This is a genomic window from Flagellimonas sp. 2504JD1-5, assembly GCF_053618295.1.
In genome coordinates, this window is the sequence record NZ_JBSIOU010000001.1 from 230,687 (window position 1) to 288,357 (window position 57,671).

The 57,671-nt window shown below is 39.5% G+C and carries 46 protein-coding genes (2 of these 46 running past the window's edge); 23 read left to right on the plus strand and 23 right to left on the minus strand.

What is annotated here, in order from left to right; translation table 11 throughout:
• Positions 1–392: the end of a RagB/SusD family nutrient uptake outer membrane protein gene (locus ACULLG_RS01020; RefSeq protein ID WP_452124904.1), read on the plus strand. Its footprint begins 1,213 nt before the window's first position; the window shows 392 of its 1,605 coding nt (coding positions 1,214–1,605); the start codon falls outside the window, past its left edge; it ends in the stop codon at positions 390–392.
• A 391-nt stretch (positions 393–783) separates the two neighbouring features.
• Here the strand turns inward: ACULLG_RS01020 and ACULLG_RS01025 are convergent, their stop codons facing one another.
• Positions 784–2,373, minus strand: a complete 1,590-nt coding sequence (locus ACULLG_RS01025; protein ID WP_452124905.1) for a solute:sodium symporter family transporter — start codon at positions 2,371–2,373, stop codon at positions 784–786.
• A gap of 186 nt (positions 2,374–2,559) precedes the next feature.
• On the opposite strand from ACULLG_RS01025, the gene ACULLG_RS01030 reads away from it, so the two are divergent.
• From ACULLG_RS01030 to ACULLG_RS01055, 6 genes are read left to right on the plus strand one after another with little or no spacing between them, the layout of a single operon-like run.
• Complete coding sequence (locus ACULLG_RS01030; protein WP_452124906.1) at positions 2,560–5,850, plus strand: VCBS repeat-containing protein; 3,291 nt, start codon at positions 2,560–2,562, stop codon at positions 5,848–5,850.
• A gap of 7 nt (positions 5,851–5,857) precedes the next feature.
• Positions 5,858–9,202, plus strand: a complete 3,345-nt coding sequence (locus tag ACULLG_RS01035) for an FG-GAP-like repeat-containing protein (protein WP_452124907.1) — start codon at positions 5,858–5,860, stop codon at positions 9,200–9,202.
• Positions 9,195–12,449, plus strand: a complete 3,255-nt coding sequence (locus ACULLG_RS01040; protein WP_452124908.1) for a VCBS repeat-containing protein — start codon at positions 9,195–9,197, stop codon at positions 12,447–12,449. Before ACULLG_RS01035 ends, ACULLG_RS01040 begins: the two co-directional genes overlap by 8 nt.
• Positions 12,450–12,461: 12 nt before the next feature.
• Positions 12,462–13,787 (plus strand): vanadium-dependent haloperoxidase, encoded by a 1,326-nt coding sequence (locus tag ACULLG_RS01045; protein ID WP_452124909.1) that lies wholly within the window; start codon positions 12,462–12,464, stop codon positions 13,785–13,787.
• A gap of 33 nt (positions 13,788–13,820) precedes the next feature.
• Positions 13,821–14,726, plus strand: a complete 906-nt coding sequence (locus ACULLG_RS01050) for an AraC family transcriptional regulator (protein WP_452124910.1) — start codon at positions 13,821–13,823, stop codon at positions 14,724–14,726.
• Positions 14,719–15,579 carry a hypothetical protein gene (locus ACULLG_RS01055; RefSeq protein WP_452124911.1) on the plus strand — a complete coding sequence of 287 codons (861 nt, stop codon included), beginning with the start codon at positions 14,719–14,721 and terminating at the stop codon, positions 15,577–15,579. The genes ACULLG_RS01050 and ACULLG_RS01055 overlap by 8 nt, the downstream gene beginning before the upstream one ends.
• Before the next feature lie 294 nt (positions 15,580–15,873).
• Here the strand turns inward: ACULLG_RS01055 and ACULLG_RS01060 are convergent, their stop codons facing one another.
• Positions 15,874–19,587, minus strand: coding sequence for a metallophosphoesterase (locus tag ACULLG_RS01060; RefSeq protein WP_452124912.1), 3,714 nt, complete (start codon positions 19,585–19,587; stop codon positions 15,874–15,876).
• A gap of 53 nt (positions 19,588–19,640) precedes the next feature.
• Between ACULLG_RS01060 and ACULLG_RS01065 the strand changes: the two genes are divergently transcribed.
• Entirely contained in the window at positions 19,641–20,831 is a 1,191-nt protein-coding gene (locus tag ACULLG_RS01065) for a Pycsar system effector family protein (protein ID WP_452124913.1), read from the plus strand.
• A gap of 3 nt (positions 20,832–20,834) precedes the next feature.
• On the opposite strand, the gene ACULLG_RS01070 is transcribed toward ACULLG_RS01065, so the two are convergent.
• Positions 20,835–23,213, minus strand: a complete 2,379-nt coding sequence (locus ACULLG_RS01070) for a GAF domain-containing protein (protein WP_452124914.1) — start codon at positions 23,211–23,213, stop codon at positions 20,835–20,837.
• A gap of 114 nt (positions 23,214–23,327) precedes the next feature.
• Between ACULLG_RS01070 and ACULLG_RS01075 the strand changes: the two genes are divergently transcribed.
• The 3 genes from ACULLG_RS01075 (at position 23,328) to ACULLG_RS01085 (ending at position 26,610) form a co-directional block, all read left to right on the plus strand.
• Positions 23,328–24,224, plus strand: a complete 897-nt coding sequence (locus tag ACULLG_RS01075; RefSeq protein ID WP_452124915.1) for a metallophosphoesterase — start codon at positions 23,328–23,330, stop codon at positions 24,222–24,224.
• A gap of 1 nt (position 24,225) precedes the next feature.
• Positions 24,226–25,386 carry a helix-turn-helix domain-containing protein gene (locus ACULLG_RS01080; RefSeq protein WP_452124916.1) on the plus strand — a complete coding sequence of 387 codons (1,161 nt, stop codon included), beginning with the start codon at positions 24,226–24,228 and terminating at the stop codon, positions 25,384–25,386.
• Between the two features lie 96 nt (positions 25,387–25,482).
• Positions 25,483–26,610 carry an acyltransferase family protein gene (locus tag ACULLG_RS01085; protein ID WP_452124917.1) on the plus strand — a complete coding sequence of 376 codons (1,128 nt, stop codon included), beginning with the start codon at positions 25,483–25,485 and terminating at the stop codon, positions 26,608–26,610.
• A 23-nt stretch (positions 26,611–26,633) separates the two neighbouring features.
• Here ACULLG_RS01085 and ACULLG_RS01090 read toward each other — a convergent pair whose 3' ends face one another.
• Positions 26,634–27,896 (minus strand): aminotransferase class V-fold PLP-dependent enzyme, encoded by a 1,263-nt coding sequence (locus ACULLG_RS01090; RefSeq protein ID WP_452124918.1) that lies wholly within the window; start codon positions 27,894–27,896, stop codon positions 26,634–26,636.
• A 197-nt stretch (positions 27,897–28,093) separates the two neighbouring features.
• Between ACULLG_RS01090 and ACULLG_RS01095 the strand changes: the two genes are divergently transcribed.
• Entirely contained in the window at positions 28,094–28,735 is a 642-nt protein-coding gene (locus tag ACULLG_RS01095; RefSeq protein ID WP_452124919.1) for a hypothetical protein, read from the plus strand.
• Here ACULLG_RS01095 and ACULLG_RS01100 read toward each other — a convergent pair whose 3' ends face one another.
• From ACULLG_RS01100 to ACULLG_RS01110, 3 genes are all read right to left on the minus strand, one after another.
• Complete coding sequence (locus ACULLG_RS01100; RefSeq protein ID WP_452124920.1) at positions 28,736–30,904, minus strand: acylase; 2,169 nt, start codon at positions 30,902–30,904, stop codon at positions 28,736–28,738. It abuts the gene before it with no gap.
• A 6-nt stretch (positions 30,905–30,910) separates the two neighbouring features.
• Entirely contained in the window at positions 30,911–31,120 is a 210-nt protein-coding gene (locus ACULLG_RS01105) for an alkylphosphonate utilization protein (RefSeq protein ID WP_452124921.1), read from the minus strand.
• A 63-nt stretch (positions 31,121–31,183) separates the two neighbouring features.
• Entirely contained in the window at positions 31,184–32,230 is a 1,047-nt protein-coding gene (locus tag ACULLG_RS01110; protein WP_452124922.1) for a TPM domain-containing protein, read from the minus strand.
• Between the two features lie 132 nt (positions 32,231–32,362).
• Here ACULLG_RS01110 and ACULLG_RS01115 point away from each other — a divergent pair, with 132 nt between their 5' ends.
• A complete protein-coding gene (locus ACULLG_RS01115) occupies positions 32,363–34,099 on the plus strand; it encodes an ABC transporter ATP-binding protein (RefSeq protein WP_452124923.1) in 1,737 nt (578 codons plus the stop codon).
• Here ACULLG_RS01115 and ACULLG_RS01120 read toward each other — a convergent pair.
• The 9 genes from ACULLG_RS01120 to ACULLG_RS01160 all read right to left on the minus strand — a co-directional run bounded on the left by ACULLG_RS01120 (position 34,096) and on the right by ACULLG_RS01160 (position 40,701).
• Complete coding sequence (locus ACULLG_RS01120) at positions 34,096–34,428, minus strand: ferredoxin (RefSeq protein WP_452124924.1); 333 nt, start codon at positions 34,426–34,428, stop codon at positions 34,096–34,098. The two genes, ACULLG_RS01115 and ACULLG_RS01120, sit on opposite strands and share 4 nt — an antisense overlap.
• Before the next feature lie 87 nt (positions 34,429–34,515).
• Positions 34,516–35,574 (minus strand): NAD(P)/FAD-dependent oxidoreductase, encoded by a 1,059-nt coding sequence (locus ACULLG_RS01125; RefSeq protein ID WP_452124925.1) that lies wholly within the window; start codon positions 35,572–35,574, stop codon positions 34,516–34,518.
• Positions 35,575–35,643: 69 nt separating this feature from the next.
• Positions 35,644–35,883 (minus strand): NifU family protein, encoded by a 240-nt coding sequence (locus ACULLG_RS01130; RefSeq protein WP_452126516.1) that lies wholly within the window; start codon positions 35,881–35,883, stop codon positions 35,644–35,646.
• A 2-nt stretch (positions 35,884–35,885) separates the two neighbouring features.
• Positions 35,886–37,025, minus strand: a complete 1,140-nt coding sequence (locus ACULLG_RS01135) for an Mrp/NBP35 family ATP-binding protein (RefSeq protein ID WP_452124926.1) — start codon at positions 37,023–37,025, stop codon at positions 35,886–35,888.
• A 234-nt stretch (positions 37,026–37,259) separates the two neighbouring features.
• On the minus strand, positions 37,260–37,586 hold the full coding sequence (locus ACULLG_RS01140) for an MGMT family protein (RefSeq protein WP_452124927.1): 327 nt from the start codon (positions 37,584–37,586) through the stop codon (positions 37,260–37,262).
• A 1-nt stretch (position 37,587) separates the two neighbouring features.
• On the minus strand, positions 37,588–38,217 hold the full coding sequence (locus tag ACULLG_RS01145) for a LysE family transporter (RefSeq protein ID WP_452124928.1): 630 nt from the start codon (positions 38,215–38,217) through the stop codon (positions 37,588–37,590).
• Between the two features lie 3 nt (positions 38,218–38,220).
• Positions 38,221–38,889: a tRNA (guanosine(46)-N7)-methyltransferase TrmB gene (gene trmB, locus ACULLG_RS01150; protein ID WP_452124929.1), complete on the minus strand. Its 669-nt coding sequence runs from the start codon at positions 38,887–38,889 to the stop codon at positions 38,221–38,223.
• A 73-nt stretch (positions 38,890–38,962) separates the two neighbouring features.
• Positions 38,963–40,015, minus strand: a complete 1,053-nt coding sequence (locus ACULLG_RS01155) for a sensor histidine kinase (RefSeq protein ID WP_452124930.1) — start codon at positions 40,013–40,015, stop codon at positions 38,963–38,965.
• Positions 40,015–40,701 carry a response regulator transcription factor gene (locus ACULLG_RS01160; RefSeq protein ID WP_452124931.1) on the minus strand — a complete coding sequence of 229 codons (687 nt, stop codon included), beginning with the start codon at positions 40,699–40,701 and terminating at the stop codon, positions 40,015–40,017. Before ACULLG_RS01160 ends, ACULLG_RS01155 begins: the two co-directional genes overlap by 1 nt.
• Before the next feature lie 186 nt (positions 40,702–40,887).
• On the opposite strand from ACULLG_RS01160, the gene ACULLG_RS01165 reads away from it, so the two are divergent.
• From ACULLG_RS01165 to ACULLG_RS01185, 5 genes are all read left to right on the plus strand, one after another.
• The gene (locus ACULLG_RS01165) at positions 40,888–43,713 is read left to right on the plus strand and encodes a TonB-dependent receptor domain-containing protein (protein ID WP_452124932.1); all 2,826 of its coding nucleotides are present in this window, start codon (positions 40,888–40,890) and stop codon (positions 43,711–43,713) included.
• 22 nt (positions 43,714–43,735) lie between these two features.
• Positions 43,736–44,926, plus strand: coding sequence for a multidrug transporter (locus ACULLG_RS01170; RefSeq protein WP_452124933.1), 1,191 nt, complete (start codon positions 43,736–43,738; stop codon positions 44,924–44,926).
• Between the two features lie 148 nt (positions 44,927–45,074).
• Complete coding sequence (locus tag ACULLG_RS01175; RefSeq protein WP_452124934.1) at positions 45,075–45,383, plus strand: T9SS type A sorting domain-containing protein; 309 nt, start codon at positions 45,075–45,077, stop codon at positions 45,381–45,383.
• Between the two features lie 137 nt (positions 45,384–45,520).
• Positions 45,521–45,844, plus strand: coding sequence for a T9SS type A sorting domain-containing protein (locus tag ACULLG_RS01180; protein WP_452124935.1), 324 nt, complete (start codon positions 45,521–45,523; stop codon positions 45,842–45,844).
• A 65-nt stretch (positions 45,845–45,909) separates the two neighbouring features.
• On the plus strand, positions 45,910–46,896 hold the full coding sequence (locus ACULLG_RS01185; protein ID WP_452124936.1) for a LuxE/PaaK family acyltransferase: 987 nt from the start codon (positions 45,910–45,912) through the stop codon (positions 46,894–46,896).
• Here the strand turns inward: ACULLG_RS01185 and ACULLG_RS01190 are convergent.
• Both ACULLG_RS01190 and tyrS read right to left on the minus strand, forming a co-directional pair.
• The gene (locus tag ACULLG_RS01190; protein WP_452124937.1) at positions 46,893–47,276 is read right to left on the minus strand and encodes a hypothetical protein; all 384 of its coding nucleotides are present in this window, start codon (positions 47,274–47,276) and stop codon (positions 46,893–46,895) included. The two genes, ACULLG_RS01185 and ACULLG_RS01190, sit on opposite strands and share 4 nt — an antisense overlap.
• Before the next feature lie 57 nt (positions 47,277–47,333).
• Positions 47,334–48,629, minus strand: coding sequence for a tyrosine--tRNA ligase (gene tyrS / locus ACULLG_RS01195; RefSeq protein ID WP_452126517.1), 1,296 nt, complete (start codon positions 48,627–48,629; stop codon positions 47,334–47,336).
• An 84-nt stretch (positions 48,630–48,713) separates the two neighbouring features.
• On the opposite strand from tyrS, the gene ACULLG_RS01200 reads away from it, so the two are divergent.
• Positions 48,714–49,712, plus strand: a complete 999-nt coding sequence (locus ACULLG_RS01200) for an NAD-dependent epimerase/dehydratase family protein (RefSeq protein WP_452124938.1) — start codon at positions 48,714–48,716, stop codon at positions 49,710–49,712.
• Here ACULLG_RS01200 and ACULLG_RS01205 read toward each other — a convergent pair.
• The 3 genes from ACULLG_RS01205 to ACULLG_RS01215 are packed head-to-tail and all read right to left on the minus strand — an operon-like array spanning position 49,702 to position 52,196.
• Positions 49,702–50,127, minus strand: coding sequence for a DUF4296 domain-containing protein (locus tag ACULLG_RS01205; RefSeq protein ID WP_452124939.1), 426 nt, complete (start codon positions 50,125–50,127; stop codon positions 49,702–49,704). The two genes, ACULLG_RS01200 and ACULLG_RS01205, sit on opposite strands and share 11 nt — an antisense overlap.
• Before the next feature lie 3 nt (positions 50,128–50,130).
• Complete coding sequence (locus tag ACULLG_RS01210) at positions 50,131–51,465, minus strand: dihydroorotase (RefSeq protein ID WP_452124940.1); 1,335 nt, start codon at positions 51,463–51,465, stop codon at positions 50,131–50,133.
• A gap of 2 nt (positions 51,466–51,467) precedes the next feature.
• Positions 51,468–52,196, minus strand: coding sequence for a polyprenol monophosphomannose synthase (locus tag ACULLG_RS01215; protein ID WP_452124941.1), 729 nt, complete (start codon positions 52,194–52,196; stop codon positions 51,468–51,470).
• Between the two features lie 122 nt (positions 52,197–52,318).
• Between ACULLG_RS01215 and ACULLG_RS01220 the strand changes: the two genes are divergently transcribed.
• Genes ACULLG_RS01220 through ACULLG_RS01230 form a run of 3 tightly spaced genes read left to right on the plus strand, consistent with a single transcriptional unit; the run spans position 52,319 to position 55,380 of the window.
• Positions 52,319–53,974 carry an ArnT family glycosyltransferase gene (locus ACULLG_RS01220; RefSeq protein WP_452124942.1) on the plus strand — a complete coding sequence of 552 codons (1,656 nt, stop codon included), beginning with the start codon at positions 52,319–52,321 and terminating at the stop codon, positions 53,972–53,974.
• Entirely contained in the window at positions 53,974–54,630 is a 657-nt protein-coding gene (locus tag ACULLG_RS01225) for a DUF4271 domain-containing protein (RefSeq protein ID WP_452124943.1), read from the plus strand. Before ACULLG_RS01220 ends, ACULLG_RS01225 begins: the two co-directional genes overlap by 1 nt.
• A gap of 6 nt (positions 54,631–54,636) precedes the next feature.
• Positions 54,637–55,380: a uroporphyrinogen-III synthase gene (locus ACULLG_RS01230; RefSeq protein ID WP_452124944.1), complete on the plus strand. Its 744-nt coding sequence runs from the start codon at positions 54,637–54,639 to the stop codon at positions 55,378–55,380.
• Between the two features lie 55 nt (positions 55,381–55,435).
• Here the strand turns inward: ACULLG_RS01230 and pckA are convergent, their stop codons facing one another.
• A complete protein-coding gene (pckA, locus tag ACULLG_RS01235) occupies positions 55,436–57,052 on the minus strand; it encodes a phosphoenolpyruvate carboxykinase (ATP) (protein WP_452124945.1) in 1,617 nt (538 codons plus the stop codon).
• Positions 57,053–57,114: 62 nt separating this feature from the next.
• Positions 57,115–57,507 carry a DUF423 domain-containing protein gene (locus tag ACULLG_RS01240; protein WP_452124946.1) on the minus strand — a complete coding sequence of 131 codons (393 nt, stop codon included), beginning with the start codon at positions 57,505–57,507 and terminating at the stop codon, positions 57,115–57,117.
• An 80-nt stretch (positions 57,508–57,587) separates the two neighbouring features.
• Here ACULLG_RS01240 and ACULLG_RS01245 point away from each other — a divergent pair, with 80 nt between their 5' ends.
• Positions 57,588–57,671 carry the 5' portion of a saccharopine dehydrogenase family protein gene (locus ACULLG_RS01245; RefSeq protein ID WP_452124947.1) on the plus strand. 1,290 nt of this gene lie beyond the right edge of the window, so 84 of the gene's 1,374 nt are visible here — the first part of the coding sequence; the start codon lies at positions 57,588–57,590; its stop codon lies beyond the right edge, outside the window.

A 57,671-nucleotide genomic window follows, 5' to 3' on the forward strand; every position in this document is an offset into this window, starting at 1 on the left:
TTACCGGTATCCGAGTAATTAAATATGCCCCGAGATTTGGTGAGTTCCGTTCACACCAAGTGGTGTTCAGATATTCTGATGCGCACCTGATGAAGGCTGAAGCTCAAATGAGAAGTGGCGGAGATGCTACTGCTCTTGTAAATGAGTTAAGAGCAATTCGTGGTGTAGCACCTTTTGGTTCTGTTAGTGAACAACAACTATTGGACGAAAGAGGTCGTGAGTTATTTGCTGAAACATGGAGAAGAAACGATATGATTCGTTTTGGCCAATACACTAGAGCTTGGGAATTCAAATCGGCTGACAAAGTTGGTGATGTAACACGTCAGTTGTTTCCAATTCCGGCAGCTCAGCTTCTAGCAAATCCGAACTTGGTACAGAATCCAGGTTACTAAAAAGCTTCTCTGAGAATACTCAGAAGAGAATAGCGATAATTGAAAAAGGCTGCCGTTTGGCAGCCTTTTTTTTGTTCTATACCTATACGCATATAACCCTTTTCAAAATAAAATCAAGGAAACTGGCTTACAATCCAAACACATATGTCTTTTTGATTCGTTGTTTTTAACTATCCACAAGCTCGGCATAAAATTAACGACGACGAATTACAAATAATAAAAACATTAGGTGTCACTTCGAGTGTATTACAGAAGCATCAAACTTAATTTCTTATATAGGCTCCTACTACCTCAACCAAAACAATTTGCTTGGAAAATCGAGCATAAGAAAAGGGCATTCCAAAACTGAATAAGGAATGCCCCAATAATTAAAATTGTTTTCTTCTGCGAATTAATTGGCAAAATAGATGTATATCCCAATCACAATTACACAAATAAGTATACCCACCTGTTTAACATGTTTGTAAGGTTCAATATCAACCTGTTCTGTATACTTTTGTTCATAGGCTTCCGCCCTTGGTTTCAGTTTACCAATAATTAACATTATGGCAGCATTTAGAATGAACAAGATGGCCATCACATGTAAAAAGTGTGGGTAATTTTCTTCACCAAATACGAATGGTTTCAAAATGAACTGACTCAAAATGTATAATGCAGAGCCGCCAATGATCCCGATTTTAGCTGCTATCGCAGGTACGCGTTTTGTCAAGTACCCTACGATGATGATAGTTAAAATTGGTATACTATAGATGCCATTTACTTCTTGCAAATAAGCAAAAAGACTTCCGGCATTGGCTATCAGTGGAGCAATGAACATTGCGGCAAACGCCAAGACTATACCGAAGGCCTTTCCATACTTTACCACGGTTTTTTCATCCGCTTCCTTATTGATGTGTTCCTTGTAGATATCAATGCCAAACAAGGTTACGGAGCTGTTCAATACACTATTGAATGAACTGAGAATAGCACCAAACAGTACGGCGGCAAAAAATCCGATCAAGTAATCTGGCAGCACCTTATTAACCAATGCTGGATAGGCCTGATCGGGAACTTCCAGACTTCCTTGGAACATATGATAGGCAATAATTCCAGGCAACACAACGATCAGTGGTCCCAAAATTTTGATGAATGATCCAAGTAAAAGTCCTTTTTGCCCTTCTTTTAGATTTTTTGCACCAAGTGCACGTTGTATAATTTGTTGATTGGTGCCCCAATAAAATAGTTGCACCAACATCATTCCTGTGAAGATTGTAGCAAAGGGTACTGAGGCCTCGGACCCTCCAATTGAATCAAACTTTTCTGGGTTCTCTTCAAAAAGCACATCTATTCCCGAAAACAAACTTCCATCACCAATCGCAATCAATCCAAAAACAGGAATCAATATACCTCCCAATAAAAGACCAATAGCATTAATGGTATCGGATACTGCCACTGCTTTTAATCCACCAAATACCGCATATATGGAACCAATAATTCCAATACCCCAAATACATAAAATCAGTGCCGCTTTTTCTGAAATCCCGAGCATTCCCGAGACGTCAAACATGGTACTGATAGCCAGTGACCCAGAGTATAGAATTATAGGCAATAGCACCACAACATAACCCGTCAAAAACAATATCGACGTAATGGTTTTGGTCGTAGTATCATATCTATCCTGCAAAAACTGTGGTACAGTGGTCAATCCACTTTTTAAATACCTGGGCAGTAAAAAAACCGCTGTTACCACCATGGCAATTGCTGCCAATGTTTCCCAAGCCATAACCAGAATTCCTTCGGAATAAGCTTGCCCATTTAACCCTACAATTTGTTCCGTGGATAGGTTGGTCAAAAGCAAAGAACCCGCAATTACTCCAGCGGTCAAACTTCTTCCCCCCAAAAAATAGCCGTCCGACGATTTTTCATTTGTGCTTCGCGTTGCCAAATACGCAATGACTCCAACTAGTGCTGTAAAGCCCAAAAAAGAAAGTATTCCAATCATAATAATCTGAGTTTGGTTGTGACCTCTAAATATAACTCGATTATTTTGTAAAAATGAAGGATTTATCGAAAAATGAAGCTCGATACACCATAATCACAAACCCCTATTTTTTATGGGCAAAACATCACAAATTAGCTTTATTCTTCCCCCAAGTTTACTTATATTGTACGCTTATTTGAGAGATGTATGAAAAGGAAGGTGATCGCAGTTTTTGTACTCCTTTTTTCCACAATTTCTTGTCAAAACAATGTGGAAAAACAGTTCAAAAAAATACCATCTGAACACACCGCAATCGATTTCGTCAATCAACTTTCCGAGACTCCTGAGTTGAATATTCTTACCTATTTGTATTATTACAATGGAGCTGGTGTTGTAGCCGGTGATTTTAACAACGATGGTTTAATCGATTTATATTTTACGGGCAATCAAGTTTCTGATGAACTTTATTTGAACAAAGGGGCATTCACTTTTCAAAAAATTACCAATGAAGCTCAAATTAAAAATGACGAGGGATGGACTACCGGCGCCACACATGTCGACATCAACAACGACGGTCTTCTTGACATTTATGTATGTAAAGTTGGCAATTACAAGCATTTAGATGATGTAAATCGCTTGTACGTAAATCAAGGAATCAACGATAACGGAATCCCCACTTTTAAAGAAGAGGCCAAATCGTACGGGTTGGATTTTTCTGGATTTTCTACCCATGCCTCATTTTTTGATTTTGATTTGGATGGCGATTTGGACATGTACCTTATGAACCACTCCGTTTATCCTAACAGGACCTATGGAAAGGGAAATCAAAGGAAAAAGTTGGACAAGCTTTCTGGCGATGTTTTATTTCGAAATGACAATGGAAAATTTGTCGATATAAGTGCCGAAGCAGGAATTTTTCAAGGTAAAAGTGGCTATGGTCTTGGGCTTTCCGTAAGTGATGTGAACAATGATGGCTATCCTGATATTTATGTAGGCAATGATTTTTTTGAAAATGATTACCTCTATATAAACCAAAAGGATGGGACTTTTAAAGAAGTTATTTCCGGACCCGAAAATAAATTGGGCCACACCACCCATTACTCCATGGGAAATGACATTGCCGATGTGAACAATGACGGTCTAATGGACATTATTTCCTTGGATATGCTTCCGGAAAATCTGGAGACCTATAAAACTTCTGGGTTAGAATATGGATTCCCGATTTATCAACAGTACTTAAGAAATGGATATGCTCCGCAATACATGCAAAATACACTTCATCTAAATCTCAATGGTGAGGATTTTGCAGAGATTGGAAATTTAAGTGGGCTCTCAGCAACCGAATGGTCTTGGGGGGCGCTATTGGCCGATTTTGACAATGATGGCAAAAAAGACGTTTTTGTTTCCAACGGAATCAAGGGAGCTACCAACGATATGGATTTTATCAATTTCATCTCCAATGATAATATCCAAAGAAGAATTGAACAAGGTATGTCAACTTCAGATATGCCATTGATCGAAGAACTTCCTGAAAAAAAGATTGCCAACTATTTTTTTAAAAACCAAGGCGACCTGACTTTTGAAGAGGTGACCGAGGAATGGTTGGATAAAGAACCCTCCTTTAGTAATGGTAGTGTATATGCTGACCTTGACAACGACGGAGATCTAGATATCGTTGTCAACAATGTAAATCAAGAGGCATTTGTTGTCGAAAATACAGAAACAACAAACAATGCCTTGAGCATTGAATTTAAAGGAAGTTCGCAGAACAAATTTGGAATTGGCGCCAAGGTGTTGTCCTATTCAAAATCACAACAAATTTCTCAGGAGAATTTCGTTTCCAAAGGATATTTGTCTGCTGTTTCCCCAAGGATGCACCTGGGCCTCGGCAAAGATTCCATTTTGGATTCTCTTAAAGTTATTTGGCCCGGTGGGGCATATCAAACACTTCGTAATGTTGCTGCAAAGGGCACGCTTAGTGTTGATTATCAAAATGCGTCTTCCCATTATTATCGAACTAAAAAAGAAAAAACTAAATCCAAGTTTTCAAAACTGGATTCGTTGGTCAATTTTATTCATGACGAGCGAGCTTCTTTGGATTTTGATCGTGAACCATTGGTTCCTTTTGCCAATTCCAATGAAGGACCGGACATTTCCGTTGCCGATGTGAACAATGATGGTCTGGATGATTTTTTCATCGGCGGTGCAAAAACCCAGAGCTCCTCATTGTACATTCAAGAAGAAGGCGGTCAATTTCGACAAGAGCAAGCCGCTCTTTTTCAGGAAAATGCAGCCAGCGAAGACACAGCACATCTTTTTTTTAACGCCAATAGCGATGACTTTCTAGATCTTATCGTAGTTAGCGGGGGCAACGAATTTAAGAATGGCAAACCCCTAAGACCACGATTGTACCTCAACCAAAATGGGATATTTGAGCTTGACGAATTGCAATTTAGTGGCACTGAAGTCAATGCTTCCAAAGTACTATCCATGGACTTTGACAAAGATGGTGATCAGGATATTATAATTCTATCCGATCAAGTCCCTGGAGAATATGGTAAAACCCCAAGGCAGCATTTTTTCGTCAATGATGGCCAAGGAAATTTTAAAGATAGTATCCAAGAAATTGTTCCCGAACTGGCACTTTTAGGAAATATAAAAGACGCTGTCGCCATTGACATAGATTCCAATGGTTATGAAGATTTGATAGTTGTGGGTCATTGGATGTCTATTTCTATATTCTTGAATGATGGCAATCAACTGAAACTTCAAAAAAACAACGGCCTACAAAATACCGAAGGGTGGTGGAATGCATTAAAAGTTGCTGACATGGACAATGATGGCGATTTGGACCTTATTTGCGGCAATTGGGGCCTTAACAGTAAGTTCATGGCTTCCAAAAACCAACCCATCAAACTCTATTTGGCCGATTTCGATGATAACGGTTCCACAGAGCCGGTTATTACCTATTACCATAAAAATGTTGAGACTCCATTTGCCTCAAAGGACGAACTAGTAAAACAGATGCCCTTTTTAAACAAGAACTATCTGTCTTACAAAGATTTTGCGGCTGCGTCAATTCAAGATTTATTTGGAAAATCAAGCTTAGAGAACGCTGAGAAAAAAGAGATTGTTGAACTCGAAAGTGCATATTTTAAAAACGATGGGCAAGGAAATTTCACCAAAATGGCCCTGCCAAAAATGGCGCAAGCTTCCTCCATTTATGATATTGGTTTGGACGACTTAAATGATGACGGCTACCGCGATTTGTTAATTGTAGGTAATAATTATGAAATAAGCACCCAGTTGGGTAGATTGGATGCTTTTCATGGATTAATTTTACAAAACAACACGAACGGAGGCTTTGACATAGCAAAAAATAATGGTTTCAATCTTTTTGGAGCCGTTAGAACGTTGAAAAAAATTACTATCGCCGGCAAACCATCTTACATTGCCGGCCGCAATAACGATTCACCTATATTTTTGGTCAAAAATTAATGAAGAAATGAGAACACCCGTATTGAAGCTATTTTGTTTGTTGCTACTGCTGGGAGCATGCAACTCAAATGAAAAGAAGACTGGTTCAAAAGAAAAATCCGAAACCCTGTTCACTTTGCTGCCATCGGAGCAGACTGGAGTGGACTTTATAAACAAAGTTGAAAATCAGAAGAATTTCAACATTTTTAAATACCGAAATTTCTACAATGGAGGTGGTGTGGCCATAGGTGATATCAACAACGATGGCCTGCCAGATATTTACTTGACAGGTAATATGGAACCCAATAAGTTATACATAAACAAGGGCAATCTACAGTTCGAGGATATTTCAGAAAAAGCGGGAGTTACTGGAAACAAACCATGGTCCACAGGAGTTGTTATGGTCGATATAAATGCCGATGGCCTTTTGGATATTTATGTGAGCAATGCCGGAAATTTGGAAGGTAACAATCACGATAACGATCTCTACATCAACAATGGGGATTTAACTTTCACCGAAAAAGCAAGTGAATATAACTTGGCGGAAACTGGATTTTCCACCCATGCTTCCTTCTTCGATTATGATAAAGATGGAGATCTAGACGCCTATATTTTGAACAACAGCAATATTCCCGTTAGTAGTTTAGGCTATGCCGAACAGCGGGAAGTAAGGGCCCAAGATTGGGAAGGCGTCCCTCATATTTTTAGAGGAGTTGGTGATATGTTGTTGAGAAATGATGATGGCAAGTTCGTTGATGTCAGCGAAGACGCCGGCATTTATGGAAGCCTTATTGGTTTTGGTCTAGGAGTTTTGGTGACAGACATCAACAAAGATCTATATCCAGATATTTATGTCTCCAATGATTTCTATGAAAGAGATTATCTATACATCAACAACCAGGATGGCACCTTTAGTGAAGAAATAAAGAATTATACCCAACATTTGAGTCTTTCAGCTATGGGAATTGATATTGCTGATATTAATAATGATGGCCATAACGACATTTTTATCACCGATATGCTTCCGGAACCCGATCAAAGGGTAAAATCAGTAATGGAATTTGAAGGGTACAACATCTATGAACTAAAGCGAAGCAAGGATTTTTACCAACAGTACATTCAGAATACATTGCAATTGAACAATGGTAATGGTTCATTCTCTGAAGTAGCCTATTATAGTGGGGTCGATGCCACGGATTGGAGCTGGGCAGGCTTGCTTTTTGATATGGACAACGATGGCCTTCGCGACATTTTTATTACCAACGGAATAAATCACGATTTAACCGATCTTGACTTTGTAGACTTTTTTGCCAATGAGATTATTCAAAAAATGGCACTTACAGGTCGTAAAGAGTCCATTGATTCCATTATCAATAAAATGCCCATAAAACCTCAACCGAATTACGCTTATCGAAACAAAGGGGACATCACTTTCGATAATGCGAACAAAGATTGGGGATTTGAACTGCCCACAAGGTCCAATGGTGCAGCCTACGGGGATCTAGACAATGACGGGGATTTGGATTTAGTCATAAACAATGTAAATACGGAGACGTTTATCTATCGCAATAACACCAATGAGCAGAAAAACCATAATTACATCCAATTAAAATTGGAAGGTGAAGGCTCAAATCCATTTGCTGTGGGAACAACGGCATTTCTGTACTACGATGATCAGATTATCAATCAAGAATTAATTCCATCACGAGGGTTTCAATCTTCCATGGATTATATGATGACCATTGGGTTGGGAGAGGTTAAAAAGATAGATTCAATACGTATACTTTGGCCTAATGACAAAACCGAAAAACTTAGTAATATCGATGCCAATCAGGTATTGACTTTTAAACAAGTAGATGCCACCGAAACTTATTCCCCTTCAAAGGTAAAAACCAAAAAAACCTTGATACGTGAGTTGGAGAATAGCACTTTGACATCCCATGAAGAAAATACCTATAGTGATTTCGATTACGAAGGACTTATTTATAAGAAAACCTCTCAAGAAGGCCCTTCCTTGGCAATTGGGGACATCAATGGCGATGGAAATGAAGATATTTATGTTGGTGGGGCCGTTGGTCAACCTGGAACTATATACACGCACAAAGGCCAAGGGAAGTTGTCCATTACCGTGCAAAGAGCATTACAAGAAGATCGCTCTTTTGAAGATACTGCCGCCGCCTTTTTTGATGCTGATGGAGATGGGGATTTGGACCTTATTGTTGGCTCAGGAGGCAATGAAGTGGGAAAAGAGCGCACATACAGACCAAGATTATATTTGAACGATGGCAAAGGCAATTTTCAAAAATCTGCTCATTCCCTACCTTCTTCCTTTAAGAATGTTTCAACCATTTCCACTAGCGATTTTGATGCAGACGGTGATATTGATGTCTTTATCGGCTCAAGAAATATTGTTGGAGTATATGGTTTGGATCCCGATCATTTGTTTTTAGAGAATCAAGGTAACGGCGAATTCACCAATGCCACAGAAAGATTGGGTTATGGTTTAAAAGATGCAGGAATGGTCACGAACTCGCTTTGGGTAGATATTGATGGTGATAAAAAAGAAGACCTTATTACTGTTTCAGAATGGGGAACTCCTAAAATTTACAAGAATTCCGGTCGTCGACTTTCCGAATCAAAATCATCCTTAGACAGTCTTAATGGATGGTGGAATACTGTGGAAGCAGCTGACTTGGACAATGATGGAGATTATGATCTAGTATTGGGAAATCAAGGAGAAAACCTTCATTACTCCCCAAAAGAAGGAAACCCAATGAAAATGTGGATCAATGATTTCGATGATAACGGTACCATTGAACAGATAGTGACCCAAAATTATGACGGTGGAGATTATCCAATCCACCAGAAAAAGGAATTGACTGAGCAGTTAGTGTCCTTAAAAAAGCAAAATCTAAAAGCATCAGATTATGCAAAAAGAACAATACATGAACTCTTTCCGAAGGAAGTTATAGATCGCTCCATTGTAAAAGAGGTCACTCATTCTGAGTCGGTAATTGCTATTAATGAAGGTGAGGGGAAATTCAAAATCAAAAGACTTCCAAGCCGCGTACAACTTTCTTGCATTTGCGGAATTACCTGTGCCGATGTCAACAACGATGGAAACCTAGACTTGATCATGGCAGGGAACAATTTCGAGTTCAAACCACAATTCTCTCGTTTGGATGCCGGTTATGGCAATGTTTTGTTGGGTGATGGCAAATTGGGCTTCGATTGGCAGAATTATGATGAAAGTGGGTTCTTGATTCGGGACGAAGTAAAACATTTGAAACAATTCAAAGATAAAAACGGTAAAAGGTATCTAGTAGCGGCCATAAATGACGAAAAACCTAAGATTTTTGCATTGGATGAATAGATTAGCAGTTTTTTTTGGTGCCTTGATCATGGTTGGATGCTCAAAAGGGAATTCGCTGTTTGAGAATCCTACCCCTGATGAGACAGGCATCTACTTTGAAAATACAATCACGGAGTCCGATGACCTCAATATTTTGGACTATCTCTACTTTTACAATGGCGGAGGAGTGGCCGTTGGCGATGTAAATGGTGATAATTTGCCCGACATATTCTTTTCGGGCAACCAAGTAAAGAACAAACTCTATCTCAATAGGGGAAATCTCAAATTTGAAGATATCTCTCAGTCTGCTGGAGTTGAAGGAAACAGCACTTGGAACACCGGAGCGGTAATGGGCGATGTTAATGGCGATGGATTATTGGACATTTATGTTTGTGCCGTTGTGGGCATCAACGGCTTTAATGGACATAACGAGCTTTACATCAATAATGGAACTTCAGGCGACACAGGAAAGGTGACTTTTACCGAAAGCTCCATTAAATATGGGCTGGATTTTGATTCCTATAGCTCCTCAGCAGCCTTTTTGGATTATGACCTTGATGGAGATTTAGACCTTTACCTTCTCAATCATGCAGTACACACTCAAGATTCGTACGGCAAGGCTGAACTTCGAAACAAAAGAAACTATGAAACTGGTGATAAATTGCTTCGAAACGATAATGGAAAATTTACCGAGGTCAGTGAGGAGGCTGGTATTTATGGTGGAATCAACGGATACGGACTAGGTGTTGCTGTGTCCGATTTCAATCAAGATGGTTATCCCGATATTTATGTTGGGAATGATTTTCATGAAGACGATTACTACTATCTGAATAATGGTGACGGCACTTTTAGCGAACAATTAAAGCAACATTTTGGGCACAGCAGCAGATTTTCCATGGGTAACGACGTTGCAGACATTAATCATGATGGTCTTCCTGATTTAATTTCTTTGGATATGCTGCCAGAAGATGAAATACCATTAAAATCTTCGGAAGGCGATGACAATATTCAGACCCAAAAACTGCGCATTGAACAATACGGTTATCATTACCAGTTTACGCGCAATATGCTTTATGTTAACCAGGTTGATGGCAACTACATGGAAACCGCTCTTATGAGCGGCGTTGCCGCAACAGATTGGAGCTGGAGTGCTCTTTTTGCCGATTATGATCAAGATGGAGAGCAGGACATCTTCGTCTCCAATGGTATTCCCAAACGCCCAAATGATCTGGATTTTATCAACTTTTTATCCAGCGATCAAATACAGAGCAAGGTCAACAATACCAAATTGGTGGACCAAGATGCGCTGAATATGATGCCTACCGGAGCTACTCACAATTATGTGTTCAAGGGCAAACCAAGTTTGGCATTTGAAGATATGTCGTCCAAATGGATTTCTAACGACACGCTGATTTCAGGAGCTACAGCACTAGGAGATTTTGACAATGACGGTGATATTGATGTGGTCACCTCCAATCTTAATAGTCCACCATCTTTATATATCAACAAGACCGATGCAAAATCAAATTATCTGAAAATTAAGTTCAACTATATTCAGCCCAATAAACTTGGAATTGGCACCAAGGTTTATGCCTATACCAATGGGAATCTACAGTTCAAAGAACTATACTTAAGTAGAGGTTTTCAAGCTTCAAGTGAACCAATAATTCACTTTGGTTTTGGTGCCGCTGAAAAGTTGGATTCTTTAAAAGTAGTTTGGCCAAATAGTACGTATCAGATTTTAAAGGACATTGAGGTCAACCAAACCTTGACAATTTCACCTGAAAACACTAAACCTTTTGAATATGGCCGCTCTAAGGCCGAAAAACCAACACTTTTTAAGAAAATTGAGGATGCCTTAGGCATTGATTTTGTGCACAAGGAAGATAATTATGTCGATTTTAACCGGGAAAAATTGATTCCCTACAAAGCTTCTGACCGAGGACCAGCACTAGCCATTGGAGATTTAAACAATGATGGTAAAGCGGATGTTTTTCTTGGCGGGTCAAAATTTATTTCATCCCAGATTTTTGTTCAACAAGATTCAGCTTTTGTTTTGAACAAAATCCCTGAAATTATTCAAGATTCCATTAAAGAAACGGTAAGTGCAGCCATTCTAGATCTTAATGATGATCAAAAGAACGATCTTATTTTAGGGAATGGAGGAGCCGATTTCTTTGGGTCATCCAATCCTTTGACTGACGATTATTTTATTCAAAAAGATTCAGCATACGTCAAAAGTGAACTTCCCGAGTACTTTCAAAATGCAGGGGTTATCAGACCCTATGACTATGATCAAGATGGAGATATCGACATTTTTGTTGGAAACCATATTGTAACTTCAAAGTTTGGAGAAACCCCTAATTCCTATTTGTTGAAAAATGACGATGGAGCATTTTCCATAGTAGACGATTTTATTGCTAGTGAAACTGGAATGGTCACGGATGCCATATGGCACGATTTTGATGCTGACGGCTCAAAAGACCTTATTGTAGTTGGCGAATGGATGTCACCAAGATTCTTTAAAAACAGCAACGGAAGTTTCACTGAAACGCTGACCATGGATTTAAACGGGCTATGGCAAACCATAGAACCCTTTGATATTGATCAAGATGGTGACGTCGATTATTTACTGGGAAACTGGGGTAAAAATTCAAAATTCGTAGCCTCAAAAGAAAACCCGCTAAAAATGTATTTTTCCGATTTTGATGACAATGGAAGTACAGAGACCATAATTGTCTTGAACAAAGCTGGAAAAGAGTATCCCATCCATGATTTGGATGACTTGGCCTCTCAAATGGTATCCTTAAGAAAAAAATTCAATACTTATAAATCTTTCGCCGGCAAGGAAATCAAAGAGATTTTGGATACGGAAGCCCTTAAAAATGTCCAAACCTTATCGGTCACTGAACTTCGTTCAGGGTATTTGAAAAACGAAGCCGGCACTTTCACATTTGTACCTTTTTCTTTTGAGTTACAGGTTTCACCCATTATGGCCTTTCTTTCGCATGATTTTGACAATGACGGTCATGCTGAAGTTTTGGTCGGAGGAAACTATTTTGGGGTTAAACCATATCACGGTAGGTTTGACAGCTTCCCGGGTGCCTTGATTAAAAATGAAAATAATGTAATTTTGGGCAATCGTCTAGGTCTCGATTTTAATCAAAAATCTTTGCGTCATCTAGGTATTTTACCTTTTAAGGACAAAGAATACCTGCTTGCTGTATTTAATAATGAAAAAGCCCAACTATATCAAATCAACAAATAAAATAAATTGGTTATGAAAAAGAGTTTAGGAACACTACTGATCATCGCTCTTGCATGCTTCTCTTGTGCAAAAAATGAGGAGCCCATTGTGATATCTCCAGAAGATTATCACAGTTCTGTTGACAAAGTGACCGAGGTGATGATCCATGATATTTTTTCACCCCCTGTGGCAAGTCGAATTTATGCATACCCGAATGTCGCTGCTTATGAAATATTGGCTCAAAAAAATGATGATTATAACTCGTTACAAGGTCAGGTTACCGATTTATCTGCCGTTCCGCAACCGGAAAACAAGGCCAACATCAATTGGGATTTGGCAGCGCTTATCGCACATATCGATTTGAGCAAACGTCTTATTTTTTCCGAAGATCGCATTGAAACCTTCCGTGATAGCCTTTATGATAAATGGGAAGACCAAAACCCTACAGAATTTGAAGCTTCCAAAGCCTACGGTTTAAAAGTTGCAGATCATATTGCGGCTTGGATGGACAAGGACAACTATAAACAAACCCGGACCATGCCTAAATTCACGGTAGATTCTGAAGATCCTTCAAGATGGCAACCTACCCCTCCTTCCTATATGGATGGTATTGAGCCGCACTGGAGTAAAATAAGGCCTTTTGTGATTGATTCTGCCAATCAATTTAAACCAACTCCTCCTCCTCCATTTTCAATGGAGAAAGATTCTGATTTTTATAAAGAGGTGGTCGAGGTGTACGATATTAGCAACGAGATTACCGCAAAAGGAGATGAATCTGAGGAAATTCAAATTGCCAAATTCTGGGATTGTAATCCATATGTTTCCGTAACCAGGGGACATTTAATGTTTGCAACCAAAAAAATCACTCCTGGGGCACATTGGATTGGGATTGCGAAGATAGCTGCTAGAAAAACTGATGCTGATTTTGCAAAAGCAGTCTATGCCTATACCAAGACTTCCATTGCGATTGCCGATGCTTTCATCAGCTGTTGGGACGAAAAATATCGAAGCAGCCTTATCCGCCCTGAAACCTTGATTAACGAACATATCGATGACAGTTGGGAACCTGTGCTACAGACACCTCCATTTCCAGAGTACACGAGTGGACATAGCGTAGCGTCTGGAGCTGCGGCGATGGCCTTAACCAGTGTTTTTGGTGATGATTTTGCCTTTGATGACGATACCGAGGTGCCTTACGGGCTACCTGTTAGATCGTTCAAATCATTCAAAGCTGCCGCTGACGAGGCTGCAATAAGCAGAATGTATGGTGGAATCCATTATAGGGCCGCCGTGGAAATAGGGGTCAATCAAGGTCGGTCTTTAGGGCAATTTGTTGTGGACAATCTTGATATGAACTAAAATCTTCAATCCCTTTAAAGTTAGCTTGACAATATGAAAAAAGTTCTTTTGGGCATCTTGGCGATTTTACTGTTGGCACTTTTATGGTATTTGTTCATAAAATCCTCGGATTATACCATACGATTTGAAGCCAAAACCTTTCCTGGAGCCATTAACCAGACCATAAAACTATGGGATCAAACTTTGGACACCATAACACCGGTATCCCAAGAAGGTGATGATATTTACCATTTAACCCAAAGGGTTAAATTTGGTGATTCCACACATATTTATGATTGGGAAATTGAAGCGATTACTGATTCTACGTCCAAAGTCAAGGTCAATATTAGTGATGAACAACATAGTTTGTCAAACAAGATTAAAGTACCATTTTCAGATACAGATTTTGAAAAACGGTCCCGAAGAACAGTCCTTGATTTTATGGAAAACCTGAATGACCATGTCAACAAATTCAAGGTAACCATTGTGGGTGAAGAAGAGATTCCAACGAAGTATTTGGCATACGTTCCACTGAAGGTTACCCAATTTCAAAAAGCAGGTGGAATGATGAAAAATTTGAATTATATCACCCATATTTTATTGCAAAATGAGGTGCAGTTAGATGGTCAACCCATTGTTCAAATCACCAAATGGGATATGGAAAAAGATAGCATTGAATATAATTTTGGGCAACCCATTATCCGTTCCGAAAGATTGCCAATGAATACCGACATTAAATACCGACGTATTTTCGCGAAAAAGGCCTTAAAAGCCGAATATAATGGCAACTATATTACTTCGGACAGGGCTTGGTATGCCCTTTTGGACTATGCAAAAGCCAATAATATTGAGGTTGAGCCAACTCCTGTTGAGGTTTTCTATAACAACCCCAATTTTGGAGGCAATGCACTTCAGTGGAAAGCCGAAATCTATATGCCTATAAAAGAGAGCAATGAATAGGGTTGTACCCATATTGCTTTTACTTTTTGTACAAGCCTGTGCGCAAAAACCTTGGTATGGAGATTTAAAATTTGAAGGTAAGATTCCCTCTAATTTGAGTGAAGTCTCGGGCATGGTGTCGACAAACCCTTCCTCTGTCTGGATTATAGAGGACAATGGAAATAAGGATCATATCTACGCACTTAATCTTAAAGGGCAACTGATCAAAGAATTTAAGGTAAAAAATGCCAAGAACAACGATTGGGAAGATTTGGCCAAAGACGAGGCAGGCAATATTTATATTGGAAACTTTGGAAACAACCACAACGACAGAAAAAATCTTTCCATTTACAAAATACCCAATCCGAACAATGAACCGGGCAAAAAAATTGAGGCGGAAAAAATAGCTTTTCACTATCCCGAGCAAAAGAAGTTTCCTCCCAAAAAATCTAAACTATTATACGATTGTGAGGCTTTCTTTTACCAAAATGATTTTCTATACCTCATCACTAAAAACCGTACACGACCTTATACCGGAAAGGCATTAATCTATAAAATTCCAGCGGTCAAAGGTTCATATGAAGCGGAACTGGTAGGAGAATTTGTTTCTTGTACCGACCAAAAATTTTGTTCCATTACTTCTGCTGACATTTCTCCTGATGGCAAAACAGTGGCCTTACTGGGCTCGGGTTTTATTTGGCTCTATTCCGATTTTGCTGGAGAAGATTTTTCACAAGGCAAAAAACAATTCATTGATGTAAAGCACCGAACGCAACAAGAATCCATTTGTTTCTTAAACGACACCACGCTTTTGATTGCCGACGAACAATCCCAAACCAAGGGTAGAAATCTGTATTCGTATAAGCTTGATTAACACCCTGGATAGAAGTTCGGGAATCTTGAGCTAAAAAGCCATAGCAAATTGATGGATATTGGATATGAATTGTCCCCTTGAGGAGCCCTGAGCGTAGTCGAAGGGTAGGGGTGTTCCATCCTTTCCACCCTGCTTGCAAGATACCTTTCCCTTCCTTCAACAACCTGTCCTCCATACGAGACTTCGGAAGGCAGGAGCTCAGGATGACAGGAAGGTGGATTGATGTAAAGTATCAAGACGGAAGGGATTGTCTTTAATTTTCCCATCACCTAGCATCGAGCATCGGGTATGCTTCTAAAATCCAAAACCAACCCCAAAGGCAAATCGCATTCCGTCCGAACTACTAAACAATCCAAAATTAGCCGAAAGAATATCGGCCCCATTTAAAAAGAAGCCCCCTCCGTAGGAGTTATGCCATTTATCCGAATCATCACCAGGAAACCACACCCGGCCATAATCAAATCCACCATAAATACCCGGAGTAACGGGTAACAATCCGGTTTGTCTGTTTCTAAAGCTTAAGCGCAGATCTGTATTTTGATAAAAGGCTGATTTTCCGGTGAAACGTTCAAAACGGAATCCGCGCAATCCATTATTGGCTCCAATGCTAGCACCTTGGTAAAACTCAAAATCATCTCCAATATTTACATGTCCTTTTAGCTTGGTCGCTAAAACGAGTTTTCCATTGGAGCATAATTTATGGTCTATGGACAGGCTTGGAATAACATATCCAAACGCTCTATCAGAATCTGTCAAATTGGTTTTATACCCGGCTTGCAATGAGAAACTCATTCCCATTGTCGGAAAAGCTTCATTGTCGGTATTGGAGTAGCCATATTCAGCATCCACACCAAAAAAGTCTTGTTGGGTCTCCCTTCCTAAATTGGTAAAGAAGTCTTCTATAAAACGATCTTCGGTTTCCTCTACATCATAGTTTTCATAGGAAACACCCAGTTTCACTTTTGAACCCAGACGTCCTCTCCATACCAAAGAAGGTGCAACTTTTATGGTCTTAATTTTCACCCGGTTAAAATCGAGTTCCAGGGGTTCATCATCGTCATTGTTTTCTGTTTCATTGCCAAAACCAAAGAAGTTGATGGCAAAATTTGGACTGGTAAATCTGGCATCCAACTCCAAATTCACCCCTTCGAACACATTGGCAAACTCTCCCTTATATCCCAAATCAAAACCATTGGTGGCAAAATAATAGGACGCGTTGAATATATGACGCTGCGTAAATGGGTTCTGTCTGAACCCATTAAATAGGTATGTATTGGTAAATCCAATCCGAAAACCATCATCTGGGTTAGCACCAATTGTAGGCAAAAATTGATTGTTACTGGCCTTTATTTTAAGGAATTCATAGGTGTTGGTGTCATAATCGTTTATCTGATGTACGGTGCCGCCAAAAGCTTCGTCATAGGTGTTCTTTTTGGACTTAAAATCGTAGGTGTGCACCTTTCTTGACTTTTCATCGATTTTATAGATATCATTGTTTTGCCCACCAACGATGCGCACCTTAATTTTCGATGTTTTGGTGTTGACATCAAAAACATCATCGTCGTCTAAACCATACACCCAAACTTCCTTGGTAAATTCTGGTTTGTATATTTTTTCGAAAAATTGGTCTTTCTTTTCTCCATTTTTGATGCGATAGCCTCGTACTTCCAAATCTCCATTTGGTGCAGAAACTATATTAAAGTAATCGTCCTTGTCCGTACCAGTGACTACGCTGTATTTGTTGATGACCCCGAAATATTCCCTGGCAGTGCCGACAAGGTTTCTTTTTCTGGCCAAAAGCGTCTTTTTGATTTTATCGATGGTCTCATCCCGAACTTCCTCCGGGAAATTCAATAAGGCATCATCAATTACGGCTTCTGTAATGTGTTGCTGAAGAAATTTTGCCTGTTCTTCCCATGTTTTCATATCGGTTTCGGACAATAGTGCCATATCCAAGGCAAAAGTCCTCGGTGACGAGGTAAATCCTTTTACGCTTCTAATCTCTTCATGGAATCCTTCAAAAATTCGAAGTCCTGGCACTGCCCGTGAACCAAATCCCATGATAAAACCATCTCCCCAAAGTGAATAGGCCTGATCTCTATCTCGTGGGATAGGTTTATAAACTTTTTTACCATCCTTCCCATCAAATTCAGCCCATCGCCATTGATCTACGTGTCTATCCCAATCTCCTATCAACATATCGAACAAACGCGCTCTTGCATAAGTTTCCCCATCCAAACTGTATTTTTCATCCTTGCGCAACTTTTGAATGAAATCATAAGTGCTTTCAATCTTTTTGGTTTTTCCAAAGCTTTCCAAATCAGAATGGCCATCAGAAACATGTTCTTCAATCATGTATAATCCATCACCAAAATCAGTATTAAATCCTCCCAAAACCGATTGTTTGGGAACGTAGAACAGTTTGGGATTGGTATGATAGAGTTTCGCGGCATCAGAAAGTTCTCCGACCGTAAAAGGGGCATACGGATGGGCTCCTGTGTATAAATCCAATAGCAATTTTTCGATAGAAGTGTCATCAAATTGCCCAATAACATAGCGTTCTTGAAAAGCAATAGCCTGTAAATAGCGTTCTGCACTCTTGCGCAAATCGCGCATAACATACTGCTTACCGTCCTTATCCCTTAACCGTAAGGAATTGGATTGGTTTCCACCTCCTTTTCTTACCACGGATAGTCCTCCATAAAGAGTATCCAACAACACGGTGGGTGCTTTTACTTTGGTAGCATAATATTTTCGATAGCGTTCTCCCCAGAGCCATTTGTGAAATCCACTTTTATCGATTTCCTCATCCGTATAGATGGAAGCCGACTTAAATGCCGGAAAATCGCTGCTGTACGATACGCTTTCGGTAGATGTATCTGGCGGAAGTACCTGTGTCTGATATAGCAATTCCTCCGGGCTGTCACCAGCCCCATAAAATTCCACTTCTGACGACCCATCGGTGAAAACGTTCAATACAGCGTAACCTGTTTTGCCGGTGGAGAATTTACTGCCATTCAATAATCGAGTAGCTCCTGTATTAGCTCCAGAGCCACTCACAATCTGCGGTATTCCTTTTTCCTCAATATATTGCAAGGAATGCTCATGACCTGAAACAAAAACCACCTTATCGGAATATTGGGATAATGTGGTTATCCTATTTTTTAAATGATTGTACATTTTGTTGTACAGATCTGTGGTTGATGCGCCAGAAGTCTTCCGTAACAAATTTGCAAGTGAACTAAGCCCAGGTAATGGAAATCCTTTGCCGCTTGGATTCATATGTTCCTTAAACGAAAAATAGCCTCCATGAGATCCATAAGTGAACATAGGGTGGTGCATTGCAATAATGGTGGTCCTATCCACATTTTTTTTGATCAAGCTTTCCAATTCTTCAAACAACCTGCCCCGATCTTTGATTTCGCAATCGTCATTCATTGTGGGGTGCCTATCCCAGTTGGTCAAATACCATTCTGTGTCAATTGCAATCACCAATATATCATCACTGATCTCAATTTTTTCAATTGGACAGCCATTGTCAGGTAAAAACACCTTTTTACTATCCAATGCCTTTTTAATATACTTTTCCTGTCGTTCAAGTCCTTTTAGACCATCACTATACCAATCATGGTTCCCTGGAATGAAAACTGTTTGTCCCTTAAAATCAGTAACTGTTGCCAGTTGAGCATCCAAATGGTTCTTTGCCAAGGCATGACCTGAAGGGTCAACATTCTTGTCTGGTAATCCAGCAGGGTATATATTATCCCCTAAAAAAAGTACGGTGCTGTTCCTGTTTGCTTGGCGCAATCGGTCCTTAAATCGCTTTAAGGTCGCATTCAAATCCCCGACAGGTGATTTACCTGCATCACCGATAAGATAAAAGGTGTGTTCAATTTCTTTGTCAGTGGAAACATCGGTTTTATTGAACGGAGTGGCATACTTTGCTTGGTAAGTTGCACAACTGGTTACTAGCACCAATAAAAGGACAGCTAAGTATTGTTTTTTCATATCACTGAGGTTGATTCCAAAATTTTGTATTTTGGAGAATTCAAAGTACTGTTATGTCGGAAATTTTAGAAAAAGCTGAACATTTTGTCTCCGAAATTTTAGAAAATAAATTGGATCCAAAATTCTTGTACCACAATTTGCGACATACCCAGCGTGTAGTTAAAAGTACTAAAGAATTGCTCAATTTCTACAATTTGGGAACAGCGGAAGAGGAAAAGTTACTATTGGCGTCATGGTTCCACGATACAGGTTATACCAAAGGGGTGCAAGGCCATGAAGAAACAAGCTGCGAAATTGCTGTAAATTTCCTAAAAGAGCACAAGTATGATGCAAAAAGTATTGAAGAAATCAGTGCCAATATTATGGCTACAAAACGCTATTCTGAACCTCAAAATTTGCAACAGCAAATTATCCGGGATGCGGATGCTTCGCATTTTGCCCAAAAGAGTTATTGGGAAACCACTGATTTTTTAAAAGAGGAATTGGAACTTCTTGGTATTGCCAAATATTCCAACAAAGAGTGGCGGGATGAAAACATAAAAATGTTCCGGAATGAACATCAATTCTATACTGATTATGCCAAGGATAACTGGGAAGAAGGCAAAGAGCGCAATCTGAAACAATTGGTGAAAGAGAAAAAAACTGAAAAGGAAATCGCTAAAAAAGAAGCGCTGAAGGCCAAATACAAGAGTGAGAGTCCGGATCGTGGCATTCAAACGCTGTTTAGGGTCACCTTGAAAAATCACTTGACCTTAAGTGATATTGCAGATACCAAAGCTAATATTTTGCTTTCTGTAAATGCCATTATTATTTCAGTTGCCTTGTCCAATCTTATCCCAAAACTGGACAATCCGTCCAACGAATATTTAATTTGGCCCACTGGAATTTTTATTACGTTCAGCGTAATTTCCATGGTTTTGGCAGTATTGGCTACTAGGCCCAACGTAACCAGTGGTCAGTTTACCAAACAAGATGTGGAAAACAAGAAAGTAAATCTGTTGTTCTTCGGCAACTTTCATAAAATGAGTCTTGGTGATTATGAATGGGCCATTAAAGAATTGGTAAAGGACAATCAATACATTTATTCTTCCCTTACCAAAGATTTGTACTTTTTAGGATTGGTCCTGAATCGAAAATATAAGATTCTAAGACTTACCTATACCATTTTTATTATTGGAATAGTTATATCGGTAATCGCCTTTGCGATAGCCTTTAACTTTTTTGGTGGGACAGGACGATTGTAAAATTTAAGATTTAAGCTCTTCCATCAAATCTTCATACGTATAGGTACGCTCAGATTTGGCATCCTTGTCCTTGGTATAGAGAATTTCTGCTCTTATTGCCTTTAACCCAGTAACACCTTGCAACCCTTCCAACTCCACAATCTCAATATTGTTGGTAAAGTAACCTTTGGATTTTAAGAATTTAATGTATCGCATATACTCTTTCTCATCTTTACGCTGACTGTATACAATGGCAAGTTTCCCTTTTTGGGTCAATCGCTCATTGGTTCCTTTAATATAGGATTTGTCGATGCGCTTTTTGATGATCTCGTATCTAGCGTTATATGTACCATCAACATCAAATCGTTTTTCATCCATTCTAAAACGTATGGCAAGGGAGGTACTGTATACTAGAATCAGAGAGGCTACATCTAATTTTACGGGCAGTTTTGGTTTTAGTGCGTAGTATTTATTTTCCATATCGCACATTACCTGTAGCTGCCACAACCGAAGGTTGCTCAAATAAAGCTCGTCAAAATTTCTATCATTGGCGATGGAGCTTCCAATATACATGTTATGCTCTACCCCATCGGTCTTGTAACGTTCAAAATAATGCGGGAACATCTCCTGGGCAGCAACTTGTTTTCTGTCCAACAAGGCGGCTAGTTCCATATTGGCTTCCATTACGCTATTATCGTAATTTCTACGATGGTCATAGTAGGATTCTGTGGTTTCATCTATTTGAGCTTCATAGGTGTCGACCAAAGCGGCCAGCTCTTTATTTTCGAGCCTCAAGTGTTTAAACACAGGGGATATTTCTTCTTTTACAAAATCAAAGATGGCCTGTTCTGTATGGGTGTACAACGCCTCTTTTACCTCATCGAGGTATGTATTCACCCTAAACATAAGCTCTTCATAAATGGGTAGCTTGAATTTTTTGAAAGCTACTTCCAAAACCCCATTAATTTCAGAGAGTTGAATCATCAAATCGCGCTGAATTGAAATGTTTCTTTGTTTTGAAGATTCTTTGATGTCAATTTGACCATATAGCGGGTACACATCCTTGAAAACAATTTCCTTGAAAACTGGTTGGTTGCCTAAAAGCTCATCCGCCATAAAGCGCTTTGCTTCTTCTTGAAATTTCCAATAGACCGAAGAATGCACTGTAGTACATTCGTGTTGAATAATGGCATCAATCAAGTTTTCTTCTTCCTCAATAGATCGGAGCACCGCTGAAATTATAAACGGCATCACATCTTCCAATTTATTGGCATTAACGCTGTTCAGTTCATTTACAGTTTCCGAAACTAGTTCCAAAACACCCAATAGGTTTCCATCACTTGCAATTGGCGCCAAGATGGCGCTTTTTATTCCCTGTTCGTACAGGTTTTTATAGGGTTGTTCCCCATTTGATCTTTTATAATATTTTTCTACATTGGAAATGGCAAAATATTTGTTCTCTTTGAATAATTTTTCATGGGAATAACTACAAAGCATTTGATCACAGGATTCCATATCCTTTCCTTTAAGGATGTAGCTTTCTATGCCCTTACCATAAATTTTTAAAAACCTGTTGGTATTGGAATCATATCCCGCAAAACCAACATTTATTTTTCTAAGATTGAAAAGTGACCTAAAAGTTTCTTGAAAACTGTCCATAAAGTTTTCATTTGCCCTTTTGTTGCTTCCAATCAGGGTAGATTTAATTTCCGAAATAGAGTGTTCGGCAGTAACATCGAACATGTTCGATATCACAAATCCTTTGGAAATAAAACTATTCGGAGGGATTTTCTCCTTCCAAAGATCAATATTGTCAAAATTCTCCAGTAGTTCATCGACATCCGCTTGTGATAGTTCCTTTGCCTTATCAGTTGGAACAATTTCCATAAAGTCGGCGTTGTACAATATGCGATAATGCCGCATTACCCCATTGGAATCAGGAATATCGTAAAATAATGGTCTTCTAAAATCCATTTTAAACCCGTAGTAAAAACTCAGCACCACGGTACAACGCATTATATAATCTACATTCTGAGGTAAATTGCGAATTTGGAGCTCAAATCCATCACCAGCGTTTTTTAAAATATTCTGAAAACGTTCAGATGAATTAAAAACTATAGTTTCAAATGGAGTAGATGCCGTTTTTATCTCGTTTTTGGTGAGAACAGACGAAAACGTATCAGCCAAGATAATACTGATTACATCTTTGTGCTTTTCTAGCAGTTCAAGGTCACTAAAACCCTCCCTGAGTTCAGGGTACGGAGCTTGTGCATCAAGAACATATTTAGCTCTTTCCGCCAAATATTTGTCCTTGCTCTTTAGCTGTTCATCATAGTGTTGCAACAACTTGTTGAAACTAACCAGATGCAACATGGGACTCTCTGCCTGGTAATTTTGCTCCATACAATATAAGTCGAGGTTTAGCCTGTAAAGTTACAAAAAGAAAAAATGCACTCTTGTTAAGGGAATCCTTATGGATTTGTCCGCATTTTTTGGATATTTAATGAAAATTGTTCCATGTCCTCCAATTTTAGGTTAGATCGAGCTTACAAGCAGGCTAAAACCATCGCTTTTGATGACGATTCGAAATTTATTTTCTTTAGCGACTGCCATAGGGGTGACAACAGTTTTGCTGATGATTTTGCGAACAATCGAAACATTTACTTTCATGCATTAAGCCATTACTATCGCGAAGGCTTTCAATATTGTGAGCTTGGTGATGGTGATGAGCTTTGGGAAAATCTTCATTTTGAATCCATTTTTGAAGCCCATAAAAATGTATACCAATTGCTGCGGCAGTTCCATTTAGAAAATCGACTTCACATGGTTTGGGGAAACCACGACATGGTTTATCGTCAAAAATCATATGTGGACAAGCATCTATCCAGCTATTTTGAACCCATTGAGGACAAGGACAAACAACTTTTTGAAGGAATCACCTATCATGAAGCACTTATTCTAAAACATAGTAAAACCGAGCAAGAGTTGTTTTGTACCCATGGGCACCAAGCCGATTGGTGGAACTACGTTTGCTGGCGTATCGGCCGATTTTTGGTGCGAATTCTTTGGAAACCGCTTCAAGTTGTTGGTATAGCAGACCCGACCAGTCCTGCAAAAAATTATAAGGAGCTTATCCGAATTGAAAAAAGAATCAAGCGTTGGATCCTAAGAAACAATCTTCGGATTACCATTGCAGGACATACCCACAGACCGCGGTTTCCTGAACCTGGACAAATTCCTTTTTTTAACGACGGTAGCTGTGTCCATCCGAGAAGTATTACCGGAATTGAAGTTGAAAATGGTGAAATCTCATTGATCAAATGGCAGATTGCCACTAAAGTGGACGGTACTTTACAAATTGTTAGAATCTTATTGGAAGGGCCTGAAAAACTGAGGGATTATATAGAAAAGTAACATGGATGTCGTACAACACGCCATAGATCAAATCCCGGAGCGACATAACCTTGCCTCATACATCATGCTTGCGGGTATCGTTCAGGCTTATTTTTTGGGAATGGTCATTTTTGTTCGTTCCAAAAAGAAATCCGCAATACGCATATTTGGATGGTCCTTGTTGTTTCAGGCCCTAGTCTGCACAGACACCTATTTGTGCTATACCGGACTGATCAAATATCTTATACACTTTAATGATTCCACGGAGGTTTTTGTATTACTGATTGCCCCGACCATCTATTTTTTTGTGTATTCCCTTCTAGAACGAAAACCAATCACTTTTAAAAAGCATTGGGTGCACTTTTTGGTTCCTTTTCTTTACCTGGTTTTCCAAATAGGGTATTTCCTGAATCCCGTCTCCGTTAAATTGAATGCTTATTTGGATGCTTACCATGATGACATTCCTATGGTCGCCGTTCCTGACTGGGTTACCTATGAATACCAATGGATTAAGAATGAGTTCAGATGGATTATGTTGGCAAGCTTTACATTTTACCTAATCCTGAGCGGAATAATCGTACTAAAAAAGAGAAAACAGAAGCATGTACCTACCCAAAAAGTAAAAATGGATAAGTATGCGTTTACACGAAATATGATACTACTGCTGATTCTGTTATTGGCCTTGGTTTTTACTATTTATTTATTTCATGAAGATGATGGGGGCGATCATATCATTGTTATTTTCGTAGGAGCAATTGCCTTTATAAGTTCCTTTTTTGTTTTATCGGAATCCCGTTTTTTTGAAAATTCCTGGATTGCGGATAAATATGAAACCCTTTCAAGTGATTCATTATCCTTTGAAAAAATTGATGCTTATGTGATCAACAGTGAATATTTTCTGGTTCAAAACTCCACATTGAAAGATTTATCAGAGAAACTTGAAACCAATCCAAATTCGCTTTCTAAATCCATTAACCTTGAGACCGGGTTCAATTTTAATGATTACCTCAACCAAAAAAGAGTGGATACAGCCAAAAAAAGACTACTGGACCCCTCTTTTGCCAATTTAACCATCGAAGCTATAGGCAATTCCGTCGGTTTTAGCTCAAAATCAGCATTTTACAATTCCTTTAAAAAACACACGGGATATTCCCCATCTACTTTCATAAAAGAAAAAGTCTAGTTTTTTTCTCCAGAATTACAATTCGAGACGTATCGCGGAACAAAAAGAAGGTTCATTTCATGTTCTTCTTCAATCTTTGCCGAAAGTTTATTCATCATGAGAAAAAATGTTAGGCGTTACGATTTGGATTGGCTCAGAGTCATTGTCTTTGCATTGCTTATTTTCTATCACGTAGGAATGTTTTTCGTGCCATGGGGATGGCACATTAAGAACAATGTCATTTACGATTGGCTTCGCTGGCCCATGCTTTTTTTGAACCAGTGGAGGCTTCCCATCTTGTTTGTTATTTCAGGCATGGGAACTTATTATGCCTTGGGAAAACGAAGTATGGGCAAATTTGTATTGGAACGTTACCTGCGTTTGGGCATCCCGCTTTTTGTAGGAATGCTACTTGTTGTTCCCCCTCAAATTTATTTGGAACGTATCGTAAATGGAGAGTTTGTCGGGTCGTATTTGGATTTTAACCTAGAAAAACTATTTAGGGGAGGAACCTATCCCGAAGGAAATATAAGCTGGCACCATCTATGGTTTTTGCCTTATTTATTTCTATTTTCCCTAATCCTTGCTCCCATTTTTGTTTATCTCAGGAAGCGTCGCAGCAATTTTATTGAATGGGTTAAAAATTGGATTCAAAAACCTTGGGGAATTTATCTTTTTGTGGTTCCGCTCTTCTTTGTAGAATCCTTTATGGAGCCATTTTTCCCGGTCACCCATGCTTTGGTAGGAGATTGGTTTACCATAGCTTTCTATATTATCTTGTTTTTTTATGGTTTTGTACTTATTTCATGTGGAGAGACCTTCTGGAAAATTCTGGATAAAGTCAAACTCAAAGCGCTATCAGCCGGGATACTCGCATTTATGGGCTTGTTGACCATCTGGCTCTTTTTTGAGGACAGTACCTTAATCCATTTTATCGAGGCATTCCTTAAAGTAGTAAACCTTTGGTCATGGATATTGGTGTTATTTGCCTTTGCGTCCCAATTTTTGACCAAACCCAGTAAAGGACTCGCTTATGCAAACAGATCCGTTTATCCCTTTTACATTCTACATCAAACTATAACAATTATTATAGCGTACTTCGTTATGAATTTAGACTGGGGATTCTTACCGAAAGCATCAGTTTTGGTCATAGGAACTTTTGGAATCAGTTGGCTTATTTACGATATGATTATCCTTCGGATACCATGGCTTCACCCTTTGTTCGGATTAAAAAAAGTACAGTAAAATATATAGTTCCTAAGAAATGATCATACTCGCTTGGCCAAAGTTTTCATAGCCTTCACAAAAATGTCAAGCTCTTTTGTTGTGGTATAAATATTCGGGGTAATTCGACAACCAACCACATTGCCTTCGTCAATGGCAACCGTCCAAATCTTAAATTCTTTAAGCAAGGTTTCGGCCAAATCTTTCGGCTTTATGTGCGAGATGCCAACGTTGGCAATGCCACAACTTCGATGTTCTTCCTCCGGAGTATTGATTATTATGTTGGGAACATTACGCAATTGATCTCTCCAATACCGTTGCAGGTATCGAAGCCGTTTTTCTTTTCGATGGATTCCCATTTTATGCAAATAATCCATGGCTTCTTTAATGGCCAAATAAATTTGCACTGGATTGGTTCCAGTGTGGTTTAAGCGAAGAATGTCGTGAGGTTCTTTCCCATGTTCTGCCAATAAGGGCCATATTTTGGGAATGTTCTTTTTTGCCACATGCAACAATCCAACACCCAACGGAGCATTTAGCCATTTGTGAAGGCTTGATCCGTAATAATCGCAATTTAATTCCGAAATATTGACATCAATATGACCTACAGCATGGGCGCCATCTACCATTACCTCCACTCCATGTTTGTGAGCCATATCACAGATTTTACGAATGGGGAGTATGTGCCCTGTAATGTTGATCATATGACAAACCATCAACAATTTTGTTTTTTGAGTTATTTGCGACTCATACAAGGCCACGATTTCTTCATCAGATTTAGGGTGATTTGGCACGGAAACTTCTTTGCAAACCACTCCATACCGATCCTGTATCAGGTAGAAGTGATCCCGCATAGCGCCATAATCCTGATGAGCAAAAATTGCCTCATCCCCTTCCTTCCAAGGGAAGCCTCCAATGATAAGATCCAAAGATTCTGTTGCATTTCGAGTAATTACCAAGGTTTCTGGTTCACATCCTACAAATGAAGCCAATCTATGGGCCACTTGTTCCTTATTTTCCCATTGCACCGTTCGCATATAATAAGAACCCTCATAATTTACCATTTGGGTATGTTCCCATAATTTGTTCAAAACAGGAGTAGGGGTAATGCAGTAATATCCATTTTCTAAATTGATATAGTCAGGTTTCAACTTAAAGTCCTCTCTGATACGCTCCCAAAAACCTTCAACATCTGGATGCGGATAAGGTAACTCATTATAAATTTCTTGACCATTCGCTGTCATCGGCAAAAAGGGTATAACCATGCCAGCTCCGCCTAAATACTTTAAAAATTGTCTTTTTTCCATCTCCAGATCAAGTTTAAAATTGTGCTAAAACTTGTAAACCATTAAGTTACGACATTCCCCTTTTGCTATCCAAGTTTTATCTAAAAGGGAATTTGAGCACCTTCCTAATATCGAAAATGTAACACATTTAACAGCTATTTATCATTGCTGTGGCAAGGTATTTGTTAACTTTAAATCAACGTATCGACCAAGTTGCTATGAAAAATCTTGTTCTGCTGTTGTCCTTTTTGGTCCTTGGAGCCACCGCTTTGCAGGCCCAGGGCGATATTCCCACCACTCGACCTTTAAAGGTCGGGGAACGAAACAATCTGGATATTAAATCCAGTAATCAAGGTACTTCGCTGCGTATTCCCTCCGTAATTGACGAAAATCTAACCTCCAAGAGCAACAAACCTGGAGTAAAAATGTTACCGGATAAACAATTGTTGCAAGCTGGTCACGATTTGGTCATTGACCCCAAAGTAGGGGAAAAAGAGAAAAAAGGGTCAAAAGAACACCATGGCGACCAATATTTGGGTGATATAAAAACCACCGCCAAGTTTATAGGGATTGTTTGCAGAGATCATGAATATGTTGACGGTGATAGGGTGAAAATTTATCTGAATGGGATGGTGGTCGAACCAAATATTTTGCTTTCCGGCACTTTTAAAGGAATCAATATTGATTTGGTTGAAGGTTTTAACAGGCTCGATTTTGAAGCATTAAATCAAGGGTCGTCTGGCCCTAATACCGCCCAAGTTGTTGTTGCTGATGACAAAGGCCAGGTAATCCACAATAATCGATGGAATCTTTCCACAGGTTCCAGGGCAAGTTTAATTGTTGTTAAAGAAGAAGAATAGTTACTCGCCCGGCTTATAGGTTTTAACGGCTCTTTTTAGTACGTCCTCCCTGTAATACGCAGCATCTTTCCATTGTACATCGGCATACATTTCAATTTGATCATCAAAATGTGGTGAATCGGGATTTCCACTTTGACCACCGGCTAAAATAGTCTTGGCCTTGACCTTTTCTCCGAACTCAACAGCGGCTACGAAGCTGTTACCGCGAGTGCCATATATTTTCTTCGTATTGTTATGGTATCTAGCGCCGTAAGCAGCCAAAGCACCCCATCTTCCACTGGCAAATCCGATTGGAATACTTGGTTTGGTATCGTCAAAAGCTTGACGAATATCACCATTCAATCGTTGATATCGATTTACTTCTCCCCAAGGAATATTCCAAGTGCCAAAATCGGCTTCAAGTTTTTCGACAACCTTTTTAAAATGCGCCAATTTTTCTTCATTTGGAGCCTCACCTCCATAAAAAATCAATTTTTCCATTGGACTGGAAAAACTTCTCTCTTCTTTGCTCTCATATGAGAGACAGAAAGTTCCATAAAAATGGGCCAAGGTCATTGCAATGGATTCCTCGGAGGTTTTAAAATCCCAATTTCGTAATATGTCAATCGGTTCTTTAAGACTAGATATCGGATTTTCATCATATGCCGCTATCAATCCTGGAATCAAAGCATCGAAAGCAGGCAAATAAGAATCATGAGCCAATTGAATCAAACTATCTAAAGTATAACCACTTCGGCCTGTCAACAATTCAATGGCATGTACCCCTCTAAAATTTTCTTGATCACGTGACATGTATTTGGGATAATCTCCTCGTTTGGGGCTATATTCCAATGCCGCGGAATAAGGAGTGGAATTGCAGTTTTGAATCCAGCCATTTTTGGGGTTCAACACCAAAATATTTTCATCGACGGTATGTAATCCTTTCCAATCCGTCAGGGGATTATTCCCATCGACTGGTTGGGTAAAATCAAAACTTGTATCCCTTTTGGGAATGAAATTTCCATGGAAATAGGCAATATTGCCCTCGGCATCGGCATAAACCGTGTTGTTGGAGGAATTGGTCCTGATATCCATCATTTTTCTGAAGCCATCGTACCCAGTTTGTTTGGTTCGAATATAGGATTGCTCCAAAGCTTTGACAGGTTCCCACATCATAGCGGATGACGTCCACTGTCCATCAATAGCATGGGTAATGGGTCCATGATGCGTACGATACATTGGGAAAGTTTTTTCTTTGATACCTTCTCCATCTTTAAACTTTAGTGTCACCTCTTTAGATCCAACCAGTCTTAATTCTTCTCCATATTGATAAAGGGTATTATTCCCATTTTTTACAATGGTTTCCTTGAACTCGTCCATAACATCGGTATAGGTTGATGTATGCATCCAACCTGTTTTCTCATTGAATCCTTGATATACAAAAAACTGCCCCCAGGTCACCGCTCCATAGGCATTTAATCCTTCTTCGCTGACTACATGTACTTCTCCCCTAAAATAGAAGGAAGTATGCGGATTGATCAACAGCATGGCGTTGCCCGATTCGGTCAACTTTCCCGAAATAGCAATTCCGTTGGATCCTTGTGGTTCTTCCATTTCCTTTTCTTTTTCCATTTTGAGAGCCTCCATCTTTGGGATTTCCATTCCACTTTCGTAAAATGCTTTGATCTTTGCAATGGAAATCCGCTCAATGTCGCCACCTATGCTTCCTTCACTAAAATACATGGGCATCCAAGGTTCAAATCGAGTCAATAACTTTGGTTTTACCTCTGGATGGGTGTGTAAATAGTAGTTAACGCCATCTGCAAAGGCATCACATAGTTTTTTTAGCCATTCTGGACTCTTTTCATAGTTGGCAATCGCTTCCTCCTGTGTCATGAATAATTTGGCTCGAAGATCACTATATATGGCCTCTTCACCTTCGACCTCTGCTAATCTTCCGGTGGCCCAAATGTAGTTTTGCTCTACACGGTTAAAATCATCTTCGCATTGGGCGTACAGCAATCCAAAAACGGCATCCGCATCAGTTTTTCCGTAAATGTGCGGCACTCCAAAATCATCCCTAATTATGGTCACGTTTTCCGCTTGGGCTTGCCACTCTTCTACTTCGGTTTGTGGTTTTTGGCTACAGTTCACTAAAGTGAACGCTATAATCAACAGTAAACTTCTCATTGGATTTTATGCTTTTTTCAAAAATTGGGTCTTCAATACAATTTGGGATTTTCCTATTCTACACTCGACCTCTTGTGGACTCCCTGTTAAACGAATATTTTTTATCACATTCCCTCTTTTAAGAGTCTTGGACATGCCCTTGATTTTCAAATCTTTGATCACGTGCACGCTATCGCCATCTTCAAGAATATTCCCATTACTGTCCTTGGTATCCATTTATTTATTTTAGACTCTTAATGTACAGCAAATGCCATTGAATTGCTAATTGAAATAGGAAGATTACCAACTACCGCTGGCACCACCTCCGCCCGAACTACCGCCACCTCCTGAAAAGCTACTTGAACTTCCACCGGAGGAGCTGGACCCAAAGGAATGGCTTCCCGAAGAAGAAAAAGTTTTCCTGATATATGTGCTATCACTTTTGAACAATGAAAGTTGAAATTCTTCTTTACCCTTGACAAGAATTTTAATTGCCGTAAGCAGCAGTGTAAATCCAAAAAAGCCGGCAAGAAGATAATACCCCCATGAAAAATCATCCAGCAAATAGGTATACTCTTCGAGGTTGATACCCAAACCAAATATTTCAATGGCAAAAAAAAGTGGCATCAATATAAAAACCATGGAAAAAAGAATTGGAATCATTTGAAAAAGCACCATAAAAGCGCCTTGCAGAACTCCTAGTTTGCCAATCAGCATACCTCTAAAAGCTTCTACAACACCTGAGTAAGTTCGGTAGAAAACGAACCCTCCGGCACCAACAAACATTAGCAGGAACAAGCAAATAAAAATTCCAATTCCCCAACCTATATCGTTTTCAGATTCCAATTCATTTTTAAATTCTTCCAACGCATCTGGATTGTTCAGAAATTCAATGAGTTGATCTGTGGCCAGGTTCAATCCATCAAAATAATTCTCTTCCTTGAATCGCGGAATCATTGAATTCCGAATGATACCTGAGGCCACCGCATCTGTTATATAGGGTTCTAAACCATAGCCAACTTCAATTCTAACCTCTCTGTCAATTTTTGAAAACAGAATTAGAATGCCATTATCTTTTTCTTTTTGGCCCAGTCTGTTTTGGTTGAATGTACCATTGGCATACTCCTCAATGGTTTCATTCCCCAAAGTATTTATGGTCAGAATTACCACTTGATTTGTGGTTTCGGTTTCAAACTGGGTTAATTTTGTTTTTAGCCCTTCCAACTCTTGGGTTGAAAAAATACGGGCACTGTCGTTAACAATTTCCTGCAATTCCAAATAACGCTGCTGGCCAAAAACAATGGAAGAACCTATAAGCAAGAAAATAAAAAGAAGGATTTTTTTCATAACACCTCTAAAATGGAAACCTTTAAATATACGATATGCAAGAATGTTCTTTTCCCACCAATGTACAGAATGCGTAAACGGTTTTATGTCCGTATAATTTCAACTAACTTGTACCTTCTTTTAAAACTCTTTATGTCCGATAAGAAAGTAAGCATCTTAACAGCATTCAAGACCATTATTTGGCCCAAAAGGAAATTGGTGTTTATCGGTTTGTTCTTGATTGCCATAAGCAAAGCGGCAGGTTTTGTTGCTCCAATTGCCTCAAAATACCTTATCGATGATATCATTGTCAAAAAAGACGTGACGATGCTCAAATATTTGGTGGCGGGGGTAATGTTGGCCATTTTGGTTCAATCGGTAACTTCATTTTTGTTGACCCGGATTTTGAGTGTGCAGGCTCAATTTCTAATATCTGAGCTACGGGCAAAGGTTCAAAAACATGTGCTCTCATTACCCATTCGTTTTTTTGATAATTCAAAATCAGGTGCCTTGGTATCCAGAATCATGACAGATGTGGAAGGGGTACGAAATCTAGTGGGCACCGGTTTAGTGCAATTGGTGGGTGGAATCATAACCGCAGTGGTTTCCCTGATTCTTTTATTGGACATCGACATTTTTATGACGCTTTTTACTTTTATTCCATTAATCATATTTGGTTTAATTGCCCTAAAGGCCTTTAAAATTATCCGTCCCATTTTTAGGGAACGTGGCAAGATCAATGCTGAAGTAAAAGGAAGGTTAACGGAGACCTTGGGAGGCGTACGTGTAATCAAGGGATTTAATGCGGAAAAACAGGAACATGAAGTTTTTGAAGTTGGAGTGGATAGATTGTATCAGAAGGTGAAGAAAAGCCTGACCACAACTGCATTTATGACCAGTTCCTCCACATTTTTATTGGGAGTCGCCACCACCAGCGTTATGGGATTTGGTGGTTATATGATTATCCAAGGAGATCTTAGCATTGGTGAATTTGTAGAATTCACCGTTCTACTAGGCATGATGATAGCTCCCATTGTGCAAATGAGCAATATTGGAAGCCAGCTGACCGAAGCTATGGCTGGTCTGGACCGAACCGAAGAGTTGATGAACATGGTTCCGGAATCCGATGAAGTTGAACGATCTATTTCCTTAAAGTCAATACATGGAGATATGAATTTTATGGATGTCTCATTTGCCTACGAAGAAGACAAGGAAGTTCTGCACAACATCAGTTTTAAGGTGAAGTCTGGGCAAGTGATTGCCTTGGTAGGGAGTTCTGGTTCAGGAAAATCAACCATTGCCGGGCTGGCAGCCAGTTTCTTGACCCCAGATTCTGGGACAATCACTATTGATGGAAAAGACCTATCCAAAGTAAATCTTACTAGTTTCAGAAAACATTTGGGCGTGGTTTTACAAGACGATTTTTTGTTTGAAGGAACCATAAAAGAGAACATCTTATTCCCCAGACCTGATGCCTCCGAAGAACAATTGCAAAAAGCGGTAAAGGCTGCCTATGTCGATGAATTCACCAATAGATTTGATGAAAGATTGGACACTTTAATTGGAGAAAGAGGAGTAAAATTATCAGGAGGGCAACGGCAGCGTATTGCGATTGCCCGAGCTGTATTGGCAGACCCGCGAATATTGATTTTAGATGAGGCTACTTCAAGTTTGGATACTGAATCTGAAGCGTTGATTCAAAAAAGTTTGGCCGAACTGACCAAGGGTAGAACTACCTTTGTAATCGCTCACCGTTTGAGCACCATTAGAAAAGCCGACCAAATATTGGTCATTGAAAACGGTCGAATTGCTGAGCAGGGAACTCATGACGAGTTAATCGCTTCCGAAGGAAGGTATTACAATCTGTTTACGTATCAGGCAAGAATCTAAGCTTCTTCGGGAGCCAATTGCACCTCCAAGCCTTCAAGTTGTGGCGTAATATGGAGTTGGCAACCTAGTCTGCTATTGTCTTCCACAAAGAAAGCTTCAGCAAGCATTGCTTCTTCATCATCCGATTTTTCGGGAAGCTCATGGTCAGATTTCACATAACATTGACATGATGCGCACATCGCCATTCCGCCGCAAATCCCTATAGTTCCTTCAGGGGCCAATTCATAAGAACGAACTACTTCCATAAGGTTCATGTTCATATCTGTTGGTGCATCTACTTCATGCAATACGCCATCGCGATCTGTTATTTTAATCTTTATATCACTCATAATTCATCATGTTGTCCCCTTGAGCGGACTTTAGGGGTGTAAAACATCCCCCAACCCCCTTCAAAGGGGGAATCACAGTAAATAATATTATTCAATAGATTTTACTACCGCTTTTGGCGCTTCCTTTTTACTACCATCGAATCCAGTTACTCCGCCAACCGTTGTATACTTCATCACGTATTTTTTATCTGGATAGATGCGTTGATATGCACTTTGGCACATCAAAGTCGCTTCATGGAAACCACATAAAATCAGTTTTAGTTTGCCCGGATAGGTATTTACATCGCCAATGGCATAAATCCCTGGAATGTTGGTTTGATAATCCAAGGTATTGTCCACCTTTATGGCATTTTTCTCAATTTCCAATCCCCAGTCCGAAATCGGGCCCAATTTAGGGGAAAGTCCAAAAAGTGGAATAAAATTATCCACCTCTAGATCAATTTCCTCTGAATTGTCGGTTTTTCTAACAATTATCTTTTCAAGTCTTTCCTCTCCCTGAAGGTCAATCACCTCGGCCGGGGTTATCAAATTGATTTTCCCCTGATTTTTTAGTTGTTGCACTTTTTCCACTGAATCCAAAGCCCCCCGGAACTCATTCCGACGATGTACCAAAGTCACTTCATCTGCAACATCGGCCAAGAAAATGGACCAATCCAGGGCAGAGTCTCCCCCACCAGCAATCAACACTTTTTTATTTCGATAAACCTCGGGCTCTTTAATCATGTAGGCCACACCCTTGTCTTCGTATTTGGAAAGATTGTCCAACAAGGGTTTTCTAGGTTCAAAACTTCCCAATCCGCCAGCAATGGCAATAATTGGGGCATTGTGTTTTGTTCCTTTGTTGGTGGTTACCACAAAAGAGCCATCATCCAACTTTTCAATCGTTTCCGCTCGTTCTCCTAAGGTAAACCCGGGTTGAAACGGCTTAATTTGTTCCATCAAATTGTCTACCAGTTCCCCTGCCAATACTTCTGGAAATCCTGGGATATCATAAATGGGTTTCTTGGGATATATTTCTGAACATTGTCCCCCTGGTTGCGGTAAGGCATCTATTAAATGGCATTTTAGTTGCAACAGACCTGCCTCAAAAACAGCAAAAAGACCCGTAGGGCCCGCTCCAATAATCAAAATATCGGTTTTAATCATTCAGAATAGTTTTCGGATATCCGTGCAACTTAAGTTTTGTAACAGGAAGGGTTTATGACATTTATCAGTCTAACTTACGTTTATGACTTCTTCAATCTGGGGCACATATTTTTTAATGGTCATTTCCACTCCACTTTTAAGGGTCATTTGGTTGACACTGCATCCAATGCAATTCCCTTCTAGCCTAACTTTTACGGAGCTGTCGTTATCAATTGAAATCAACGAAATATCTCCTCCATCACTTTGTAGAAATGGTCTTATTTCATCCAAAGCTTTTTCAACATTGCTTTTAATCTCTTCTGATGTCATGCTCATTTCTTTTTAACGGCAGCACAACCTGCCATTGTTGTAATTTTAATCGCCTCTGTAGGTGGTAGGTCTGTATTTCTTTTTACCAATTCTTGAACTACGTTCTTGGTCAATTCTTCAAATGCCTCTTCAATTGGCGTTGCAGTTTGTAATGCCGCAGGTCTACCCACATCTCCTGCTTCCCGGATACTTTGCACCAACGGAATTTCACCTAAAAATGGGGTGTCCAAATCTTCCGCGAGGTTTTTAGCACCATCTTTTCCAAAGATATGGTATTTGTTGTTAGGCAGCTCAGCCGGAGTGAAATAGGCCATATTCTCAATAATTCCCAACACAGGTACACTAATGGCTTCTTGTTGGAACATTGCCACTCCTTTTCGTGCGTCGGCAAGTGCAATTTCTTGAGGGGTACTTACCACAACGGCACCGGTAACCGGCATGGACTGCATTATACTTAGGTGGATATCCCCTGTTCCCGGAGGTAAATCCAGCAAAAGAAAGTCCAATTCGCCCCAATGCGCGTCAAAAATCATCTGATTCAACGCTTTGGATGCCATAGGTCCTCTCCAAATCACGGCTTGATTGGGCTGGGTAAAAAATCCAATGGAAAGCAGCTTAACTCCATAGTTTTCTACTGGTTTCATCTTGGATTTACCGTTTACGTTGACCGATAATGGCTTTTCCAAAGCAACATCAAACATAATTGGCATTGAAGGCCCGTAGATATCGGTATCCAATAAGCCTACTTTAAAGCCCATTTTTGCCAATGTTACTGCCAAGTTTGCGGTAACAGTAGACTTTCCTACTCCTCCTTTTCCAGAAGCTACCGCGATTATATTTTGAATTCCAGGTATCGGATTTCCCTTAATTTGGTTCACCTTCGGTTTAGCTGGCGCGTCAACTTTTAGGTTGATCTTTATCTTAGCCTTTTGGTAGACTTCTTTATGAATAATCTTTAAAATCTCGACCTCGGTTTTCTTTCTAGCCTGGAGGCTTGGGTTTTTTATGGTAACATCCACTTCAACTTCATCACCAAATACTTGCACATTGGTTACCGCACCACTCTCCACCAAATTCTGTCCTTCACCTGGAGCGGAAATGTTTTCCAATGCTTTGAGAATATCTGCCTTGTTCAGCTTCATCAATCCTATTTTTATTTGCAGTCGTTTAAACTTATTCTAAATTACAAAGATACGGCATGCCGCCTACATTGAGAAGTTTGGGTATTGAAAATGAAGATGATGGGATTGGGTATTACTATTATTGAAAGATGAAAGGTGATTGGGTTAAGGGTGCAAGGAAAAAGGGTTTAAGGTATTGGGCTGGCAGTTATTGCTCATTGTAAATTGTTCATTGAGCATTATTTATTGTTAACCTCAAAGTAATTCTTTCCCAGGATCCCAAAAATGTTTTTGCAAATCGACAATTTGATTGTCTTCTACTTCAATACCTTCGTTTTCCAATAGTTGTTGCATCAAGCTTGTCCCATCAAAATGGTGCTTCCCGGTGAGTACTCCTTTTCTATTCACCACTCGATGGGCAGGAACTTCCTTAGCAGCCGAATTGTTCATGGCCCAACCAACCATTCGAGCACTTCGCGCAGCTCCCAAGTATTTGGCAATGGCACCGTACGAAGTCACCTTCCCAAAGGGAATCAGTTTGGCCACTTCGTAGACTTTTTCGAAAAAGTTCTTTTCTTCCATATCATTTATAGAAAATACGAATCAAAGTAATGACCAAAAGCACCAGCATTAAAGCGCTTAAAATGTAATTGGAGTTTTTGGAGAATCGATTCGTCTTGGTCTCTAGCTTATTAAAATAAAAGGTGTAGAGATATAGCACGGAAAATGTGCCGGCACCTGCCGCCAAAACGAAAGTTGTAATGTCCCATGCTTCAAATTTGATCCATCCTGCCTCGTTCCACATGGCATTAAGCCCACTATAATAAGGTATGGTAAGGAGATTTACAGCAGCCAGCAGCATTCCTTTGAAAAAACTATTTTTTTTACTTACCCCAACTTCTTGCAGGTTCTTTTTTTTGTTTCGTTTGGCCACAATAAAAAAATACACTGCAAAAAAAGCGAACACCACCAACGCAATCTTCAATAACAAATCGATCACATCTGGATTTCGGTATAAAAATTTGGAAATAAGCACCGCAATGTAGGCTTGGATCATAATCATGGAAGAGACACCCAAGCTGAAAATGACACCATTCAGTTTTCCTTTTTCAACACTGGTTTTTGCGGCATTCATATTCAGCAATCCTGGAGGCACCGTTGCCATAAATGCAGCCGAAAACGTGGCAAAGAAAAGTATAAGTACGTGCGTCATTGGTTAGTTGATCCTAAACTGGATATAGGTAATTGGTTTTCCCTGATCAAGATACTGATTTTCATAAAATGTCTGGATTTCCAAAACTTCTGAAGGGCTGCCGGCATTTTTGTAAACATCGTGATTGGAATATATTATTTCGTGTCCTTCACCTTGTAAAAGTCCAAGGGTGTAGCCATGCATAAATTCGCTGTCTGTTTTTAAGTGTACAATTCCCTTTGGTTTTAAAATCTGTTTGTATTTCTTTAGAAATACCGGATTTGTGAGTCTATGTTTGGTTCTTTTGTATTTGATCTGGGGGTCTGGAAACGTAATCCAAATTTCACCCACTTCATTTTCATCAAACAAAAGGTCTATCAACTCAATTTGTGTACGTAAAAAGGACACATTTCCAAGGTTTTCTTCTTGAGCCGATTTCGCTCCCCTCCAAAAACGGGCGCCTTTTATATCAATTCCGATATAATTTTTATCGGGATTTCGTTTCCCAAGGCCAACGGTGTACTCACCCTTGCCACAGCCCAATTCCAATACAATAGGTTGATCGTTCTTAAAAAAGGTGTTCCATTTTCCCTTGAGTCCAAATCCCGAAATTATTTCATCCCTTTTGGGCTGGATCACATTGGCAAATGTTTCGTTCTCCTTAAATCGCTTAAGCTTGTTTTTACTTCCCACCTAATTTGAATTGAGCAAAAATTTAATGTCTCGGCAAAACTAAGGAAATCCAGAAGCAATTTTTGTATGATGTCTATGAAGAATTCTTGATTGCTTTCTCCAGGGTGAATGAAAATTCTGAACCTATCCCTTCCTGGCTTTCTACATAAATTTTTTCATCATGGGCCTCAATAATATGCTTGACTATGGATAGACCCAGCCCTGAGCCTCCCTCACTTCGGCTTCCACTTTGGTCTACCCGGAAAAATCGCTCAAAAAGTCTTGGAATATGTTGTTTCGGTATTCCGTATCCGTTATCGGTGACCCTAATGATCACCTTATTCTTGATTAAATTTTCAACACTCACTTCAGTGGTTCCGTTTGAATGACCATATTTTATGGAATTCACCAATAGGTTGCTGACCAACTGCTGAATTTTTTCTTTATCGGCATTGACGTAGATCGGTTCATATTCCATATCGAAAGTAAGTGCTACATCTTTTTTGGCAGCCTTCATTTCCAATAAATCAAACACATTTTGAATCAATTCAATAATATCAAAATCTTCCCGTTCCAGTTTTAACTCTCCAACCTCTAACTTGGTAATCAAATCAAGGTCTTTTACAATATAGATAAGCCGTTCAACCCCTTTGTTGGCCCTGTTCAAATATTTTTCCCTAATTTTTTTATCGTTCATTGCACCGTCCAACAATGTTAGGATGTAACCTTGAACGGTAAACAATGGGGTTTTAAGTTCGTGGGAAACATTCCCTAAAAAGTCTTTTCTATATTCTTCCCGTATTTTAAGGGTGTCTATTTCAATCTTCTTTCCTTCAGCAAATTTTTCAATTTCCTGAATCAAGGTCTTCATATCAGTGGTAATGGGTTTGGAAGAAAACGAAGAGGATTCGAGAAGCGAGACATCATCATATATTTTCTTGACCCTTCTATATATAAATTGTTCTACCCTAATCTGAATTATGATAAAACAGACCACAAAGCTTATCAACGAATCAAGACCCACAACCAACCAATCCAATTGACCAATTGAATTGAGAAAAAGTGCCAGTAGTGCCGTAAGTATGATGGTGATCAGCAGGGATGACCTTAAGGCAAACTTGTAGGATTTCCTTACACGAACTGCCATTATAGGACAAACTTGTACCCTACGCCCTTAACTGTTTTAAAATTGTCATCCCCAATTTTTTCACGTAGCTTTCTAATATGCACATCTATGGTGCGCCCCCCCACAACAACTTCGTTGCCCCAAACCTTGTCCATGATCACCTCTCTTTTAAATACTTTGTTTGGTTTGGAAGTGAGCAGTGAAAGTAGTTCAAATTCTTTTCTAGGTAGTACAATTTCTTCTCCTTTATTGATGATCTTGTACTCCTCCCTATTAATTATAATGTTGCCGACTTTTATGATTTCTTCGGCTTCTTTCCTTTCTTCTTTTAACCTTCTAAGCAAAGCCTTTACCTTGCTCACAAGCACTTTTGGTTTTATTGGCTTGGTGATGTAATCATCGGCGCCAGCATCAAAGCCCGCAACTTGCGAATAATCCTCTCCCCGTGCAGTTAAAAATGTGATGATTGTGTTTTCAAGTCCTGAAGTATTCCTAATAATCTCGCAAGCTTCTATGCCATCCATTTCTGGCATCATCACATCCAAAATGATTAAGTGCGGGGTTTTCTTTTTGGCTTTAGCGACACCTTCCACCCCATTTTTAGCCGTGTAAACCTGATATCCCTCCGCTGACAAATTGTAGCTCACAATCTCCAGAATATCGGGCTCATCATCAACAAGTAAAATCTTAATATCCTTAGTATCCATAGCTGATTTTTAACTATTGGTAACCCAAAAGTAAAGATAATACTATAACCATGTTAATGCTTAACGTTGATTTAATGTCCTAACGTTATTGTAACAGTTTTCAAATAAACTCTTAACCTGTCGGTAACATCGCTTTTACAACCCGTATCGTTCTTTGCGGCGAATTCAAAATCCAACAGAATACTGATGAAAATTTATTTAATACTTGTCTTTTCCCTATTTACCATAACTAGTTTTACGCAAGAAAATGGCAGTATTGTGGGTAAGTTGACCGATAAGGAGCTTAACAACGACCCGCTTCCTTTTGCCAATGTTTTGATTAAAGGTACCACACAAGGAACAACCTCAGATTTTGACGGATTGTTCGAAATCACAGATGTTGAACCTGGAACCTATACTTTGGTCATTAGCTTTTTGGGTTATGAAACATTGGAAGTCCCCAATGTAATTGTCGAATTGGGGAAAGTTACCGAAATAAATGCTGGGTTGGGCGCCAGTAGTTTTGGATTGGATGAAGTTGTTGTTACAACTTCGGCTAGAAAGGATTCGGAAATAGCATTATTACTCCAACAGAAAAATGCGCTTGTTATTCAAGAAGCCATCAGCGCAGAAGCACTTACATTAAAAGGTATAGACGATGCTGCTTCGGCAGTGGCCCAAATCTCAGGAATATCCAAACAACAGGGATCAAGCAACGTATATGTAAGAGGGCTTGGAGATAGATACCAAAATACAACCATGAACGGTTTGTCACTTCCTTCAAATGATGTAAACAAGAAAAACATAGATCTTGATCTATTTTCTTCCAGCATTATAGAAAATGTGGCCGTAAGCAAAGCTTATAATCCATCTTTTTATGGAGATTTCGCTGCCGGTAATGTCAATATCGATTCCAAAGAATATACTGGCAACGGTTATTTGGAAATTTCGTTGGGAAGTGGTTTCAACAGTAATGCTTCAGGGGAAGATTTTTTCAGAAGTGAGGGACCAAGCAATTTTGGGTTTTATAATAGATACGATAACGACCCCTTTGCTATTGTACTTTCCCATGGTGTTGATCCTCAAGAAGCATGGAATCCCATCAATATTTCCGGAGCAATTGAAGGAGGATATTCGTTCAACTTCAACAATGACAATTCTAGGTTGAGTTTCTTCGGAGCGGCAAGCTTTGACAATGGATATGAGTTATTGGAAGGCCCGGCACGTGACTTTACCAATGTTTTGAAGGTAGATTTCCCGAATGTGCAAGAGTTTAATTATAGCACCACCACTACAGCTTTGGGAAACATCACTTATAAAATCAACAATGAGCACAAACTAAAGTACAGTTCGCTCTTTATCAACAGTTCTTCAGATGCCGTGGGGTATTATGGTATTAATGGGCAAGGAACCAACCGAGACGCAATCATCATTACCGATGAAGGCTTTTATGTAATGAATGTCCAGTTTAACCAAGATATGATTTTTGTCAACCAATTGACAGGACAGCATATTTTTAATGAAAAACTTTCTTTGGATTGGGGAACAGGATTCAACAAAGTGTTTTCTGATGAGCCGGATAGAAAGAGAATCACTTTAGAGAATTATCAGTTAGCTCTGGATAATGATGATTCTACCAACCCTGTTTTCTACACGAATATTCCGTTTGACAACCAACGTTTTTTCCAAAGCATTGAAGACGATGAGCTCAACAGCTTTGTAAATCTGGGTTATCAAGTTACGGAAAAGGTCAAGTTCAACTTTGGATATAATGGTAGAAGAAAAGAAAGGCGATTCAACAGTATCCGTTACGGATATGAAATTCAGGATAGGGACAATACACCGATTACAGACGTAAACAACTTCAACACCATTTTTGATGTCACTAACATCAATATTCCCGATGGTGAAGGGCTTTGGGATTTGCTTGTATTGAATCCTATCAATAACGAAATCGGAAACCGAAATAGGCCTGGTCTTCCAGAAAACACCTATAAAGGTAATTTGAATGTTCATGCAATCCATGCCGCTGCCGAAATCGGCCTGGGGGAAAAATTGGGACTTGTTCCTGGAATTCGATTAGAATCCTATAGCCAAAAGGTGGAATACGATGTCATAAACATCAGTGCGGTTGATCCTGGATTCAGAAATGTTTATGAAAACATATTCTTACCAAGTTTAAATGTTCGCTATGCCCTGACGGAGAACTCAAACCTCAGGTTTGGATTCAGTAAAACAGCCTCTTTTCCAGAATTTAAGGAAGTTGCACCTTTTGTATACGAATCCGTAACCCAAAGAGTCGGTGGTAACCCTGATCTTTTGGGTGGATTGAATGGAAATGGTCCAACATATTCAGACATATTCAACTATGACATAAAATATGAGTGGTTTTTGGAACGTGGTGAGATCATCTCCATTGCAGCTTTTGCAAAGACCATTAAAGATCCTGTGAACAGAGTTGTTGCTGCCGATGCAACTGGTACTCAACGTTACTTTAGAACAGGTGATCAAGCCGATATTTTTGGTGCAGAATTGGAGGTCAGGAAAAACCTTTACACTGATGCTGATGACAATGCCATTGTATCGGTAGGTCTGAACGCTGCTTATACCCATACCGAACAAGATCTTAAAGATATCCCTGGTGGAACGGAAAACACCTTCGGAACTGCTTTTGATCGTGATTCAGATGAGTTGGAAGGGGCTTCGCCTTTTGTTATCAATGCCGATGTCAATTATAGTCCTGTGTTTGGTAATTACAAGCCAAAGGCAACGGTGGCTTTTTCTTATTTCTCCGATCGCATCTTTTCATTGGGTTCCGGAAGCTTGGGCAACATTGTCGAAAAAGCCGTTCCCACATTGAATTTTGTTTGGAAGAACTCCTTCGGCGAACATTTTGAAGCTAATCTATCAGCAAAAAACATCCTAGATCCCAATGTCACGCTCGTTCGTGAGGGAACGGATCTTGGAAACATCATTATAAGAGAGTATAACCTTGGGGTTAACATTGGGCTAACCCTTAAATATAAATTTTAATTTTTTTTAAACTTAAACAGAAATGAAAAACAAGTTTTTATTTTTAGGTATAGCCGCTGCATTGTTTATTGCTTGTGAAAGTGACGATACCTCAGACATTGTCATCAACGACAACAGTGTTACCACTACCAATAATTCAACTGGTGGCGGAGGCGAACCTACTGAGACTACAGTTAACCTAAATGGGTTGTACACTGAAAACCTTACTTTGGATTCCGATATCGAATATATTGTCACCGGACCAGTTTTGATGGCAGAGGGTACTACATTGACTATTCCTGCTGGAATGACCATTAAGGCCGAGTCTATTGGTGTAAATGCCTATATCGCCATTCAGCAAGGCGCAAGAATCAATGCTGTTGGTTCTGCTAGCGAACCCATTATTTTTACTTCCAACGCGACTACTCCTTCTTCAGGTGACTGGGGAGGTTTGGTACTTTGCGGAAGAGCTCCTATCAACTCAACCCCTGATGGTTCGGACGATATTGCTACTTCAGAAGTCGGGGCGTTAGGTTTTGGAGGAAACATTCCAACCGACAATTCTGGAAATGTAGAATATGTAAGAATCGAATATGCCGGTGGGGCCATCGATGGAAATGCAGAGTTGAACGGTCTTTCCGTTTATGGGGTCGGAACAGGAACCACCATTGACTACGTACAAATTTTTGAAGGATCCGATGATGGTTTCGAATTTTTTGGAGGAACCGTAAACGCAAGCCATTTGGTCGTAGTAAATGCTGAAGATGATTCTATCGACTGGACGGAAGGCTTTACAGGTTCATTGACAGATGTTTATGTTCAACACGGAACTTCACATGACAAAGCTTTTGAATGTGATGGATTCAACACGGATTTTAGCGATGAGGCTGGATATTTTTCTGCTCCAACAGTTACTAACGTGACCATTGTTGGAGATGGCATAGATGATAATGATGAAGCGATCCGACTTAGAGCAGGAACTAGATTCACGTTTACCAATATTGTAATCAATGATTTTGATGAAGGGTTTGATTTGGACGATGCTGATACCGGAGCAGGTGTTGTGGCAGATGATTCAAACATAATTGATGTGACCTTCAACAATGTGACCACTACCTTGAAAAATGACACCGGAGCAGCTTTTATTGAGGCAGATGTTATTTCAGGAGTTGGAAACGGAACAGGAACTGATATTGCCACATGGGGTGCTGGATGGGCCAGAGGCATTAACTAAAGAAAAAACAATTCAGCAAAGAAAGCCCTGCAATGCGGGGCTTTTCTTTTACCGTTCATCGAAAAGTGTAGCTTTTTTCCGCCTCTAAAGTCCTCTCAGTCTGCAAATTAATTATATTTGTGGCATAACCTTTGCAACCAAATCTTTTATGAAGCAACTTTACTTCGTCTTTTTCTTTAGTATCTGTTCTCTGGCTTTTTCCCAAAATGCCCAGAAGAATGCAGATATTGGCGGATTTAAGTTGTATCCCAATCCGGTTACTTATGGTAAGGTCTATATCGAGACCAATCTCAATGCACCAAAACAAATTTTAATTTTTGATGTCCTTGGAACCCAAGTACTGCAAACCACCATATTGGGCAAAGAGCTCAACCTTTCCAATCTGGATAAAGGAGTCTATATTCTCCGTGTTTTTGAGAACAATAAGGTTGCTACCAGAAAGCTTATTGTCAAGTAGTTACTTTCCTCACCATATTTTGGGTAAAACACCAACTTTCACACCTTTACATACATAATTCTTTGTTTCACAACATTTTGTAGTCCAAAAAGACAAGTTTGTCTATTTTTATTTTGCTATACCCCAAATCAGCATTTATGAAGATAATCTACTTTATATTCATTATGGCGTTACCTTTTTTCACTTTCGGTCAAGAATTGGTCAGTGTCAATACTGAACAAAAACAAGAACTTAAGGGGTTTAAGATGTACCCTAACCCTGCGTATGGAGATGAGGTATACGTGACCACCGCTTCCAACGGAGCCAAGGAAATCAAAATATATGATGTTTTTGGTGAAGTAGTGTTGACAGACAAAATTTCCACCAATACCTTAAATATATCAAGATTGGTTCCTGGGGTGTACGTACTCCAAGTAACGGAACAGAAAAAAACCATGACCAGGAAACTGGTCGTCAAATAAAAATTGCTGTAAAAAAGGCCTTTCCTCGGAAGGGCCTTTTTATTTTTGGGTACTTTTATCCGGGCATGGACAAGAAACGTATTCAAGACATTTTTTCAATATCCTCAAGACTCCAATTTGAAACTTTGGCACTGGAAGTTTTTCACTTTCAGTATACAAACAATCCCGTTTATAAAACCTACTGTAATCTTCTGAAAAGAACTCCTGAAAATGTTAAGACTATACCTGATATTCCATTTCTGCCGATTGCATTTTTTAAAACCCACGATGTAATATCATCACAAAACAAGCCTGTTGCTATTTTTGAAAGTAGCGGTACCACCTCCAGCAATACCAGTAAACATTTTGTGACCGACATCGGCCTATACCAACAAAGTTTTCGCCAAGGATTTGTCCATTTCTATGGCCATGTTGAAAACTACTGCATTTTAGCCTTATTACCTTCTTATTTGGAGCGCGAGGGTTCCTCCTTGATCTATATGGTGAATGATATGATTCAGAATTCGAAAAACCCTCAAAGTGGTTTTTATCTGAATAATCTTGACGAATTAAAGGGTAAACTTGCACAGCTTCGGGCCGAAAAAACAAAAACCTTATTGATTGGTGTTTCTTTTGCCCTACTGGATTTGGCCGAACAATTTCCGATGTCCTTGGAAAATGTAATCCTGATGGAAACTGGGGGAATGAAAGGCAAAAGAAAAGAACTTATTCGTGAAGAGCTTCACCTCATCCTAAAAAGCGCATTCAACGTACAAAATATCCACTCAGAATATGGCATGACCGAATTGTTGTCTCAGGCATACTCAAAAGGGAATGGTCTATTTGAATGTCCTCCGTGGATGCAAATCATAACTCGAGATACCGAAGATCCCCTTGGAATGCAATCTCATGGAAAAACTGGGGGAATCAACATCATCGATTTGGCCAATGTAAACTCCTGTTCTTTTATTGCCACGCAAGACTTGGGCAAGACGTATCCTGATGGAACTTTCGAAGTATTAGGCCGTTTTGACCATTCCGACATTCGAGGATGTAATCTAATGGCGCTTTAATTCTTGAGATAGTAATATGTGATTTCGTCATCTGCGATCAAAGGCTCATCAACAAAATGTAGATTCAACGAATTTTCTTTAAAGTCGTAAGTATATTGTTTTCCTTCAATTTCGATAACCTCCCCATTATCTGAATACGAATATGTTCCTGCGGGGGCTATAAAGGGATTATCCACAGAATTTTCTATGGTCACTGTTTTTTCAGAGCTGTTGAATGTTATTTTGTGCGTACTAAAATCAAAATCGTCCCCAAAAAAACAAAAACAGATGACATTGTTCAGCACCCAGGTTTGATTCAATTCAGGATTTTCGATTTCATCATCGGAAGAGCATCCAACAAACACCAAAAGAGTTGCTAAAAAGAAAATGGCTTTCTTCATTTTAATATGAAATTGATTCTATTTGTAGACGAAAATTTGAGTCAAAAGTTGCGTTTGCTATTCCACAATCAAAACAAAGTAATTCTTCTTTCCCCTTTGCAGTAAAACGTACTTATCGTTAATGAGGTCCGTGCTCGTAATCTGGTAGTCCTCTTTTACCTTTTGTTTGTTCACCGAAATGGAATTTTGTTTTAATTCCCTTCGCGCCTCTCCATTGGAGCCCAAAAAACCAGTTTTGGCGGCCAAAGCACCAATCATGTCCAAGCCGTTCTCAAAATCATCTTTTGATACTTGGGCTTGCGGAACACCCTCAAAAACATCCAAAAAGGTTTTCTCGTCCAATTGCTTCAAGTCATCTGAAGTGGACTTTCCAAACAAAATATTACTGGCTTTGATGGCATTCTCCAAATCAGTTTTGGAATGTACCATGGTGGTTATTTCTTCGGCAAGTCGCTTTTGCAATAATCTTAAATGCGGCGCTTCATTGTGCTCGGCCACCAACCCTTCTATCTCTTGCTGGGTCAAAAAAGTGAAAATTTTTATATACTTTTCCGCATCCTCGTCCGAAGTGTTCAACCAATATTGGTAAAATTTATACGGAGATGTACGCTCAGCATCCAACCAAACATTGCCACCTTCGGTTTTGCCAAATTTTGTGCCATCGGCCTTGGTAATCAAGGGACAGGTCAGGGCAAAGCCTTTACCTCCACCTATTCTTCGAATAAGTTCAGTCCCGGTGGTAATATTTCCCCATTGATCACTTCCTCCCATTTGCAATGTGCAATTGTGGTTTTGATAGAGATGTAAAAAATCATACCCCTGCACCAATTGGTAGGTAAATTCGGTAAACGACATCCCTTCTTTGGCATCCGAAGAAAGTCGCTTTTTTACAGAGTCTTTGGCCATCATATAATTGACAGTGATATGTTTTCCCACATCCCGAATAAAATCGAGAAAGGAAAAATCCTTCATCCAATCATAATTGTTCACCAGTATTGCTGCATTCGGTTCTTCACTTTCAAAATCCAGAAATCGACTCAGTTGCGCTTTTATGGCTTCTTGGTTATGTCGAAGTGTTTTTTCATCCAAAAGATTACGTTCTGCAGATTTTCCTGAAGGATCGCCGATCATTCCGGTTGCACCACCTACCAAGGCAAAAGGTTTGTGCCCTGCCAATTGAAAATGTCTAAGCATCATTACACTTACCAAATGTCCAATGTGCAACGAATCGGCAGTCGGGTCAATTCCCACATAGGCTGCCTGCATTCCTTCCATAAGATGTTCCTCTGCGCCCGGCATAACATCATGAACCATTCCCCTCCACTGTAGCTCTTGAACAAAATTCTTCACTATCAAAATCTTTTAGAATAGCTGCAAATATAAAATGAAGTTATTACATCGCTGAATAATTCCAATACAATTGGGTACTTTTATCCAATGATTTTGGTAACTGGAGGCACTGGACTTGTTGGTTCGCATTTGTTGTTTCACCTGGCAAAAAATGGAGAAAATATAAAAGCTTGCTATCGCAAGAAGGATTCCATCAACAAAGTTTTGGAAATTTTCGGCTATTATTCCGATGAGCCCGAGGTTCTATTTGGAAAAATAAGCTGGGTTAAAGCAGATATTTCGGATATCAGCTCATTAATGCCATTATTTGAGGATATAGAATATGTCTACCACTGTGCCGCACTCATCTCCTTTAGTCCAAAAGATTACCAAGCCCTTGTGAAAACCAATATTGAAGGCACCGCAAACATTGTAAACCTTTGCTTGGAAAACAAAATCAAAAAACTTTGTTATGTAAGTTCCATAGCGGCAATCGGCCCTAGCACCAATGCACAAATTAAAACGGAGGACAACGAATGGAGCGATACTCATGTTTCGGTTTATGGGCTGACCAAACACGATGCAGAACTCGAAGTTTGGCGTGGGTCGCAAGAAGGACTTTCCGTTGTAGTTGTGAATCCTGGGGTTGTTCTTGGTCCCGGTTTTTGGCATTCGGGCAGTGGTACCTTTTTCAAGTATGTGGCCAAAGAGAAGAAAAAGTATTTCCCAGGAGGAACAGGCTTTGTTTCCATAAACGATGTGACCAGCGCCATGATTTCATTAATGCATTCCGATGTTAAAAGGGAACGATTTATTTTGGTAAGTGAAAACCTTACTTTCAGAGAGCTTTTTCAAAAAATAGCTTCAAAACTCAATGTACAGGCGCCCACTAAATCCATTCCATTTTGGTTGTTGGAAATACTGTGGAGAGTGGATTGGCTGCGTAGCAATTGGATGGGGAAAAGAAGAAAGCTAACCAAAAATGTGGTAAAGGGATTATATCATCAGGAAACTTACAGCAGCGAAAAAATCCAAAAAACCCTCAATTTTGAATTTGAAGCTTTGGATGATGCCATTCAATTTTGTTGCGAAAAGTTTAAGGTGTAGTATTTTTGTCCTTTGCCGCTTCTACTGTGGAATCCCTTTTCTTTTCCTGGGCTTTTCGAACACTATCGTTTCGTTTCTGGGCAATTTGCTCCAAATCGGACGATTTTTTCTCCAGTAATGCCTCTACTTTTTCATAAATGGACTGGTATTGGAGAGGTTGTGACGCATAATACAAGTCGCTCTGCGCAAACTGAGTGCTGTCAATACCGTGTTTTTCGTAAAGAAAGTCCATAATTTTGATCTCATGTAGCTCCAAGGCTGCCTTATAGGATGATTTGGTGGCGTTGAGCAGCGCCAAATCATGCAATATAGTGACCATTTTTTCCTTTGGAATAAGGTTTTCAGGTTCTTCCACAACTTTTTCATTGCAGGAAAAGAATACTAAAGCCATAAAGAACAAAATACCCCGTTTCATCTCTTATCTATTAAAAGTGAGTCGTTTTGCATGTTTTTCACCGGAAAAATTTCCAAGTTCATAGGCCAAATGACCGTTCACAAAAGTACGGGCCACTTCTGACCCAAAGGTAACGCCTTCAAAGGGCGACCACCCACATTTATAGAAAATATTGACTTTTTTAACTTCATTTTGGGTGTTTCGTTTCACTTGGACCAAATCGGCGTAATATCCTTCCCTTATAAAACCTCTTCTATCCAGATCAAACAGTTTAGCCGGGTTATGGCACATTTTTTCAACAATCTTCTCTAGCCCAATCTTCCCTTCTTGTTCTTTTTGCAGCATCGCCAATAATGCGTGCTGTACCAGCGGGCCGCCCGAAGGTGCTTTGGTGTAGGGATTGTCCTTTTCCTCTAAAGTATGTGGTGCATGGTCGGTGGCAACCACATCAATTCTGTCGTCCAGAAGTGCTTCCCAAAGCTTTTCCCTGTCCTGTGCTGTTTTTACAGCGGGGTTCCATTTAATCAATGTCCCTTTTTCCGCATAATCCTCATCAGAAAACCAAAGGTGGTGGATGCATACTTCGGAGGTAATCTTTTTTTCTTCCAACGGAATCTTGTTTGTGAACAAATCCGTTTCTATTCCAGTTGAAACATGAAAAACATGCAATCTTGCTCCTGTTTTCTTGGCCAGGGTTATTGCTTTTGATGAGGAAATATAGCAGGCCTCCTCACTTCGGATAATAGGATGTAGTTCTATCGGGATATTATCGCCATATTTTGCTTCGTACTTCGCCATATTGGCCCTTATGGTAGATTCGTCTTCGCAATGTGTGGAGATGACCATTTCGGTATTGCTAAAGATTTTTTCCAACACCTCTTCATTATCCACCAACATATTTCCGGTCGAAGAACCTAGAAACAACTTCACTCCTGAGCATGCATTTTTATCCAACCTTTTGAGTTCTTCCAGATTGTCATTGGTTCCCCCGAACAAAAACGAATAGTTCGCATAGGAGTCCTTTGAGGCAATGGAAAACTTTTCCTCCAACTTTTCTATGGTCGTTGTCTGCGGATTTGTATTGGGTTGTTCCATAAAAGAGGTGATGCCTCCGGCAATGGCAGCCCTACTTTCGGAAGCAATATTACCCTTATGGGTAAGTCCTGGCTCCCTAAAATGCACTTGGTCGTCGATTATTCCCGGGAGCAAAAGATTTCCCTCGAGATCAATGGTTTTTGCATTGGCATCGGAAATGTCCCCATCCAACCTCGTAATTAAATCACCATCAATCAGCACATCGGTTTCAAAAATCTTGTTCTCATTTACAACAGTGGCATTCTTTAATAAGGTCTTCGGCATTCTTAAAAACTCTTTTTGAAAAATATACTTCTAAATTTCATGGCAATCACGCCAAATATGGCTTCACGGATAATGGCAGAATTCATCTTGGATTTCCCATTGATTCTATCCGTAAAAATGATGGAAACCTCATCGATTCGGAAACCTTTAAGGTAGGCTCGGTATTTCATTTCAATTTGAAAGGCATAGCCAATGAAACGCACGGCATCCAAATTTATCGCTTCCAAAACTTTTCTATGATAACATACAAAACCTGCCGTTGGATCATGCACGCGCATTCCTGTTATAATCTTTACATAAAATGAAGCTCCATAGGACAACAATATCCTGAACAAGGGCCAGTTTACCACATTGACCCCCTTTTTGTATCTAGATCCTACCGCTACATCGGCTCCATTTAAACAGGCACGATGTAATCGGGATAAATCGGCCGGTCGATGCGAAAAATCGGCATCCATTTCAAAGATATATTCGTAATCTCGCTCCAGCGCCCATTTAAATCCGTGAATGTATGCAGTGCCCAGACCAGATTTTTCTTTTCTAACCTCTAAAAAAAGTCGGTCTGCGAACTGTTCTTGTAACTTTCGAACATTCTCGGCTGTACCATCTGGTGAATTATCATCCACCACCAAAACATGAAAGTCCTTCTTTAAATCAAAAACTGTTTTAATAATGGCTTCAATGTTCTCAATTTCATTGAAAGTGGGTATGATCACCAGGCCGTCTGCCATTCGCTAAAGATTAGAAGCGCTAAAATACGGTTTTCTGTTTTGCTAATCTATGTGGATACATGCTTAAATCATTCTACGGTAATTCAATATTTGTAACTTTGCGCCATCTAAAATCCCATTTAATGACCCAAAAGTTTCCCAGACTTTTTCTTATTCTTCTGGCCGGTCTTTTTGTTCTTAATCTTGTACAGAGCCATTTTACAGAGCTCATATTTGACGAAGCCTATTATTGGTATTACGCTCAGCAATTGGATTGGGGTTATTTTGACCATCCGCCAATGGTGGCTTTTTTGATAAAATTGAGCAGTCTTTTTTTTGATGGGGAACTAGGGGTTCGATTTATGAGCTGCATACTTTCTGTGGCGACTTATGTTGTTTTATGGCTTCTTATTGACGATCCTAAAAAGAAGGACTACGTCGTTCATTTTTTCCTGTTGCTGTTCTCAATGACCTTGATGAACGCCTATGGTTTTTTAACCTTGCCAGATACACCCCTGTTGTTCTTTACTGCCTTGTTCCTTTGGTTGTACAAGCTGTTTTTGCAGCGTCCCACCGTCTTGGTTTCAGTTTTTTTGGGAATGGTCATGGCTGCTTTAATGTACAGTAAATACCATGCTGTATTGGTCATTTTGTTTGTGTTTGTCTCCAATTTTAAATTGATTGGGAATGGCAAAGCCTGGTTGGCCGTGATAGTAGCGTTGATATGCTATGCCCCTCATTTCATATGGCTATATGAGCATGATTTTGTGTCAATCAAGTATCACCTTTTTGAAAGACCCAACCAAGCGTATTCCTTTGAAAAGTTCACATTGGGATACTTTATTAATCTAGTGGCGATTTTTGGATTGCTCTTTTACTGGGTTTATTTGTCATTGATCAAAGCCAAATCATCCGATAAGTTTGTAAAAGCACTAAAGTATCTCTCCTTCGGGGTACTTATTTTCTTTTTCATTTCAAGTTTTAACCGACGGGTGCAAACACAATGGATCATTGTAATTTCAATTCCCGTGGCCGTGCTGGCCTTTAACCATCTCTTGGAAAATGCCAAAAGCAGGAAGTGGATGTACCGCATGGGGCTCGTCAGTTTGGTGGTCTTATTGTATGCAAGGGCCTGGCTCGTACATCAACCTTTGCTTCCCTTGTTATTTGAAACCCATGGAAATAAACAGTGGGTGAAAACATTACAGTCAAAAGCTGAAGGAGCTCCTATTGTTTTTGAAAATTCGTATCGAAGTGCATCAATGTATCAGTTTTATTCCGGCAATTCCTTTTCCTTTAATAACGTTTGGGGAGAACGTAAAAATCAATATTCGATAGACGATTCCGAAGAACGTGTGAGGGCCAAAAGAATCTTGTATGTCACCAAATATCGAAAAAGTGGCGACATTTCCTATGCCTACCCAGATAGTACTGTTTTTTATGGGGTCTTTATGGATGATTTTCAATCCTACCGTAAATTGCAGTGTTCAGTAGAACTATCTAGCGATTCAACCGCGCATATATTGAAGGTTTACAATCCCTATGCATTTGATATTCCGTTGGACAGGTTAGATTACAAAGTGGCCTATTCCAATAAGTACAAACAGGTAAAACAACTAATACCCATCAAGGTAAAACCTCTAAAAGAGGGCCAATTCATATTGAAGCCAAAGGATACTGCGTATTATAGGGTTAAATTACCTGAGCCAACTATGGAAAATCCGGGGTATTTTAGAATTGGAATATCAGAGAATGGCTTACTTCCAGGACTTAATGGCAAACCAATTAAACTTGACTAATGGACCCCATTTTTAAGGTAGTGAATTCTTTAGATTGGATGACCATCGTCCTTTTCCTAAGCATGGTTGTTTTGGCTTTGGGAAAATACCTTTTTCAGAATCGGTTTTTAAATTTTATCATCCTCCCTTTCAACAACAAGTATGTGGTCTTGCATAGCAAAAAGGGTCGATTACTAAACTGGTTCCATATTTTGTTGACCTTGTTTCAGTTGGTGAATTTTTCATTGTTCCTTTTTTTGGCCGTGAATACATTTTTAGGGCTTGGTGAGGATACCCAATTGCTCTCATTTTTTGTTATCATGGGCGGTGTGGTACTTTTCCAATTGCTCAAGTTGCTGCTTCAACTAACAAAAGGTTACATATTTAACACTCAAGCACTCATAGCAGAAATCCTTTTTAACAAAACTTCCTACCTAAACTATAGCAGTCTGGTCATGTTTGCGGCCAATGTGATTCTCGTTTACATTGCCAATCACTCGAAAATTGTATTTTATGTTGCATTTGTCTTAATTGTTTTCATAAATGCCATAGGTTTTATCAAGCTATTGAAGAACTATCAAAAAGCAATTGTCCCCAATATATTCTATTTTATTTTGTACCTTTGCACACTCGAAATTGCACCCTTAGTGATAGTTGGAACCTATCTAAAAGATTGAAAGCTTATGAAAGTAAAGACAATTTTGGTTTCCCAACCTGAACCTAAAATCGAAAATTCCCCTTATTCACGATTGATTGAAAAAGAGAAGGTAAAAGTAGATTTTAGACCTTTTATTCATGTTGAAGGAGTTCAAGCCAAAAATGTAAGGCAGCAAAAAATTGACCTTAACAATTTTACCGCCATAATTCTTACCAGCAGAAATTCTGTAGATCATTTTTTTAGGATTGCAGAGGAAATGCGCTTCAAGGTTCCAGATTCCATGAAGTATTTCTGCCAATCTGAAGCGGTAGCCTACTACCTTCAAAAATATGTAGTGTATCGTAAACGTAAGATTTATGTTGGTAAGCGAACCTTCAATGAGTTGGTTCCTCTTATTAAAAAATATAAGGATGAAAAGTTCTTGTTGCCTTCATCCGATACGCTCAAGGTAACAGTGCCCCAGGCTTTGGATGAGCTTCAGGTAGATTGGAAACGTGGAATATTTTACAAAACTGTGATCAGTGATCTGTCCGACCTAAGAAATGTCTATTACGATGTTTTAGTGTTTTTTAGTCCATCAGGAATTGAGTCCTTACTGAAGAATTTTCCTGATTTCAAACAGAACGAAACCAGAATCGCTGTTTTTGGAAACAGTACGGTAAAAGCTGCCACAGAAGCAGGTCTGCGAATAGATATTCAAGCGCCGACTCCCGAAACGCCATCAATGACCATGGCTTTGCAGAAATATATTACAAGCGTAAACAAATAAGTTTGTATTAAAATAAAACAAAAAAGGCCCGATTCAAAGAATCGGGCCTTTTGTATTAGAAAGCATATCGTTGTGGACCGCCCCGCCTAATTTCTTCACTGGCGTAGGCCTCATACTTTTTAAAGTTTTCCCGAAACGCATTGGTCAGCTTAAAAGCTGTGGTATAGTACGCCTCATCATCATTCCAAGTAGCTCTTGGACTCAGCACACTTGTTGGCACACCTGGACACTCTCTTGGTTGTGCAACCCCAAATACTGAATGAATGTGATAATTATCGTAATTGTACAACCCCAGTTCGCCACTTAAAGCTGCACTGATCATTGCACGGGTATACTTTAATTCCATTCGCTTACCTACACCATAAGGTCCTCCGGTCCATCCCGTGTTGATCAACCAAACGTCAACCCCAGATTCTTGCATTTTTTTGCTCAACATCTCCGCATAGGAGGCAGGATGCAAGGGCATAAACGGAGCACCAAAACAGGCTGAAAATGATGGTTGTGGTTCTACAACTCCGGCTTCTGTGCCCGCCACCTTTGCTGTGTACCCAGAAATAAAATGGTACGCTGCTTGTGCTGGTGTCAATTTAGAAATTGGAGGCAGTACACCAAATGCATCAGCGGTCAGGAAAAAGATATTCTTCACATTTTTACCTATGGAAGGAATCTGAATGTTTTCAATATGATGGATTGGATAGCTAACCCTGGTATTCTGGGTTATGGAAGTATCGGCAAAATCAACATCGCCATTTTCATCCATAATCACATTCTCAAGGATAGCGCCCTTTTTAATAGCTCCATAAATTTCAGGCTCTTTTTCTTTGGATAGATCTATAACCTTGGCGTAGCAACCTCCTTCAAAGTTGAAAACCGAATTATCTGCAGTCCATCCATGCTCATCATCTCCGATCAATTTGCGGTTTGGATCAGTTGATAGGGTGGTTTTCCCAGTCCCAGAAAGGCCAAAGAAAATGGCGGTATCACCTTCTTCCCCAATATTGGCCGAACAATGCATGGGCAATGTATTTTTATAGACGGGAAGGATAAAGTTAAGTGCCGAAAAAATTCCTTTTTTAATCTCGCCTGTGTATCCCGTACCACCAACCAACGCAATTTTCCTTGAGAAATTCAAGATTGCAAAATTGTGTTGACGCGTTCCATCTATCGCCGCATCTGCCATAAATTCCGGTGCATTTATCACCGTCCATTCTGGTTCAAAATCGGATAGTTCTTGTTCTGTTGGCCGAATAAACATATTGTTCGCGAACATATTGGACCAAGGGTATTCATTAACCACCCTAATGTTCAATTTGTAATCTGCCTCGGCACATGCGTAGCAATCACGAACAAACAGTTCTTTTTCATTAAGGTAGGCGATAACCTTGTCGTACAATTTGTCAAACTTTTGGGTCTCAAAAGGAATATTAATATTCCCCCACCATACCTTATCCTCAGTTATTTCATCCTTTACAATAAAGCGATCCATGGGAGATCGTCCGGTAAACTCGCCCGTGTTGACGGCCAAAGCACCTGATGAGGCTTCTTTTCCCATTTCTTTTTCAATGGTAATCCGATGTAAATCGTCGGATGACAGCTGATAATGTATACGGTCGTGATTGATTCCGTAAGGTTTTAACGAAATCGATTTCGCAGTTGAGTTAGGCGTACTCATTTAATTAATTTTAAGTTGGTGCAAAGCTAGAAAATCTAGCTAGTTCCACCTTAAAATATTCCTTAATTATCTGATTTTTTGGCTAAAATGTGGTAGCCGAGCAAAGCCCAACCAACAATTAAGATACTACCACCCAATGGGGTTATAAATCCAATTTTTCGAAAATCAATCGAGGTAAGCTCATTTAATGACAACAAGTAGATTGAAAAAGAAAATAAAACGGTTCCAATCCAGATCAATCGGAAAACCAATTTTCGTGGTTTGGCATCCAATCCATCCCAAATTCCCAAAAACAGTAGAAAAAGTGCATGGTACATTTGATAACGAACACCTGTTTCAAAAGATGCAACCGAAGCCTGATCAACAATTTTCTCAAGGCCATGAGCTCCAAATGCCCCCAACATAATACCCGTTAACCCAAATACAGTTGCCGTTACTAGAATTGTTTTGTTCATAACTTTGTATTCTAATATTTTTAGAAATATAACAATTTGATACTTTAGTGTCCGTTTTAATCAAAAGTAAATAAAACGCAATGGTTCGTACTATTTTGGTTCTTGGTGCAGGAAAATCCACTTCCTATTTGTTGGATTACATCCTTGAAAATTCTGAAAAGGAA

Excerpts from the sequence above, each read along its gene's own strand:
- ACULLG_RS01120 (WP_452124924.1), bottom strand. The coding sequence starts at position 34,428 with ATGAGTGATATAAAGATTAAAATAACAGATCGCGATGGCGTATTGCAT.
- ACULLG_RS01040 (WP_452124908.1), top strand. The coding sequence starts at position 9,195 with ATGAATAGATTAGCAGTTTTTTTTGGTGCCTTGATCATGGTTGGATGC.
- ACULLG_RS01045 (WP_452124909.1), top strand. The coding sequence starts at position 12,462 with ATGAAAAAGAGTTTAGGAACACTACTGATCATCGCTCTTGCATGCTTC.
- ACULLG_RS01030 (WP_452124906.1), top strand. The coding sequence starts at position 2,560 with ATGAAAAGGAAGGTGATCGCAGTTTTTGTACTCCTTTTTTCCACAATT.
- ACULLG_RS01160 (WP_452124931.1), bottom strand. The coding sequence starts at position 40,701 with ATGGATACTAAGGATATTAAGATTTTACTTGTTGATGATGAGCCCGAT.
- ACULLG_RS01140 (WP_452124927.1), bottom strand. The coding sequence starts at position 37,586 with ATGGAAGAAAAGAACTTTTTCGAAAAAGTCTACGAAGTGGCCAAACTG.
- ACULLG_RS01100 (WP_452124920.1), bottom strand. The coding sequence starts at position 30,904 with ATGAGAAGTTTACTGTTGATTATAGCGTTCACTTTAGTGAACTGTAGC.
- ACULLG_RS01205 (WP_452124939.1), bottom strand. The coding sequence starts at position 50,127 with ATGAAACGGGGTATTTTGTTCTTTATGGCTTTAGTATTCTTTTCCTGC.
- ACULLG_RS01225 (WP_452124943.1), top strand. The coding sequence starts at position 53,974 with ATGGACCCCATTTTTAAGGTAGTGAATTCTTTAGATTGGATGACCATC.
- ACULLG_RS01085 (WP_452124917.1), top strand. The coding sequence starts at position 25,483 with ATGAGAAAAAATGTTAGGCGTTACGATTTGGATTGGCTCAGAGTCATT.
- ACULLG_RS01155 (WP_452124930.1), bottom strand. The coding sequence starts at position 40,015 with ATGGCAGTTCGTGTAAGGAAATCCTACAAGTTTGCCTTAAGGTCATCC.
- ACULLG_RS01135 (WP_452124926.1), bottom strand. The coding sequence starts at position 37,025 with ATGAAGCTGAACAAGGCAGATATTCTCAAAGCATTGGAAAACATTTCC.
- ACULLG_RS01065 (WP_452124913.1), top strand. The coding sequence starts at position 19,641 with ATGTCGGAAATTTTAGAAAAAGCTGAACATTTTGTCTCCGAAATTTTA.
- ACULLG_RS01070 (WP_452124914.1), bottom strand. The coding sequence starts at position 23,213 with ATGGAGCAAAATTACCAGGCAGAGAGTCCCATGTTGCATCTGGTTAGT.
- ACULLG_RS01080 (WP_452124916.1), top strand. The coding sequence starts at position 24,226 with ATGGATGTCGTACAACACGCCATAGATCAAATCCCGGAGCGACATAAC.
- ACULLG_RS01175 (WP_452124934.1), top strand. The coding sequence starts at position 45,075 with ATGAAGCAACTTTACTTCGTCTTTTTCTTTAGTATCTGTTCTCTGGCT.
- ACULLG_RS01210 (WP_452124940.1), bottom strand. The coding sequence starts at position 51,465 with ATGCCGAAGACCTTATTAAAGAATGCCACTGTTGTAAATGAGAACAAG.
- ACULLG_RS01115 (WP_452124923.1), top strand. The coding sequence starts at position 32,363 with ATGTCCGATAAGAAAGTAAGCATCTTAACAGCATTCAAGACCATTATT.
- ACULLG_RS01050 (WP_452124910.1), top strand. The coding sequence starts at position 13,821 with ATGAAAAAAGTTCTTTTGGGCATCTTGGCGATTTTACTGTTGGCACTT.
- ACULLG_RS01095 (WP_452124919.1), top strand. The coding sequence starts at position 28,094 with ATGAAAAATCTTGTTCTGCTGTTGTCCTTTTTGGTCCTTGGAGCCACC.
- ACULLG_RS01215 (WP_452124941.1), bottom strand. The coding sequence starts at position 52,196 with ATGGCAGACGGCCTGGTGATCATACCCACTTTCAATGAAATTGAGAAC.
- pckA (WP_452124945.1), bottom strand. The coding sequence starts at position 57,052 with ATGAGTACGCCTAACTCAACTGCGAAATCGATTTCGTTAAAACCTTAC.
- ACULLG_RS01025 (WP_452124905.1), bottom strand. The coding sequence starts at position 2,373 with ATGATTGGAATACTTTCTTTTTTGGGCTTTACAGCACTAGTTGGAGTC.
- ACULLG_RS01170 (WP_452124933.1), top strand. The coding sequence starts at position 43,736 with ATGAAAAACAAGTTTTTATTTTTAGGTATAGCCGCTGCATTGTTTATT.
- ACULLG_RS01075 (WP_452124915.1), top strand. The coding sequence starts at position 23,328 with ATGTCCTCCAATTTTAGGTTAGATCGAGCTTACAAGCAGGCTAAAACC.
- ACULLG_RS01185 (WP_452124936.1), top strand. The coding sequence starts at position 45,910 with ATGGACAAGAAACGTATTCAAGACATTTTTTCAATATCCTCAAGACTC.
- ACULLG_RS01110 (WP_452124922.1), bottom strand. The coding sequence starts at position 32,230 with ATGAAAAAAATCCTTCTTTTTATTTTCTTGCTTATAGGTTCTTCCATT.
- ACULLG_RS01035 (WP_452124907.1), top strand. The coding sequence starts at position 5,858 with ATGAGAACACCCGTATTGAAGCTATTTTGTTTGTTGCTACTGCTGGGA.
- ACULLG_RS01200 (WP_452124938.1), top strand. The coding sequence starts at position 48,714 with ATGATTTTGGTAACTGGAGGCACTGGACTTGTTGGTTCGCATTTGTTG.
- ACULLG_RS01055 (WP_452124911.1), top strand. The coding sequence starts at position 14,719 with ATGAATAGGGTTGTACCCATATTGCTTTTACTTTTTGTACAAGCCTGT.
- ACULLG_RS01125 (WP_452124925.1), bottom strand. The coding sequence starts at position 35,574 with ATGATTAAAACCGATATTTTGATTATTGGAGCGGGCCCTACGGGTCTT.
- ACULLG_RS01220 (WP_452124942.1), top strand. The coding sequence starts at position 52,319 with ATGACCCAAAAGTTTCCCAGACTTTTTCTTATTCTTCTGGCCGGTCTT.
- ACULLG_RS01240 (WP_452124946.1), bottom strand. The coding sequence starts at position 57,507 with ATGAACAAAACAATTCTAGTAACGGCAACTGTATTTGGGTTAACGGGT.
- ACULLG_RS01105 (WP_452124921.1), bottom strand. The coding sequence starts at position 31,120 with ATGGATACCAAGGACAGTAATGGGAATATTCTTGAAGATGGCGATAGC.
- ACULLG_RS01190 (WP_452124937.1), bottom strand. The coding sequence starts at position 47,276 with ATGAAGAAAGCCATTTTCTTTTTAGCAACTCTTTTGGTGTTTGTTGGA.
- ACULLG_RS01165 (WP_452124932.1), top strand. The coding sequence starts at position 40,888 with ATGAAAATTTATTTAATACTTGTCTTTTCCCTATTTACCATAACTAGT.
- ACULLG_RS01130 (WP_452126516.1), bottom strand. The coding sequence starts at position 35,883 with ATGACATCAGAAGAGATTAAAAGCAATGTTGAAAAAGCTTTGGATGAA.
- ACULLG_RS01090 (WP_452124918.1), bottom strand. The coding sequence starts at position 27,896 with ATGGAAAAAAGACAATTTTTAAAGTATTTAGGCGGAGCTGGCATGGTT.
- ACULLG_RS01230 (WP_452124944.1), top strand. The coding sequence starts at position 54,637 with ATGAAAGTAAAGACAATTTTGGTTTCCCAACCTGAACCTAAAATCGAA.
- ACULLG_RS01145 (WP_452124928.1), bottom strand. The coding sequence starts at position 38,217 with ATGACGCACGTACTTATACTTTTCTTTGCCACGTTTTCGGCTGCATTT.
- ACULLG_RS01180 (WP_452124935.1), top strand. The coding sequence starts at position 45,521 with ATGAAGATAATCTACTTTATATTCATTATGGCGTTACCTTTTTTCACT.
- ACULLG_RS01060 (WP_452124912.1), bottom strand. The coding sequence starts at position 19,587 with ATGAAAAAACAATACTTAGCTGTCCTTTTATTGGTGCTAGTAACCAGT.